Raw genomic sequence first — 57,438 nt, forward strand, 5'->3', positions numbered from 1 at the left:
CGATAATTTTGCGCCACCTCAGCCAAACGAGTGTTGATAATTTTAGCTTGTTGAGTGCCACCCGTCATTGATGAAATCAGCAGCGGCGCGCCTAACTTTTTACCTAAGAAAGTAGTTGTCAAATCTACTTCATTAAGATTTAATTCTGGCAAGCAACAGTGAGTAAAGCGATAGTAATTAAACCCAGTATTTAGCTGGTTAAACTGTACGTCTTCTTCCAGACAAATACGCAAGTGATCGGCTTTACGTGTCTGCGTATTAGCCATTTGCTGTTATTCCCCATCGATAATGTAATCGTCCTCAAACTTACCCATTATTGTGACAAAAGTAAACTAGTTCGCGTTTTGTTCGCCGTTTGGCTAAGTTGATAGTCGAATTATCGATTAATCGTTACGATAAAAATAAACGTCAGTTGAATGAAAAAACTTTTTCTGCTAGGTTTACTATCTTCGATTTTAACTGCCGAAACGATCGCCCTTCCCAACGCTCTGGCGGTTCGTTTTCCAGACGGTACTGTTTCTTTTGACCAATCGCCTCGCCTAATAGATGCTTATACTACTTTTAACGGTATCAGAATTAGACAGGCAAAATACTATTTTGATATTGAGTTACCCAAAAACGTGGGCGAACCCTTAGAAAAAATCGTTATTCAACAGCGACAGGGAGCAGATGAAATTAAATTTCGGATCGATGAAACTAAAGCTTATCTTGGCACTCACAGTAATAAAGAGCAAGAATTAGCGAGCGCTGCTACTCAAGATGAAGAAACCAAAGCAATTACTGTAACTTTAGAAGATCCCGTTCCTCCAGGAAGCATAATAACTGTGGGATTAAAGCCCAGACGCAACCCAGACTTTGGCGGCGTTTATCTCTTTGGCGTTACGGTTTTTCCTGCTGGAGAGCAAGCTAATAGTTTATATTTAGGAGCGGGAAGACTAAACTTTTATCAGCCAGGGGGACATCCTCTTTAAATAGCATAGTAGCAAGTTAAGTTCCTAGCTTTTGTAGTTTGTACAAACTAGCATACAGTCCATCTGTTGCCAGAAGTTCTTCATGACTGCCAGACTCTATTAATTCTCCGCGTTTGAGTACCAGAATTTTATCGACGTTGCGAATAGTAGAAAGACGATGAGCGATAATTATTGCCGTGCGGTTAACGAGCAAATGTTCTAATGCTTCTTGAATCATTGCTTCTGTCGCCACATCCAAACTAGAAGTTGCTTCGTCTAAGACTAAAACATCGGGGTTGCGAATGGCTACGCGAGCAAAAGCGAGAAGCTGCTTCTGTCCTCCCGATAAATTAGTACCGCGTTCGCGCAAAATTGTATGGTAGCCGTTAGGCAACTGGCGAATAAAGCGATCGATGTTAACTAATTCGGCTGCTTGACGAATTTCTTCAAAAGAATAATTATCTCCCAGACTAATGTTACGCTTGATATCGCCAGCAAATAAAAAGCTTTCTTGTAAGATTACGCCAATATAGCGACGTAATTCAACTTGGGGAATATCGCGAATATCAATTCCATCAACCAAAATTCTGCCGCGACTGGGTTCGTATAAACGACATAACAGACGAATTATCGAACTTTTACCCGCTCCTGTAGGTCCGACTAAAGCAACTTTTTTCCCTGGCTTAATAGTAAAATTGAGGTTTTTTAGTACGTATTCATCTGGTTTATAGCCAAACCAAACATTTTCAAAACGAATTTCTCCCTTATGAGCTAAGTTTGAAGCTAGTTTAACGCTCGCGCTGTGTCCTTCTTTCAGACCTAGTTTGTCTTTAATTTCAATTGGCTCGCTCATTAAGTCGTTAATGCGCTCGATCGCCGTAAAACCTGCCTGAAACATGGTAAATTTATCGGCAAACTGTCGCAGAGGATTAAACAACCTTTGGGCGTACAAAATAAACGCCGATAGAGTTCCAAAGGTCATATTTTCTCGCAGTACCAACCAGCCACCCAACCATAAAACACCAGCGATCGCTACTAAAGAAATCCATTCCAAAGTTGCCGAGACTGCTGAGTCGTGGAAAATAGTTTTATCTACCTGTTGGCGGTAGCGGTCGTTAACCGTACGGTACATTTCACTGTTATATTTAGCGCGGCGAAACAACTGAACTATGTTTATCCCTGCAATATTTTCTTGCAGCATCGAGTTAAGCTTGGAAAGTTCTTCTCTGGCTTTGTAGTTTGCTTTACGATACTGTTGTTGAAAATAGATAATTAAGCCCGTTACGGGAATTAGCATCAGTACCAACATGGTTGCTAATTTCCAGTCAACAAAATAAATTGTAATTACGATGACTACGATCGTAGCCGTGTCGCTGAGAATACCGATCGCGCCACTGGCAAAAACATCGCCCAATGCTTCTACATCGCTAGTAATGCGGGTAATTAACTTTCCTACTGGCGTGCGATCGAAAAAGCTAGAAGCTAAAGAAGTAACGTGAGCGAATAAATCTTTGCGGACTGCGGCAGTAATTTCTTGTCCGATCTTTTGTACTAAATATCCTTGGACTGAAGAAAATATTAAACGCAAGACTACTGTTAGTAAGAGAATACCTGCAAGGATATTAATGCCTTGGGCAACTGAAAAATCGTTTAAAAAAGACCAAGTAGGTTCATTTTTAAGTAAAGATACTGCTTGACCGATAATTAAAGGCTGAATCGAACCAGCTACAGCTAAAGGTACTAGTAATACCAGACAAACTGTTAGTATGCCGCGATGTTTGCGCGTGTAGGGAACTAGCCGTAAAAATAATTTCCAATCGTTTTCTCGATTTTGGCGATTGCTGTTTGCCTCTGCTAAATAGGAGGAAGCCATAGATAAGTTAAGTTTGAACTGAAATGTCTGTCGTTGGTAACGAATGAGACATTATTTATTATTACTTAACTTTTGGCGATGAGGTAGATTTTGGTAGAGAGCAAGAAAAGACTTGGGGTCTTGGGGGAATAGGGAAATGGGGAGAGGTACTTCAGTCTGTCCCTAAACCCCTAATTTCCTATCACCCTAGTACCTAGTGCCTAGCGGCTAAAATTGCTTTCTACTTTTTCCATAATCTCCAAATCCCAAGTAGAGTTGAACTGCACTTTTCCTTCTTCTACTAGCTTCCAGGCAGCTTCTTTAAGCAGGCGATGGGACAGACTATTGGTTTTGCCTATATTATTTTCTAGTTGGTGCAAACTCATTGGTCTTTGACTTTTTTTTAATTGACTTAACAGCAAATTTTTAGTATTTTCTGTTTGTTGGAGAGACGAATTCATGACCAAGAGCTTTGTAGAGAATAAAATAACTAGCTACTATATATAGAGTTAAATCGCGGTATTTTTTGCGATCGCACGCTATTGATAGCGCATTTATTTATTATGCACTAAGTTTCCCCAAATGTACGTAAAAAAATTGTAAACTCTATGACATATAGGAACACCAATCACTCCAACCTCCAGGATAGAGTTTTGCCCGTGTAATTCCTGCCAATTCTAAAGACAACAGATTAACACAAGCAGTTACACCAGAACCACAATAGACAATAATTTCTGGTGCCGCAGAGTAATTAGACCATAACTTTTGTTGTGCCGCAATAGGTAGTAAATAACCCCGTTCGTCCGTAACCTGTTTCCAGGGAGAATTAACCGCTCCCTCAATGCTTCCAGCAATGGGGTCGATTGGTTCTCTCAGTCCTAAATAGCGATCGCGATCGCGCGAATCGACTAAAATTGTTGCAGGTGAATCCTGACAAAGTTTAACTTCTTCTCTATTAACGACTTTATCGGTTTGTAGTTCGGGAACAAACAAGCTTTGTCGCAATTTGGGTTGTGTAGAGTCTGTGTGATAACCTGCTGCTTGCCAAGCTTGCCAACCACCATCGAGTACAGCTACCGACCGATGACCTAAATAATTCAACAACCACCACAAACGGGCTGCAAAAGCCAGCTTAGAATCATCATAAGCTACTACCAAAGTGTGATTGCGAATGATACCCATAGCTGACAATTTCTGCGCCAGATGATTGGTATCTGGCAGGGGATGTCTTCCACCACGAACTTCTACTGGAGCAGATAAATCGCGATTTAAATCTAAATAGTAAGCACCTTTAATATGATTGTGGCAATATTGCTGATATCCCCACTGAGGATCGTTTAATTGAAAGCGACAGTCACAAACTACTATTTGGGGATTATTTAAATTTTGAGCCAGCCATTGACAGGTTACTTTGGGATATTGAAGGTGAAAATAGTCCATTTTAAATTCCAGGGGTTAGAGATTAATCCAACAATTGCGGCAGCAAGGATAGGTCATCATTGCGATTGAGTGTGCTCATTGCCAAAACAACAGCTATCGACCGAACAGAAAAACTAATGTTAGTGACGATGTCATAGACCCATCGCTGTCGGTCGGATATATTGTTAATCTACTAACCATAAAATTTTGCGGTTTTCGAGCGCAATCATTCTTAAATACTGCTCTTTGTCTGACACTATCGATATTGATGTAGTAAGGCTCGTCAATTTTTAGAGATCGGTCATAAGCAGTATATAATTCTAGTTTACTATGGCTCAAATTTTAATTATTGACGACGATAGTGCAACCCAACTGTTACTAGAGAAAACTCTGCGGGCGCAAGGTTACGATATTACTCTGGCCAGTGATGGTGAAGAAGGGATCGTCAAAGCTAATGCAATTTGTCCCGATCTCATCATTTGCGATTGGATTATGCCCCGTAAAAACGGTTTGGAAGTATGCCGTCAGATTAAATCCGATTCCAATCTATCGACGACTTTTTTTATTTTGTTGACTTCTTTAGATTCTGTTGCCGACAGAGTTAGAGGTTTGGATACGGGGGCGGATGATTTTTTATGCAAACCAATTGACATGACAGAGCTTAAAGCTCGTGTTAGAGCGGGTTTACGCCTACATCAACTCAGTCACGATCTGAGAGTACAAAAACAGTTACTCGAAGCCGAACTATTAGAAGCGGCAGAGTATGTTAGCTCGATTTTACCCGAACAGCTAATTCATCCTTCTTTAAAAATTGATGCTTGTTTTATTCCTTCCCGACAGTTGGGAGGAGACAGTTTTGATTATTTTTGGCTGGATGAAAATAACCTGGTTTTTTATTTATTAGATGTTTCGGGACACGGTTTGCGCGCTTCTTTACCTTCTCTATCGGTAATTAATTTAGTGCGATCGCGTAACTTGCGAAATGTTGACTATTATCAACCTAGTACGGTTTTGGAAGGTTTGAATCGTACTTTTCAAATGAGCGATCGCAACGATAGATATTTTACTATGTGGTATGGAGTTTACAATCGCCGCTACAAAACTTTGTTTTATTCTAGTGCGGGTCATCCTCCAGCAATTTTGCTGTCCCCGAAAAAAAATTACGACTTAGAAGAAAGACGGTTAAAAACTCCAGGAGTTCCAATTGGTATGTTTTTGGATGTTGAGTATGTAGACTCAAGCTGTAAAGTTCCAGATAATTCTAGTCTTTATCTATTTAGTGACGGAATTTACGAAGTAGAACCATCAACCAAACAGTCTTATCAAGGAATAGAAAAATTAGTCAAGCTGTTAAAAGCCTACCAATATGTACCAAACCGTAAGTTGAACGATCTCTTACAGGATGTCAAAGTGTGGCATCCAAACTATCGTTTTGAAGATGACATATCTATCTTACAGATTGATTTTTTTTAGCCATAGCTGTTGTTTGCTTGAGTTACATTGTCGATTTTGTTTCTGCTCTCTCTGCCCTGATGGCAAGCTTGTCGAAGCACTGCACCCTGCCTAAGTTTAATGCTTGAATTTTTGTTTGAATTCTTCTCGATCGCTGTAAATTTTGAAATAGCGATCCATACTAGTCAACTCAAAAAGTATTTTAATTTGTTCGTTCATCGAACACAAAAACAGTTTGACATCAGCAGCTTCTACGGTTTTCAAAGCTTTAACTAAAGCTCCCAATCCAGAACTATCCATAAAAGTAACATCTTTAAAATCCACCAAGACAATTTGTGCCCCGCTTTCAATGATTTTGTTGAGTTGCTCTTGAAACTCGGTGGTTTTAGTACCGTCTAAAATTCCTTTAGGTTCGATTACTCTAAGGACAAAACTCATACGATAATTTTTTTAAAGATTGCAAGCAAAAGTAAGTATAGCAAAAGGCGCGACCATAAATACAAACACCAGGTAGCAAATTTTGTAAATATTCGTACCGAGATTTAATAAAGTCTTTCTGGTGTTAGATGTAGATCTCGCTAGTTTTTCAATAACAATATTAATAAGATTTTACCAGGGTAACCAAGGAATTTGAATTTTAATGAAAACGTACGATGCGATTGTTATTGGGGCGGGTCACAATGGTCTAGTTTGCGCTGCATATTTGCTAAAAGCTGGATATAGTGTTTTATTACTGGAGAAACGACCCGTTCCTGGGGGTGCAGCTACTACAGAAGTAGCCATACCCGATAAAGCTCCTGGTTTCAAGTTCAATCTCTGCGCCATCGACCACGAGTTTATTTTTCTAGGACCAGTTTTGCAAGAGCTACAGCTACACAAATATGGTTTAAAGTATCTTACTTGCGATCCTCATACTTTTTGTCCCCATCCCGACGGCAAATATTTTTTAGGTCATCAATCGCTAACAAAAACAGCTGCTAATATTGCTCGTTACAGTCAGCGAGATGCTGAAAAATACGTCGAATTTGTCGGTTATTGGTCGCGGTTGCTGAGTGCAGTTTCGCCCTTTTTTAATGCACCACCACAGTCAGTTATCGATATTGCCAAAAATTTGCGACCGCAGAATTTAAGCGACGTATTGGCGATCGCAGGCTCGAAAAACAAAGCCTTAAACTTTATTCGCACCATGATTACTTCTCCCGAAGACGTACTCAACGAATGGTTCGATACCGAAATTGTTAAAGCCCCCCTTGCCAGACTAGCAGCAGAAATTGGCGGTGCGCCTTCACAAAAAGGCATGACTTCGGGATTGATGATGGTAGCAATGCGCCATCATCCAGGAATAGCCAGACCTGAAGGAGGAACTGGAGCCTTAACTCAGGCATTAGTTAAGTTAGTAACTAGTTTGGGAGGAGAAATTCTAACCGATCGGGTGGTTAAAGAAGTAATTATCGAAGGCGATCGCGCCGTAGGTGTCACGGTAGCTGGAGGTAAAAGTTATCGAGCTAGTAAAGGTATAATTTCTAACATCGACGTGCAGCGGTTATTTTTACAGTTAATCGAATCGGGGACAATTGCTGCCGATCTCGAACAAAAAATCGAGCGAAGAATTGTTAACAACAACGAAACGATTCTTAAAATTGACTGTGCTTTGTCAGAACCGCCACGCTTTACTGCCTATGAAGGGCAAGATAACCAACACCTAATAGGCACTGTGTTAATTGCCGATTCTGTTGCCCATGTAGAACAGGCTCATTCCCTCGCGGCAATGGGGCAAATTCCCGATGGCGATCCTTCGATGTATTTAGACATTCCCTCGGTACTAGACCCCACTCTCGCACCACCAGACAAACATACTTTGTGGATTGAATTTTTTGCTCCCTATCAAATAGCAGGAAAGGAAGGAACGGGTTTAAACGGTACGGGTTGGACGGACGAGCTTAAAGAGCGCGTGGCAGATCGGGTAATGAACAAACTGGCAGATTATGCCCCCAATATTAAAGATGCAGTTATCGCTCGTCGGGTCGAAAGTCCTGCCGAGCTAGGGGAAAGACTGGGTTCCTATAAAGGTAATTACTATCATCTGGATATGTCCTTAGATCAGATGATTTTCTTGCGTCCCCTGCCAGAAATTTCTAATTACACTACACCAGTTAAAAACTTATATCTCACAGGTGCGGGAACTCATCCAGGAGGGTCAATTTCGGGAATGCCAGGGCGTAACTGCGCCAGAGTCTTTTTAAGTAGGCAAAATTTTGGTGCCAAATTGCGTTCTCTGTTTGATTGAAATTTTTTAAGCAATAAATAATATGAATACTTCTGACCTCGAATTACACCAAATGAATCCTCAAGGTAGATTTAGCAACCGCGCCGAGGACTATGCCAAGTATCGACCGAGTTATCCTACAGAGGCGATCGAGTTTATTTTAGAGGGTTGGCAAGATTCAGCGAAACTAACGGCAGTAGATATTGGTGCGGGAACGGGTATTTCTTCCCGTTTGCTAGCAGACAAAAAAGTTAAGGTAATAGCGATCGAACCCAATGGGGCGATGAGACAGGCTGCAACACCTCATCCTTTAGTAAAATATCGTGATGGCAATGCAGAAAATACTAATTTACCAAACTCATCTGTAGATTTAGTCACCTGTTTTCAATCTTTTCACTGGTTTGAGATCGAACCCACTCTTCGAGAATTTCAGCGTATTCTCAAGCCTGAAGGCAAAATTGCTTTGGTTTGGAACGATCGCGATATAGATGGTAAAGATGAATTTACACGCCAACATGGGCAGATAATCGATAAAGTAGGCGGCAAAAGTTCAGTTGCCCATCGTATGAATAAATATCACGAGCAGTATATTAGTTCTCTCCTACCTAATGTTCGCTACCGTAGTTTTCCCTATCGACAACCGTTAGATAAAACTAGTTTAATTGGCTTGGCGATGAGTTCTTCTTACATACCAAAAGCTGGAGTTAGCCATCAGCAACTTGTTAACGATTTAAATGAATTACACAGTCAACATTGCGACCGCCAAAGTTTAGTTTATTTATATTACAAAACCAGCGTTTATGTTTGGGAATATTGTTCTAGTTTTGCTTCGGGTAAGATTAACATTGCATCGCCAAAAGAATAAAAACGATAGTTATGTGCGATCGCATCTTGGTATAAAGCCAACAACCTTTTTCTACCAATCAAAGCACTAACCATCATCAATAAACTCGAACCAGGCAGATGAAAATTTGTAATTAAACCATCAATAACCTGCCACTGATAACCAGGATAAATAAATAGGTCGGTTTTGCCCGTATAGGGCTGTAAAGAATTTTTTCCTGCGAGCTTTGCAGCCTTTGCCGCACCTTCTAAAGCTCTGCTTGCTGTAGTGCCCACCGCAATAACTCTACCACCTCTTGCTTTTGTTTGTTCGATCTTCTTTACTGTATCGAGGCTGACATCAATCCATTCCTGGTGCATGGTGTGGTTGAGAATTTTATCTGCTTCTACAGGACGAAAAGTACCTATACCTACATGAAGGGTAATGTAAGCTCTATCGATATTTTGTTGCTGAAGTTTTTGTAATAATTGTGGAGTAAAATGCAGTCCTGCGGTGGGTGCTGCTACTGCTCCTTCTCTTTGAGCAAAAACCGTTTGGTATTGACTGACATCGCTTTGAGTATTAGTAATATAAGGCGGTATGGGAACCTCGCCAAACTGCTCTAAAACTTGCCAGAAAGACTGCTGGGGAGGCAGTTCAAATTGTAAAATTCTTCCTCCCGTCGCTTCATCGCGATCGACTACTGTAGCTTTAAGTTCGATTTGAGGCTGAGAACTTTTTGTGTGTGGAGTAAAGATAATTTCACTCCCCAAAGCAAAACGCTTACCAGGCTTAACTAATGCCAGCCAGAGATTTTTTTCTTTCTCTTCTAAAAGTAAAATTTCTACAGTCGCACCAGTGGATTTATAACCATACAAGCGAGCGGGAATAACGCGGGTATTGTTAAAAACCAACAAATCTCCTGGTAAGAGGCAGTGTGGAAGCTGGCGAAAAATGCAGTGAATATGCTCGTTAGGGGAATTCACTACTAATAATCGCGAACTATCTCTTGGTATAGCAGGATTTTGAGCAATCGAACTAGAAGGTAGCTGATAATTGTAGCTAGAGAGTAAAAAATCCTCATTCATACTAAGTTGGTCGTACACTATAAACCCTGGGATTTGGGTAATTTCCCCTAGATTAAATTTAAAAGATCGGGTGCTTTTCCCCAAGCAGAAGTTGGCTATTGTTTGTCAGAATATAAAGTATATCTGAAGATTCCAAGACAAGATTTTTAATGGACTATCTTTATTTTTTAACTAATGCCAGCGCAACGTTAAGAGCAATAGATTATTTGCGCTCGATGAAGCATGCAGCCAAAGCTTCAATTACGGTAATTCATCAAATTGACGGCTGGATCGTCAAGGTTCGGTTTCCCCAGCCCCTCACGCCCTTACATCATGGTAATTTTCGAGCTTTTATGAATGAACTGGGCATAGCTTACCAACCTGAAATGCGTTTGAAAATGGTCTTTTGGAGTTTAGAAACAGGACAATCACCCGTAGAGGTTATGCGACGCTATCAAGTGGCAATTGTCGCTCACGGCGAACCCGACATTAAAGAAATAGAAGCTTTTCGCCAACAGTTTACTAGGGGTCTGGGGTATTGTCCAGAAACTCTAGCCTAACTCCAACTGTTAGTTTTATACGCCCCGTCTTAACACTTCTTGTTTGAGAGTTTCAGCTTTGTATAAATAGTTGCTAAGAATTAGGAAAATAGAGATTTAGGGACAATCCCCTATCTAAAATTCGGGATTTTGGGATTTAGAGAAGTAGAGGCATTCCTCAATTCCTCATTCCCCATTTCCACGATCGCCGAGTGACCCCTATGACCGAATAATGAACTTGTCAAACGAGAAGTATTGCGCCCCGTCTCTCAGTAATTTTCCGAAAATAGCAAAACCAGAGCGATCGCACCAGCTACCAGCATAATTCCTGCAGGCATAAATTTTTTAGTTTTTACCAAACGAACGGCAAATACGACTATTAATAGTAGAGTTATAATTTGAGCTAGAATTAAGCCAAAACCTATATCTTGAAACTGCAACCAAGCGGCTATTAGCAACAGAATACCGCTCAAACAGCCAGAAATAAGCGAAGCTTTACTTTTAGCTTGCATATAACCTACAATGCCGCCACAAAAAGTAAGCAATCCATAGGCGATCGCTGCAAATACGGACAAGTTCATTTTATTTTAGTGGTTACTGTAAACTACTTGCCCAATATATTAACTGGAAATAATTTGTAAAACTTGCTGAATATTATTTAATTCGCCAACTATACGTTTAACTGGTTGGGGAAATACTCTAATTAATGTAGGTGTTATTATTACCCGCTCTTTTCTACCTCTTTCGGGATGTTTATCGATATCGATTACTTTGAGGGTATAGGGAGTGGTAAGACCCCGTTCTAAAAGTTGATGGATGTGTGCCAGAGTTTTTTCGGTATGGCGATCGCTACTGGAAATAAATAGTCGTAACACATATTCACCTTGAGTGGTTTGGGAGGTTGTCAAAGACTTCGATCCCGCTAGAGTATCTGATTCTTGTAAGTTTTCCGTTACTGTGGAGCGATCGCCAGATGGATCTAAACGAACGATTAAATCTCGTTCTTCCCAAAGCTGGGGAAATTGCTGGCGGTAAGTTTCCAAAATTGCGCGACTACAATATTCTTCTTGCCAGGAAATAATTTTCCATTTTACAGGTTCCTCCAGTCCAAATACGGTGTTCAGCAAGGGTATATAGCGTTTTACAGCAGGATATGTTTCGGCAACAACTTGTAGCTGTTGGCTGTGGCGATCGCGCCAGCAATCTACCGTAGCAGTGTATCCAGGCACTAAAAAATGAGGGGTTTCGGACAAACCCCAAATTTCTTGTAAGCCCGAACATAAATGAATATGCCAACGCGATCGCCGCTCGGCATCTATGCCATAGATTAAATCCCCTCCTGGTGTAAAAAGAGCTATACCTTTAAAGGTGTCTGGTAAAGAGGGTGGCTCGGTCGATTTTGGCAATGTATTAATAACTTGACTATCAGGATAATTTATTGTTTGAGGACACTATTGCTATAGGCGATCGCTTTTTTTGTGCCTAATGCCCAACTTACTAAAACCTACCACGCAACATCATTGCCATTTCATTAGGTGTGGGCGATTGTGTTAGAGCGGTTTCTTCTGTAATTCTACCATCTTCATAGAGTGCAAACAGCGATTGATTGGTAGTAATCATGCCGTCATATTCGCCATTTTGCATCAAACTGTGAATCTCGTCATACTTACCTTGTTTGATGTAGTCTTTAACTGTTTCGGTGTTGACCAAAATATCGTGATATGCAGCTCGCTTGCCATCTGTAGTGCGGCATAAACCTTGAGCGATAATTGCCACCAGAGATTCTGAGATAGCTACCCGCATGGCATCTTGTTCTTCGGCACTATAAAGGGTCAAAATCCGCTCGATAGTTTTAATTGCGCTATTGGTGTGCAAGGTTCCCATTACTAAGTGACCCGTTTGAGCCGCTTTTAAAGCAGTGTTAACAGTACCGCGATCGCGCATCTCACCAATTAAAATTATGTCAGGATCTTCCCTTAATGCTGCTTTGAGGGCATTATCAAACTGCAAGGTATTAATCCCTACCTCCCTTTGTTTGATTAGAGAGCGACGGCTTTGGTGGACGAACTCAATGGGGTCTTCAATGGTAATAATATGCTTGGCGTGTTCTTTGTTGATGTAGTCTACCATCGCCGCCATAGTAGTAGACTTACCCGAACCAGTAGGACCCGTTACCAAAATCAATCCTTTGTGAGCATCGGCAATATCCTTAAATACTGGCGACATTCCCAATTCTTCCATAGTTAATATTTTTAAAGGAATCAAACGCATGACTAAGGCAGGACCTAAAAGACTATCGAAGATATTAATTCGCACGCGAGCAAAATCATACTGAGTTGCGCCATCAAATTCTAGATCTCGTTTAAACTGGTTTACTTCTTTATCAGTTAGCACTTCATATAGCCAACTCATAAAGGTATTGAGATCGGTTTTAGAATATTCGGTCAATTCCATTTCGCCGCGATCGCGAAATCTTGGTACTTCGCCTACTCCCAAATGAATATCTGAAAATCCCGATTTAAATGCAGTTTTGATGATGGTTTCTAATGATGGTTGCCCCGAAGAACGTTGAGGACGATTGGGTTGGGCAACTGTCTTGGAAGTAGGTAGACGATCTGGAATTGGTTTGGTTGTCGAGACAGTTTTGGCAGCTGAATTGTTGTTTTTGTTGTTGCTTAAATTTTTTGGTGGTGGTGGTAGTGGCGGTAAACCAGGTTTTTGATTCATTTTACCGATCTATATAAAAAATTAACTTGTTACTGTTACTAAAGTTCCCAAAGTTATTAAAGTTGTTAACAGTAAAAAATAATTTATCTTTTAAATACAATCGCTTCGATCTGTTATTTGTCGCTAACTTGAGTGCAATCGCTTAAAAAAAAACACTCAACTAAAATTGCCTAGAGGTTGTTGTGATTTACGTAGTTATTCTAATCTTTTATAGGAATGCAATTATAAATTTTATCTGGGGTATATAGCTCTTTGCTGTGGCGAGCGATATAGATCCTAAGATAGATAAGCCTGATTTACTATTAAAAAAAAATAAAGATTTTGACATTGTATTTTTTTATCTCGCTGCCTAGTTCGAGAGAACAAACACATTTGCTTCATCTTTGGAGTCAACCGATTATTTTCAAAACAAATTCAATTCGACTACAAAATAATGGTTGCTATAGTTTGTTATGAAACGCAGATTAACGTTGACTATGGATATAATAAAATGACTATTAAAGAAAGAAATGACGTAAAACTAATAGGGATCGCTGTTTATGTGTTCATGTCGATAGTTTAAGAAGAATATAAAAATTTGTAAAAATCTTCTCAAAAAACTACAGTTATTTAAATTGTTTTTATATACTTACTTTATAAAGAAGCAGTCGAGCATGTAACTTAGCTCGATTTTTTCCTTTAATTGTTGTTGTTTATCCCCGTAAAAATAATGGAATTTGTACGAAAGAACAGTTATTTGACCTTTATTAAAAGCTTCTTAATCTGGAGTTTTACCCTAACAGTTTGTTTGTTGGTAGTAGGGTTTCCAGTAGGAGCTTTAGTAGCTACAGTTGGTATTTTGGCGGCGATTATCTTGCAAACAGTTTTTCCTACTAGTGCAGTTTTACTCGTCACAGGCAGCATTCTGGCAATTAATCTTTCGGTAGTAGTTTTGGGTGCGGCAATACTATCTATTAAAGGTATTCATCCTGAAGAAGTAAGCTGGTTGAATTGGCTGCATGGCAACGAGAAGTTAAACCCCGCCTCTATTTATGCTTCTTGTCCTCTAACTTGTCAGCTTGAAACTACTAAATAAATCGATTTTGAATAATAAGCTCTAGAAATATAATATTTCTTGTTTAAAATATTCCGCAAATGCCAAAAGAAATAAACCTCGATTTTTCAGAATTTAGGTAATGGTATAACACTCAGCTTTAGCTGAGTTTTTTTTGTCTAGTTGCTGTTGCTAAAATCCTTATTGGTGTAAAGGAACGAATTCGGTAGATGATTGGGTTGGCAGTTTATAACTTAATTAATTTGCTATTGTTATACTGGTCGAACAAAAACTGTATATTTAACTGCTTAACGTTGCGATTTCCGTCAGGCTAGAGCGCGATCGCTCGTACTTAGCTTATATCGCTGCTCTATTTACAATAATAAAGTGAATGACCAAACTTTTTTCTGCTTGCGTAATCTTGGGAACTCGCCCAGAGGCGATTAAACTCGCACCAGTAATTCAGCAACTTAATGCTGCTAGCAAAATTAAAACCCATTTAATTTTGACAGGGCAACATAAGGAAATGGTAGATAGAGTTATGCAGTTATTTGAGTTACGAGCCGATCGCAACTTAGAAATTATGTTACCCAAGCAAACTCTAACTGATATTACCTGTAATAGTTTGCAGGGTTTAGAGACAGTATTTAAAGAGATCGAACCTCATTTAGTTTTTGTTCAGGGAGACACTACTACCGCTTTTGCTGCTGCTTTAGCCGCATTTTATCGGCAAATTCCTGTAGCTCATGTTGAAGCTGGTTTGCGTACGAATAATCTGTTCGATCCCTATCCAGAAGAAGCCAATCGCCGTTTAATTTCTCAACTAGCTCAACTTCATTTTGCTCCTACAGAATTGGCGGTCAAAAATCTTAAAGCTGCGGGAGTGACGGGCGAAATTCACCATACGGGCAATACTGTAATTGATACTCTCCTAGCCGTTGCTAAAAAGCAGCCAGTATGCGAGATCGATGGTCTTAACTGGCAGAAATATCGAGTTCTTTTAGCAACAGTCCATCGTAGAGAAAATTGGGGAAAACCGTTAAAAAACATTTTGCAAGGATTTAAGGCAGTATTAGACCATTTTCCAGATACCGCATTGCTTCTACCTTTACATCGTAATCCCACAGTTAGAGAACCGATTACCGCTGCTTTAGCCAGTCATCCCCGCGTATTTCTGACCGAACCACTAGATTACACTCAGTTAGTTGGTGCGATCGCTCAATGTCATTTATTACTGACCGATTCTGGAGGTTTACAAGAAGAAGCTCCTAGTTTGGGTAAACCCGTGTTAGTCTTACGAGAAACTACCGAGCGACCAGAAGCGGTTGATGCAGGCACTGCCAAACTAGTTGGTACTAATCCCGAACAAATTTTAGAAGTTACCAGTAAACTACTAACTTCTGAGGCTGCCTATCAGGAAATGGCAACCGCCATCAATCCTTTTGGCGATGGTCGTGCTTCAGAAAGAATTGTGCGGATTAGTAGCGATTATTTAACCAGTAAGTTTAAATAATTGCCGTACAGATAAGCGGTGCGACCCACAAAGGTTATCGCCGTAACTTGAGGCGGTAGCCTCTGCGCCTCCTACGTCGCGACCTCTAGCGATAGCCAGTGCGGAACGCGCACCAAGAAGGCATTCCTTCCTACATTCTACTTTTTTTAGCGGTCGTACAATTGTTTTAAACGTTCGTTCCACTGTTTCTGATTGTTAACGGCATCTTTAACAAAAGGAGAAACAGCAATAATTTTTAGTAAAAGATTATTTACTAAAGACAAAGGGAAACGTAGAGGACGTACGACATCTAAAAACAATACTACTCTGATGCCATCGGTTTCGTTCCATGCTTCGTGAAGAAAAGAATCATCGAAAATCATTGCTTTTCCTTCTTCCCAATATCTGATTTCGTCCGCAACCCGAAGACGACATTTTTCCTTTGGTTCGGGAATTTTCAAACCTAGTAGACAGCGAACCACTCCTTTATAGGGACCCCTATGTTCGGGAATATGCTTCCCTGGCAGCAAAATCGAGAAAAAAGCCGTTTTCATTCCTGGAATTTGTTCGATTAAACGTGTAGTTTCAGGACAACGATGACAGTTTTCTGCTGTTTTAATTCCGTAACCATAGAGAAAATAAGTTTTCCACAAGGAGTCCTTACTTATGTTGTATGCCTGATCGGGAGAAATATCATGAAAGCTAGGTAGTTGTGCGGCGTGTTTTAAAATCTCATCTAATTCTTGACGAATAACTTGCCAGTTAGCCTCTAACTCTTTAGTCCAAGATAACTCTTGGGGGTCGATAAAAGGCGTATTGCTAATTAAAGAATAATTGGGAATTAACTGTTCGTATTTTTGAACTAGCTTAAAGCCAACATCATAAATTAGCCAATCTCGAATTTTGTTACGCGATAGTAGCGATCGCCAAATATTAGCTAGATAACGTTGCTTTGGTTTACTCCTCATTGTCACCAAAAAGATAGTATTTCAGTGAAGATTTTAGCGCGATCGGCTTCATTATTGGGCTATGTCATCCAGGGGGCATGGCGTTTGCGTTTACGTGCTGTACTTTGAGCCATTCGGCTCTGTGACTGCCGACTTTCCTTCGGAAAGGCGATGCTATCCAAGGCATGATGTTTCGTCGCCAGTTGATGAGGACGCGAATGCCGTCCGTGCCGCCCGTCATCCGCTTCGCGCTCGCATCTTTATCTGTATCGGTGACAAATAAATAATAAGAGTAAATTTATGTTTTACAAGTCATAAATAGCGTATGTAAGTATGAAATAACTTCGCTTTTACATACATTAAGCTGCTATTTATATGTCATCTACAGTAATCCTATTTTATTTATAAACAGTTAAATCTCTGTATAGGGAACGAGGAATAGGGAATAGGAAACAAAAATTCCACAATTCACCTAGGATTGCTATATAAATTTATTAATAGATACAGTTAAATAAAATAGTAGTTTAAATTTAATCTAGCTTTACTAATTTTTGCCAATAATCTATCAACAGTAGCTATTTTTTGATTTATTTGTCCCGATAACTGTGAATCTTTATTGTAAGTTTGCTGGTGGTTTTGCAGCTTGACCAAAGTAGATTTTACGGTAGTTAGTTCTTTTTCTATTTTAATTAATAAAATAATTAATCTAGCTACTTTAATTGTTTTTTCTTCAGCTACAATTTCTTGCTGAATAGAGGCGATATAGTTATTGATGTTTTCCATGAATTTGTAGACAAACTTAAATAGATAGTGTTTTTAGTTATTTGATTTTCTTAACTTAGTATATCGGGGAATACCTAGAATAGGTATAAAGTTTGGGTAATAGTTGCGGAATTTATGTAAACAATATGTAAATATACAGAATATATCTAAAAACGGGTTTTACAAGGCTTTTAACCCTTTAATACAAAATATTCAGAAGCAGTCAATGTTGTTTATAAATAGCTTTAAACTCTAGTTTTTGTTGAAATCATTTAAATAATTATACTGAACTTAACCTATGTATAGACAATTTTCTATTTATAGACTAGCTGGTTTTTGGTTAAGAAGAATTACTGCCCTGGTTAAATATAGTAGTTTGGACTGCTCACACTAAGTAAATTTACGAAGTGAACGCAAGCCCTGTATCGCAGCGCATTCGCAAGGGTGCGACTGACGATAGCGTAGTCTTTTTCGTTCGCGTTTACGGAGCAGCGTCTTTAAAAATATTAACAATATAAGCTTTAGTTCTAAATTTGACCAACGGTCAAAGCACGCTCTGCCGTAGAACGACCGAATAATCTCTGACTACAAACATAAAACTAAACTTGCTACAAAAAGCAAAATGGTATACTAAAAAATTACCAGTAAACAGATACTAAACAATGGGAGAGCGACAAACTAATATCAAAATTGTCAGTGACAACCGACAGGCTCGTTATCTTTATGAAATATTAGAAACTTACGAAGCGGGAATTGCTTTAGTCGGTACGGAAGTAAAATCTATTAGAGCGGGAAAAGTTAATCTTAGAGATGGCTATGCTTTTATTCGTCAAGGGGAAGCTTGGTTATCAAACGTTCATATATCTCCCTACAAGGCGGGTGGAGAGCATTTTAACCACGAACCCCGTCGTGTTCGCAAATTACTATTACATCGGCGCGAAATTAACAAACTGATCGGACAGGTAGAACAACAGGGATTAACTTTAGTTCCTTTAAAGATGTATTTTAAGAAAGGACGAGTCAAAGTTAGTATCGGTTTGGCTAAAGGTAAAAAACTATACGACAAGAGAGAAACAATCAAACGTCGTCAAGATGAGAGAGAAATGGCAAGAGCGGTGAAAAAATACTAAGATTTTACTTGCCGCCAAACACTTGTAAGATTGTCGTAATAACTGGCGACGATCGCCAGAACAAACCACCATAAAGTACTTATTTGCGGACGGTACCAGACCGTATCGACAATGCCATGAATTGATAATCCTACAGTTGCTGCTATGGCTCCAATTAGCCAGAAACCGCTAATATCTCTGCGATCGCGCAAACTAGTAAGCTGACGGATACCGTAACTCAAAGTAATAAAGAGCAACCACAAAAAACAGCCCAATCCGAAATATCCCATTTCTACCAAATGTTCGAGATAAATCGAGTAAGCACTTAAAGCAGGGTAGCGACTATTCATATAGCGAGGATAAACCTGATTGAAGGCATCGTGACCTGGACCAATACCAGTGAGGGGATAGTCGCGAATCATTTTAAATACTGCTTCCCAAACGTTGATCCGAAAATTATTACTGCTATCTTTTCGCCCTGCAAAAATACTGGCAAATCGCAACCTTAAAGTTTCTGAAGATAATATGGCTACGGTTAGCAATCCAGCCAAACTACCAAACACCAGTGGCAACAACCAAATTCGCCAAAAGCGAGGTAAATACTGTCGCCACCAATAGTAAAATAACAGCAATACGGTAGCAACTAAAGCCGCCATTGCCAGCCAGGCACCCCGACTGTCGGTAAAATACAGACAGGCAGAATTTATCGCCACCATGATTACGGCTAAGGTTTTTTGAATCCAACTCTGCCAGACAAATATGGCGGCGATACTAAGAGCGATCGCTGGCAGTAAATATCCCCCCAAAAGATTGGGATTTCCCAAATAGCTATAAACTCTAGTATCGTTGGCTAAAGCCGAATTAGGGTCATTCCAGGTGGCAAGCTGCACTACGCCAAAAAATTCTTGGCGTACTCCATAGCAACTAACTAGTAGAGCAATTGCCAAAAAGCTAGTAATTATCCAATTGCTCAAACGAGGGGAGCGTAAAATTCTAGAAGCTAAAGCAAATAAACATAAATACAAAGTTAAAGTAACCCAACCCGAAACTGCTGCGGATTTGACTGGTGAAAAAGCGGTGGCGATCGTAGCGATACACCAATATAAAAAAACTAGTAAATGTATGGGCGTTATTCCCCATCGCGACTCATCAGAAACGGTAACTAAAAACCAATAGCCTGCAACAGCAACTAACAGCACCCCAATCAAACCAGTAGAAACAACAGGTGCAAGCAAAAAAAGTATGCTCAATAAGCAAGCTCCTATTACTTCTGACCATTGGAGTAACCAACTTCCCTGTTTCCAAGCGGAGAACCAACCAACGGAGCGATAGAGATAGCTAGCATCGAGCCATCGATTAGACTGCGGCTCTAACAAAATAATTTTTTTCCAGTTTGGTATCACAGAGTCAAAGAATAAAAAATATTGACAAACTAAAGTTATCTTAAGCTATATTTTGTTCTTCTTGTAACTGGGCTTTAGGTAACTGCAATACATAGCGATAACCAGATTCGGGCGAACCTTGAACGATTACTCTACCTTCATGAAGTTCGACTAAATGACAACAGAGTAAAAGTCCTAAAACGTCGCGAGGAATTTTTTCCTCGTCGCGATCGCTAGATTTTCCATCTTTAATGGCACTCATTAGAGCTGAAGAAGTCAGCAATTTGTTGCCTAACATTATGTCGCTCGTACCAAAATTAAAGTTGTTTTCTATGTTGGCTGCTTCAATTGCCAGAGCTTTGGAAACCGATTGAGAATAAAGTTCTATGGAGGTCAAACCGTCTCCCAACCAGGGATGGGTAATCCAAACGGCAATATTTAAAGCCCGCTCGCGCCGAGAAACGTGAACTCTAACTTCTCCCCCCGCTTCCGACATTTCTAAAACGCCATTTATTAAATAATAAAGTGCTTGTTTGACCTTATCTTTGTCTAAATGCCAGATACGATTTCCAGGCTCGACAGAGAGACGTAGAGATTGCTGTTGCTGTTTGGCTTTATCACTCAAACTATTAATGACCTGCTGGCAGAGCATTTCAATATCAATTGAAGTAGTATTGAGCTCTAATTCTCCTTCGCTCAAAACTCCCAGACTGACAATTTCGTCTACCAAAGAAATCAAATTTTGTCCGCTGTTGTGAATGATTTCTAAATATTCTCTCTGTTTGACAGTCAAAGAACCATATACTTCTCTACATAAAACGCTAGCCATACCAATTACAGAAGTCAACGGAGTTCTCAATTCTTGAGTAAGCTGCGCTAATAGCTTGGCTTTGACTGGATGTGCGGCAACTGCTTCGGTAGCAACCGAGATAGATTCTTCAATGGCGTTGGTAGTAGCTAACAAATTTGCTTGCTGTGGTTTTACCGACGATGTAGCTACTAAATTGAGGGCTGGTTCTCGTTGCCAGACAATAGCGCGATCGCGCTCGAACTCTCGCAAACACCAACGTGCAGTTAGAGCTAGAAAATCAACTTCTTTTTGGCTGAATTGTCTGGGATGTAAATCCATAACTTCGAGACTGCCAAGACAAATTCCTTCAGTACTTATCAAGGGTACTCCCAAATAAGCTCGAATACCGTAATGTTGCGCTAGCAAACTTTTGGCAAAAACTATCTCAGTTAAAGTATCGTCGATGATTAGAGGTTGTTGGCTATCAACTACATAAGTACTAAAAGATTCTCTAAGTGCCATTTTTCTTTGCGACGCAAGCTGATTCATCAAACCTATGGATGACAAACCAACTGCGGATTTAAAACGTAATTCGTCTTCTACTACCAAACTAAGAATACAAATCGGAGTTTCCAAAAATGCCGAAGCGGTTTGAGTTGCTTCTTCAAAAACGGGAACTAATTCTGATGACAATAAACCGAGTCGCTCTAGAATTTTGGCTCTTTGCTGTTCTCTGACAATGGGAGTTAGACCATCCAAACGGCAAAAAAGTCGGTTTTTTGGCTTGGTCATATTGTTGTTGACTCTCAACCCTAAATCTACTGCTTGCACTGCTGTTACTAAATTTCAATCGCTATGGTTAGATTACAATCGTTAAGAAGGTATTAGGAGGTAACTTTCCCTGACAAGATTTTCTCACTGAAAAAGCTGCTAATACATTCCTACGTCTGCTATCTCTAAAGTTCCCGAAAAACTTTTCAAACGAACATTTTTCCTTAAAATTATTGGTGTTTGGTAGACTGACTGCCAAAAAAGTGCTTTAGTTGGGATTTTTGTTGGTAAAAAAGCAGTTTATTCTGTATTTTGCAACCGATTGCTTCTCGTTTATTTATCGCTGTAGTCGAGCTTTTAAAATTTCTCTAACCGAAGATATGTTGTAGCCCGGTCAAACAGATGTTTGAGTCCAGACGGGGTGAGAGAAAATAGAGGCAATAACTCTGACACCTCTAAGCTGGTTTGATAGAGGCAAATGACCTTCAGGAGCAGACAAATCCCAGGTGAATTCTTGAGGGTAGCGAGTCCAATTACCACTTGTTTTCCAGCCAATTCGCTGCCACAAACGGTCGAAATCTTTACCAACAGACAACCAAATTTTCCTTTGTACGGAGAAACCAAATTTTCCTTCGGAATACAATAGCCAAAGACGATTTATAGTCTCCAGGTCGCTGGCAGGAAAATTATCGACTTCGCTAAAATACAGCCATCCACGTTGCTGTGCCGCCGTTCCTGCTAGTTCGCAGAGCTTTTGTCGGGTTAAAGTATCGGCACTTTTAAAATCTTGCTTTGCCAATAACTCCTGTACGCTTTGATAATCAACGTCACGCTGCGAGTTCGGGGTAATAATACCATCGGGAAATCTGGTCTGCAAAAACTCTCTAGTTTTAGGAGTATCTGCCCGATATAAAGCTTGATAGGCTTTTGCCAATGCTAGATTGGGCTGTCGATCGCGACGGGAATCCATCCATTCCATCAGGGCTTCTAAACCCGTTTCTCCTGTAGCGACTAGCTTGGGAATAACCTGTAGCTGGTTTTTCTCTGATGGCGATCGCAGTTGAGTCTCAAGCTCGTATTTTTCTTCCATATAATTTGACTTTGGCAGCAACTAGTCTTAAATTTCGAGTTCTAAACGGTTCTTAGAGCGAAGACGCGACTGTTTTGATTTTGCCTATCCTCCAGAAACTCTGACTGCGGAAGGAGAAGGAAATTTAAATGCTCGAACGGTGTTCGATCTCCAAGAGATTGGTTTTCCGCTATCAAACGACAGAGTAATCTGTAACTTACACAGTCGAATCTAAGCTATAGTTAGAGCGGACACTGAGTGTTTGTACTTAGTGTTCTGTGGCAACAATAATATCACGATCTGACCCCGTCTTATACCTAAAATATTTGTGTTGATGGTAAAAAAAATCACTATTAGTTCTTACCGTTCGATTTATTAATTGAAAAAGCTTGACTGTAGCTATAATATTTTGTTTGCTGAAGTTAAGTAAATATTGTTCGAGTTACTATACTCTAGCTACTTTATTCGATCGACTCAACCTATGTACGAAAAACTCACTCCACCTACCACTGGCTCGAAAATTAATATTCAAGATGGAAAACCAGTAGTTCCTGACAATCCAATTATTCCCTTTATTCGCGGCGATGGTACGGGGGTAGACATTTGGCCTGCAACCCAAACTGTTCTTGATGCTGCGGTAAAAGCAGCTTATGGCGATCGCCGCAAGATCGAGTGGTTTAAAATTTATGCTGGAGATGAAGCTTGCGATCGCTACGGCACCTATCAGTATTTACCAGAAGATACCCTAAAAGCCATAAAAGAGTATGGAATCGCTATTAAAGGTCCGTTAACTACACCTGTAGGTGGTGGTATTCGCTCGCTTAACGTTGCTCTGAGACAAATTTTTCAACTATACGCCTGCGTACGTCCCTGTAGATATTATCAAGGCACTCCTTCTCCTCATAAATATCCAGAAAAGTTAGATATCATAGTCTATCGCGAAAATACTGAAGATATTTATTTGGGAATTGAATGGAAAAAAGGTGATGAAATTGGCAAGCGACTGCTCGATTTACTCAACAATGAATTAATTCCTGCTACCCCCGAACATGGCAAAAAACAAATTCCTCAAGATGCTGGAATAGGCATTAAGCCAATCAGCAAAACTGGTTCGCAACGTTTGGTTCGTCGTGCTATCCAACATGCTTTGCAGCTGCCGCCAGCTAAACAGCAGGTAACTTTGGTGCATAAAGGTAATATTATGAAATATACCGAAGGTGCGTTTCGCGACTGGGGTTACGAACTGGCTAAAATCGAATTTCGTAGCGAATGCGTGACCGAGCGGGAATCGTGGATTCTTAGCAATCGCGAACGAGATCCCGAAATTAGTGTAGACGACAATGCTCGTAAACTCGAACCAGGCTATGATGCTCTAACACCAGAAAAACAAGAAGAAATTCGCCAGGAAGTTGTTACAGTATTAGATTCAATTTGGCATAGTCATGGTTCGGGACAATGGCGTAACAAAGTTATGGTCAACGATCGCATTGCCGATAGTATTTTTCAGCAAATTCAAACCAGACCCGATGAGTATTCGATACTCGCTACGATGAATCTTAATGGAGACTATCTTTCTGATGCGGCAGCAGCAATTGTCGGAGGTTTGGGCATGAGTCCTGGAGCTAATATCGGCGATAATTGTGCGATTTTTGAAGCTACTCACGGCACAGCACCAAAACACGCTGGTTTGGATCGGATCAATCCTGGTTCGGTAATTTTATCTGGGGTAATGATGCTTGAGTATATGGGCTGGCAAGAAGCAGCAGACTTAATTCAGCAAGGTATGGGTGAGGCGATCGCCAAACGGCAAGTGACCTACGATTTGGCCAGAATGATGACTCCAGAAGTAGAACATCCGCTTAAATGTTCGGAGTTTGCCAAAGCCATTGTTGAAAACTTCAGCTAAATACCAAACTCAACATTTGGTGTTAAGAGTTAGTTATTAGTAGTTAGTAGTGCTTATTCAAAATAATTTACTTATTACTTATTACCTATTCTATTAAGTACTACTTTTCTAAAGCTTATCTAACTTGCTACTTGCTACTTTTTCAAAACCGACCTATGACAGAAACTATCTTAAAGGTTACTGATGTTTATGCTGGTTATATCAAAGATTTAAATATACTTCAGGGTATTAATTTCCAAGTTGCACCAGGGGAAATAGTGGCGGTCATCGGACCTAATGGTGCGGGAAAATCTACTCTGGCTAAAGCTATTTTTGGTCTGGTCAAACTCAACCGAGGTCGAATTACTTTTAAAGGAAAAGATATTACAGGGTTTAAATCAGACCGAATTGTCAAGCGAGGAATGTGCTATGTTCCCCAGTTGTCTAACGTTTTCGCCTCTCTCTCAGTAGAAGAAAATTTAGAAATGGGGGCATTTATTCGTCGGGGTTCGATTCAGTCACAAAAAAATTCTATTTATAGTATGTTTCCCCGTTTAGCCGACCGTCGCCGACAAAGAGCGGGAACCCTTTCAGGAGGAGAAAGACAAATGTTGGCTATGGGTAAAGCTTTGATGCTCGACCCAGAGTTACTCCTGTTAGACGAACCGTCTGCTGCTCTCTCGCCAATTTTAGTCGATGCAGTATTCGAGCAAATTCGAGCTATCAACCAGACTGGAAAGGCAATAGTTTTAGTAGAGCAAAATGCTAGAAAAGCTTTACTAATGGCAGATCGAGGATATGTTTTAGAAAATGGACGCGATCGCTTTGAAGGCACGGGAGCCAATTTACTCAACGACCCGCAGGTAAAAGCACTGTATCTGGGCGCGGGCTACAAAAGTTAAGACAGTTGTTAATAAAACTTTATATACTTTTGTATCTTTACTGAAAAAGAGCTAATCTTTGCCCTGTATTATAGATTATGTCTCGGTGACAAGAGCATTTTACGAATTTAACTGGGTAAATTTTATAGGAGAAACAATGGATTTTATAACTAACCTTTTTAGTCCTTTTGGCAATCTTGATTTTAATTTAATCTTTCAACTGATCTGTGTAGCTTTAGTTATGCTTTCAGGACCGATAGTTATATTCTTACTATCATTACGCGGTGGCGATATGTAAACCACGCTTGAGGGCAGGAAGGGAAACTTCTCAGTCTGGAGATAGATAAGGTACATAGCCTTCTCGCCACAAAAAAGCTCTCGCTTTGTTAAATCGTGTTGATTTTAGATAGTAAAGTTTGAGTGCGCTGAGTAATTTCCTGCCAATTGCAAGCGGCAACTGCTGTAGGAAGCAACAGATCGCTGGAAAGACCTATAGCGATCGCTCCAGCATCTAACATAGCTTTAGCATTGTCAATCGTTACCCCTCCTGTGGGGATAAACTCTATTTGACTCAGCGGTTGTCGCAAACTTTTTAAATATCTAGCTCCTCCCAAAGCCCGAACGGGGAATACTTTAACTGTGGTCGCTCCTGCTTGCCAGGCAGTAACTATTTCGGTAGGAGTTAGAACTCCAGGTACTAACGGTATTTGATACTGAAAAATTGAGGTTTTCAAAAGAGTAAGGCTAAAGTGAGGACAAAAAATAAACTGCGCTTCGGCGGCGATCGCTTCTTGTAGCTGGTCGAGATTCAAAATAGTGCCAGCACCAACAATACAATGAGGTAACTCCGATCTTAGCCGCAAAATTGTGGCTGCTGGATAGGCACTATTCCAGGTAACTTCAATTAACTTTATTCCCCCGTCGGCAACAGCTTTTGCCATTGCTAAACCGACTTCAATTTTAGGCGAGCGAATTACAGCAATGACTCTATTTTGTAAGAGTAGTTGTTGCCACGACTTTGCTACTGAGTTATCAGATTTCAATTCTTAAATTTTGACGAGCATAAACATTAATTACAACTTAGCAGAGAGGCTTTACAGAGAGCTAATCTGTTGCTGATAAGTACTTTCGCTCAATCCATCTCCCGCATTGGCAGTGGCGGGATCGATTTGCTGCTGTAATGCCTGAATACGCTCTTTGGTAGCGGGGTGGGTACTTAAAAAACTCGGAACAGAACCGCCTTTTTGTAACAGTTTTTGCATAAAGCCAATCATTCCCGCAGGGGCATAGCCAGCTTGTTTGAGATTTTCTAAGCCGAGGCGGTCGGCTTCTAGTTCGTCAGAACGACTGTTTGGGCGGCTCACCGCTAGTTCGACTCCAATTTGGACGGCTTGGGAACGATCCAACCCTGCTGCGGAGAGCAAACCTTGAGAAACCGCTCTTTGACGCATCTGTTCTACGGCATGACGACCGACAATATGACCAATTTCGTGTCCGATAACGCTAGCTAGTTCTGCTTCGTTGTCTGCTGCTAGCATTAAGCCTGTATTAATATAAACAAAGCCTCCCATTGTCGCAAAAGCGTTGATGCTTTTATCGTTTACTACCTGAAAAGTGTAGGGAAGATCGGGACGTTGGCTAGTTTTTGCCAGCCTTTGCCCGATACTATCGACGTAGTTATTTATGGCGCGACCGCGGTAGAGTCTGGCTTGACCAGAATTAATTAATTGCTGATTGATTTCTTTACCCAGAGCAACTTCTTGTTTGTCGGAGATGCTAGATAATTGAATTACCTGGACTCCCCGCAACAGCAACTCTACCCAAGACACCGCATAGCTTGCTTTGATATTGGTCAAACCAATACATAGAGTAAGAATTAAAGATACACCAGCGCATAACCAACGCTTTCGATTACGTCTCGAAAAAATAGAAAATTTTTCCAACATATTTGCCAACAACTATAAAACAAATAATATTCCTATTACTTATTATTAGACGCTAGCAAACCTTATTGAGTTGCATTTTCTATTTTTTTGACTTGGTAAGGAGAATAAATTTTAATCTTGATATAATCATTCCAATTAATTTTCTTATGGTAGATATGTATTGGGAACAGCTTTAAATATTATTTGCTGCTTGCTACTTTTTCCAAAAATCGTCTGGTTGCTATTGGGAATGACTATAAAACTCGACGGGGGCTAATCTCGCAAACTTTGATAGCGATAAAAATTAAAGATATCTAACAATACTCCAACTACACCAACAGTCAATCCCAGAGTAACTATTCCCTGACAAGGGTTTCCACTGCCAAACACAGCTAAGAATTCCAAAATGTGAATAGTTCCCTGACGGAAAACAATTAAGCCTGGAAAATAGCTAACTAGCGACAAAACTCCCAAAATAGTTCCAATCAAAACTACGGGAGCGGCAAAGCTCATTAACGCCGCTAAAAGCAATGAAACTAAAAAATTAGATGCTATTCTCACAAAATGTCCTATCAGAATGCAGTAAAGCAAGTATCGTGAGATATTTTTCTTGCCTTTATCCACCATAGACTTAAAATTCGAGTTTAAGGTAGAATTTCAAAAATCTTAAATTTATATAAAATATCTTGGTTAAGATCGATCGCAATATTAAAGTCTTGAGAGCCAGGTATCCCTTGAAAGTGGGGCAAGACAGAGAACTTAGAATTATTAAGACTAAAAAATATTCTCATTATCTGTAATACTTTTAAATGACTATTTTTGGAGAAATGTAAAGTATCGTGTCCTGGAAACGTCCAGATAACCGTCCTAGCGATTGCCTCAGACACCATAGTTTCGAGTTAGATTTTGTAACTAGTCCTACCGCCTCGGTATTAGCTAGCTGTGGCAATACCAAAATTTTGTGTACCGTCAGCATTCAGCCGCAAGTCCCCCGTTTTTTAGTCGATAGCGGACAGGGATGGCTGACAGCAGAATATCGAATGCTGCCAGGTGCCACTAGCTCTCGACAAAAGCGAGAATTGCTCAAGCTATCGGGACGTACTCAAGAAATCCAAAGATTAATCGGTCGTAGTTTGCGAGCGGCGATCGACCTTAAAGCTATTGACGAGAGAACTATTACTATTGATGCTGATGTCTTACAGGCAGATGCGGGAACTCGAACCGCTGCAATTACGGCGGGTTATATTGCTCTGGCACAAGGGATCAATAGACTAATCGAACGGGGAGAACTAACCACATCTCCTCTTTTAGAACCTGTAGCGGCTGTTTCTGTTGGATTGATTGAAGGAGAAGCCATTCTAGATTTGAATTATCTTGAAGACGTAGCGGCAGATGTCGATTTGAATGTGGTAATGAACGGCAAACTGGAATTAATTGAAATTCAGGGAACTGCCGAAGCTCAAAGCTTTACACGATCGCAATTAAATCGGATGTTAGATTTGGCAGAAGTGGGAATTAAAGAATTACTTGCCGTACAACAACAGGTTTTACAATGAGCGCGATCGGTAGAGGAATTTGTAACGATCTGGTAGCGGCTACCGAGAGAGAATGGCTGGTAACCAACGGTATTGGCGGTTTTGCCTGCGGTACGGTTTCGGGAATCTTAACCAGAGCCTATCATGGTTTGGCGATCGCAGCATTAAAACCCCCAGGCGAGAACACTTTGATGCTGACCAAGTTGGCAGAAACGGTAGAGTATATCCAGCAAGAGTATGCTCTCGATACCAACCTCTGGGGAGATGGAGCTATCAATCCTAGTGGTTATTTAAATATAGAAACTTTTGCTTTAGAAGGAACGATCCCCGTCTGGAGTTTTGCCTGTGCCGATGCTTTACTAAATAAGCGCGTTTGGATGGAGTGGGGCGAAAACACTACCTATATCGATTACGATCTCGTTCGTGCCAGCCAACCGCTAACTTTACAAATTAAAGTCTTAATTAACTATCGCGATCGCCATAGCAATACTAGAAGCGATGGCTGGCAAACAAAAATCGAACCAATAGATCGAGGTATTTGCATTACGGTACTAGATGGAGCTAAACCCTTATATCTATCTCTTTTTGGAGTCGAGCCAAATAACGTAAAGTGGCACTTGGAGCCGATATGGTATTACAACTTTTATTTAGCCGTAGAAAATTATCGCGGTTTGGCTAATTTAGAAGATCATCTGTACGTAGCGACTTTTAGCATTACTTTACAGCCAGAAGCAAAATTAACTGTTATTGCCAGCACTGAAGAAAAACATACTTTTAATCGAGAAACAGCTTACCAACGCCAGCGCGATCGCGATTTAGACTTAATAGAAGCTTGGAATTGGCACAATAAGATCGATCGCCACGATAGTCCACCTTGGATCGAACAGTTAGTTATCGCCGCAGATCGCTTTATTGTCGATCGCCTACCAGGAAAAACGATTATTGCTGGTTATCCCTGGTTTACCGACTGGGGTAGAGATACCATGATTAGTCTACCAGGACTAACGCTTTCTACAGGTCGCTTTGAAATTGCTCGCGATATATTGAGGACTTTTGCACGATATATAGATCGGGGTATGTTACCCAACGTCTTCCCAGATCGCGGCGATCGCCCAGAATATAATACTGTTGATGCTACTTTCTGGTATTTTGAAGCAATTCGCGATTATTACGACACTACTAAAGATCGCCGTTTGCTTGCCGAACTGTTTCCCCAATTATTAGAAATTATTGACTGGCACGTTAAAGGCACACGCCACAACATTCATTTAGACGATGACGGCTTGATTTATGCTGGCGAAGCAGGAGTACAGCTTACCTGGATGGATGCCAAGGTGGATGATTGGGTAGTTACACCGCGCATTGGCAAACCAATAGAAGTAAACGCGCTTTGGTACAATGCCTTAACCTGTATGGCTTATTTTTGCCGTATTTTAGGCTATTACGACGATGAAGTTAGAGAAATGATGGCAACAACCCGAACGGGATTTCAAAAATTTTGGAATGCTGCGGGCGGTTATTGTTTTGATGCGATCGATACTCCTAATGGTAACGATAAGGCTTTTCGCCCCAATCAAATTTTTGCCGTTTCTCTACCCAATACCATAACCAGTCAGCAAAGTATATCTCCTCTGTTCGATCGCGCCAGACAACGCCAAATTGTCGATAAAGTTGCCCAAACATTACTAACTTCCTACGGCTTGCGATCGCTTGCCTCTACGCATCCCGATTATGTAGGTATTTACGGCGGCGATCGCTACAGGCGCGATGGAGCATATCATCAGGGAACTACTTGGGCTTGGTTAATCGGACACTTCGTTCAGGCACATCTAACCGTATATCGAGATCCCCAGGTAGCTAGAAGTTTCATAGAACCAATGGCGCAGCATTTACAGGCTGGATGTCTGGGTAACATTAGCGAAATCTTCGACGGCGATAAACCTTTTACCCCAAGAGGCTGTTTTGCGCAGGCTTGGAGTGTGGGTGAAGTGTTACGCGCCTGGCAATTAATTTTGCATGGAGATTTTTCGTCTCAATCATCCGCGATCGTTAAATATCAGCAACCAACTTTCAATACCGCAGACTTAAGCTTTCTCGATTAAAAATCGCTTTGCAATTAGCTTTAAGCTATAAGCTGTTAGCTTTTTCAAAAAAGTTATGATACTAAATCCTATTTATACACAGCACTTAAATGTTAAGTAAAGGCAAGAGGAAAAAGGCAAAAGAATTTAAGCCTAATTTAAATTCTTTACCTGAAAGTATGTTTTGATAATCGGATTTAGTATGAGCCATGCCTCTAGTTATGACTACTACAGTACAATAAAAAAAATAAAATCTGATAAATTTATTAGCGAAACGCTAATAAATTTATCGAGCGTCATAGGATTAAAATTTTGTTTTTCTTTTGTGCCGCTAGCTTTTTTTTGCAGCAGCATAATACGAAATATAAGAGCTTATGTCACAAGACCGTTCGCGAGCAGCTAATCGTCTTCTAGCAGCTTTACCAAAAATCGAATATCAGCGATTGGAACCTTACTTAATTTCTAGTAGTCGCCCTCTCAAACAAGTTTTTTACGAAGCCTCAGACAAAATTGAAACCGTCTATTTTCCCAAAACTGCATTAATTTCTTTAGTATCTACTTTAGAAAGTGGTGCAACTACTGAAGTAAGTCTGGTTGGCGGTACGGGGATGGTCGGTCTTCCTGCTATTCTCGGCAGTGGTTATAGCAAACACCGCGCCATTGTTCAAGTACCCAACCATGTAGTTCAAATACCTGCCGATATCTTAAAACAGGAGTTTCAACGAGGCGGAGAGTTGCAAAAAATCTTGCTTCGCTATACGGAGATGAGACTAAACGAAGTCGCACAACTAGCGGTATGCAATGCTCATCATACAATTAATGAGCGTCTAGCTCGTTGGCTATTAACAGTTAGCGACTTAACTCAATCAGATTATCTACCTCTAACTCAAGAATTTATCGGTAATATGCTAGGAGTTCGTCGTTCTGGCGTAACTGTAGCCGCCCAAATATTTCAACCAGCGGGAATGATTGAGTATTCTCGTGGCAAAATTAATATTTTAAATCGCGAAGCATTAGAAGATACTACCTGCGAATGTTATAAGCTTTTCTATGACAACTATTATCGACAGTGAAAAAGTAGCAAGTAGCAAATAGCAGACGATTACAGACATCTACGAGAGTTTCTACCTGCTTGTCTGTCAAACTAGCCAGGAAACTTCTTGTTCTCCTTTAACTTGACTGGCTTTTGTCTAACTGGCTTACTTTTAGCAATGCTTGTTAGTAACCCTTTGCTACCAGCACGACTAATATCATGAGGCATATAGAAACGTTCAAACTGCTAAGAATCTACTGTTTTGTTGCCTATGTGGTAATCATAGAAATTAGTTACCGCAGTAATAACGTTGTTGTTTATTATGATATTCTTGTATGAAATAATGCCAGCGATCGCAACATAATCTTCTTATGGCTAAACTATCTGTCGAACTCAATCGCTATTTTTTTGAAGAAGCTAGAGGTGAAAAAGTCTCTCTTGGCGATATCTTTGCTTTGACTGAAGAGCGTATATTCGGCTTGTTATTTGTAATTTTAGCTTTACCTTCGGCTTTACCAGTCCCCGCTCCTGGTTACTCAATTCCCTTTGGTATTGCGATGTTTTTCTTGGCAATACAGCTTATTTTAGGTCGCGATCGCCCCTGGCTGCCAGAGAAAATTATCAAAGGTTCGATGCCTTTAACTACGGTACAAAAATTTATTACTAAGGGGACTCCCTGGTTGAGAAGAATTGAAGCTCTAACCACACCTCGTCTTACTTATATTTGTACTAGTCCTGGTGGTAAAGTTCTGATTGGTGTGGCGATCGCTCTAATGTCAATTTCGATGATGATTCCCATTCCTGGTACTAATACTCTACCTGCAATGGGCATTTTTGTAACGGGCTTGGGCTTGTTTGAAGACGACGGTATAATTAGCCTCATTGGTTTGCTGGTTTGCGCTCTAGGTGCAACGCTTTCAATTTCAATCTTTATTGCCATTATTTGGGGCGGTTCGAGCCTGCTCGATATTATTAGAGAGTCATTGGCAAAATAACTTAAATATGACAAAAACACTTACGGCTAATCTCCTCTAACCAAAAAGCATCTTTATTATTTATTGAGGTGCATCAGCTTGCTAGTTGGTGTCAATTCCATTTTTTTAGAGACACAACCAAAACTCCTGACTCCTTAAGTGCGCGTTCCCTTACAGTAAGTAACGAACGCTTGAGGGGGTCGCACCGCTCCTGACTTCATTCTCACTATTTCTAGATTCGTGCATGAATAAAGTTTATTAGTACCGCGTCCACAGTAGGTTTACTTCTCGATCTAGTTCCCAATCTTGCATCGCTTCCCATTCGGCTTCTCGTACGGCTAAAAAAGCTTGAGATAATTCTGGATTTAAAGCCTTTAAAAGTAAATCGTTATCTCGGAGACGAGCGATCGCTTCTCCTAAATTAGCAGGTAATCGTTCGATTCCCTGACTGGAGAGTTCTTCTTTGCTCAAGCTTCCTGGGTCTACAGATAGTGGTTGCGGTGGTTCTAAATTTCTTTGCACCCCATCTAAGCCAGCAGCGATCGCAGCACCCAATGCTAGATAGGGATTAGCAGAGGCATCTACTGTTTTTAACTCAATATGCGTGGGGTAGCCAGTAGGATCGCTTGGTACTCGTACCGCTGCCTCACGGTTATCCAAACCCCAACAGCGAAAAGCACCACTCCAACATTGAGGAAGTAGACGGCGATAGGAGTTGACGCTTGGTGTTGTCAGTGCCATCAATGATGGTAGATGATGTAAGATCCCGGCAATAAATTCTTTAGCTGTTTTAGATAAACCGCAGATACCTGTACTATCGGGGAGTAGGTTTTTTCCGTTTCGCCACAGGCTAAAGTGTACGTGACACCCGCTACCAGCAGCATCAGGAAAGATTTTTGGTAAAAAAGAAGCTGCAAGATCGTGCTTACGGGCGATCGCTTTTACAGTTTCCCTAAAGGCAATCTGCCAGTCAGCCGCATGCCAGGCATCGGTATAGCGGACGGAAATTTCTTGTTGTCCTGGACCCGATTCGGGATAATACTGTTCTACGGGTATTTCTTGCGCGATAAGTGAGGAAGCAATGTCATCGATAACTTCACGATTGAGATCCATTGCCTGACTAAAAGCAAAAACGGTTGAATCGACAGGTTTCAAACCATTAGCTGTTTGCCTTAGTAAGTAAAATTCATTTTCAAATGCTGCTTTAATTTCCAATCCCTGACTTTTGGCTGCTGCCAGAGTTTGTCTTAAAAAATTACGAGGACACAGCGACCAGGGAACTCCGTTAAGTACCATATCGCCCATTACCCGTGCATGACCAGGTGCGTAGGGCAACAGCTTCAAACTCGACCAGTCAGGCACTAAGCGAACTTCCCCCACAGGACTCAAACCCGATTTTGGCATAACGGCATCATACATTACAGGCACTCCCTGCTGTCCTGCGGCTATACCCACGCCATGCTCGAAATAATGAGAGAGCATATCTATATGTACGGCTTTGCCACGAATAATATTGGCATTATCGCACCAAAGAATGCGGACAAATTTGACACCGCTTTGCTGGAGGGTTTTTCTGACTTCTTTAAGTTTAATCTTTTCAGCCATTGCCAGAAAAGGATTGTAATTAATTTAATTTAATCTCCTAGCATTAATGAGGTTTTAGGCGATCGCCTAAAACCTCATTAAATAATGTTGTAATTTTAAGCGTACTAAAAGCAGAAACAAAATAAGACTTGCGAGTAATAACAATTAAATTTAACAATTAGCGCGATCGCTTGTAAACTCAATTTTAATATTAGAGACAATTTTTTTTACTCCCCAGTACTTATATTTCTCGATATAGTGATTGCTGTAGCTATTTAAAATCAAGAAAATTTGATGTACTCAACTAATATCAAACAGTTACATCAGCAGTTAGTCAGCAAAGAACGTTCGGCAGTAGAAATTGCCCAGGAAGCTTTAGAGCGTATTGCAGCTTTAGACCCTAAAGTACGTGCTTTTATTACGGTAACAGAAGACCTGGCATTAGAAAATGCCAAACAAGTAGATGCCAAAATTGCCGCAGGAGAGTCTATCGGACTGTTGGAAGGTATTCCCATCGGGATCAAAGATAATATGTGTACCAAGGGGATTAAAACTACCTGCGCTTCTCAGTTTTTAGCCAACTTCGTGCCACCTTACGAATCTACAGTAACCCAAAAAATTAAAGCAGCAGGGGCGACTATTGTCGGTAAAACCAACCTCGATGAGTTTGCGATGGGCAGTTCGACAGAAAATTCTAGTTTTCAGGTTACTGCTAATCCTTGGGATTTAGAACGGGTTCCAGGGGGGTCGTCTGGCGGTTCGGCGGCGGCAGTAGCGGCAGGAGAATGTGTAGTTTCTCTAGGTTCGGATACGGGGGGATCTATTCGTCAACCAGCTTCTTTGTGTGGCGTGGTGGGGATGAAACCGACTTACGGCTTGGTGTCGCGATTTGGCTTGGTGGCTTTTGCTTCTTCTTTAGATCAGATTGGTCCCTTTGCCCGTAATGTAGAAGATGCGGCAATTTTACTCGGTGCGATCGCAGGATACGATGAAAATGATTCTACCAGTTTAAAAGTCGATATTCCCGACTATACTCAATACCTCAAGCCCGACTTTAAATCTATGGATGGCTTAAAAGTTGGCGTGATTAGTGAAACCTTTGGCGAAGGACTGGATGCTACGGTAGCCGAGACAGTTAAAGGCGCGATCGCTCAATTAGAAGCTTTGGGCGCAGAAGTTACAGAAATTTCCTGTCCGCGTTTTCGCTATGGGTTGCCAGCTTACTACATTATTGCTCCTTCAGAAGCTTCGGCAAATCTGGCTCGTTATGATGCGGTGAAATACGGCTTGCGGCAAGAAGCGGATAATCTACTTTCCATGTATACCGATACACGCGCTACTGGTTTTGGCAAAGAAGTCAAACGGCGAATTATGTTAGGTACTTACGCGCTTTCTGCTGGTTATTACGATGCCTACTATCTAAAAGCGCAAAAAGTTCGCACTTTAATCAAACAGGATTTCGATCGCGCTTTTGAATCGGTAGACGTTTTAGTTTGTCCTACTTCTCCTACCACTGCTTTTAAAGCAGGAGATAAATCTACCGATCCTCTAGGCATGTATCTATTAGATTTAATGACTATTCCTGTCAATTTAGCAGGTTTGCCTGGTATTAGCATTCCCTGTGGCTTTGACAAAGGAGGATTGCCTATTGGTATGCAGCTAATTAGTAACGTACTGCGAGAAGATATTTTGTTTAATGTAGCTTATGCCTACGAACAGTCTACAGAATGGCACAAAAACGAACCGCAACTTTTAGAGTAATAGGGGCAGCAGATAACAGGGGGTAATAGGTAATAGGTAATGGGTAATTATCTCGGCTCTACTATTTATTTAGTGCCTAACGCCTAACCCTCTTGTAAATCTCTTGCGTTTTCTCGGCGATCGATTAAAAATTTTTTCTAGGATTGAGGAATTGTAGTTACTTTTCCCTTTACAATAATTTACTGCGTGCCAATATGTTTGTTTAACTAGAAGCTTATTAGTCGCTCGCGCCTAAAATCGAAGCTTGTAAGACATTGAGGGTCGCCAATATATAGCTGCCAACTATAAAAATCTCTTTCAGTTAAGAGAGTAATTTTAAAACCAAGACAGATATTTAGATTACATAATACATAAATGAATATGGCAAAAGTTTTAGTTTCCGATCCAATCGACCAGATAGGTATAGACATTATCTCCCAAGTAGCCGAGGTAGATGTTAAAACCAAACTACCACTAGAAGAATTAATCCAAATTATTCCCGAATACGATGCTTTGATGCTGCGTTCTGGTACTAAAGTTACTCAAGAAGTAATTGAAGCTGGTACCAAATTAAAAATTATCGGACGTGCGGGAGTAGGAGTAGACAATATCGACGTTGCAGCCGCTACTCGCCAGGGTATTGTAGTAGTCAATTCTCCAGAAGGAAATACTATTGCTGCTGCCGAACACGCTCTAGCCATGATGTTGTCTCTATCGCGACAAATTCCCGATGCTAACCAGTCGGTTAAAAACGGTAAATGGGAACGTAAAAAGTTTGTTGGCAACGAAGTTTACAAAAAAACTTTGGGAGTAGTCGGCTTAGGAAAAATTGGGGCGCATGTAGCTAAAGTAGGGCGAGCTATGGGCATGAAGTTACTGGCATACGATCCCTTTGTTTCGACAGATAGAGCCGAGCGTCTGGGCTGTAGTCTGGTAGATTTAGATTTACTGTTTCAAGAATCTGACTATATCACCCTACATATTCCTAAAACCCCCGAAACGGCTAACCTAATTAATGCTGAAGCCCTGGCTAAAATGAAGCCAACAGTACGAATTGTCAACTGCGCTCGCGGGGGAATTATTGACGAAGCAGCTTTAGCCCAGGCTCTTAAAGAAGGTAAAATTGGTGGTGCGGCACTTGATGTTTATGCTGAAGAACCTTTAGGAGAATCGCCTCTAACCGAACTTGGTTCTAGTTTGGTTTTGACTCCTCACTTGGGAGCATCTACAGCCGAAGCTCAGGTAAATGTTGCCGTCGATGTTGCCGAACAGATTAGAGATGTTTTATTAGGACTACCCGCCCGTACTGCGGTTAATATTCCAGGACTAAACCCCGATGTCATGGAAAAACTCAGACCATATCTGAGTTTGGCAGAAACTTTGGGGACTATGGCTGGACAATTGGCTGGCGGTAGAATCGAGCAGTTAAATATTCGCCTTCAAGGAGAACTGGCTAACAACGACAGTCAGCCTATAGTGGTCGGTGCTTTAAAAGGATTGTTATCTCAGGCTTTAAGAGAGCGGGTAAATTACGTCAATGCGGCAATTGAGGCGAAAGAAAGAGGTATCAGAGTAATTGAAACCAAAGATGCTGCTACCCGCGATTATTCGGGAGGTTCTTTACACATTGAGGCACGAGGTGCTAACGGCAATCATTCAGTTACTGGTGCTTTGCTCGGTGATGGCGAAATTCGCATTACTAGCCTCGATGAATTTCCGATTAACGTTCCTCCCAATAACCACATGTTATTTACCCTACACCGAGATATGCCAGGAATTATCGGTAAAATAGGTTCGCTGTTGGGTAGCTACAACGTTAATATTGCCAGTATGCAGGTAGGACGAAAAATCGTACGGGGAGATGCAGTAATGGTACTCAGCCTCGACGATCCGCTTCCAGAAGGTATCTTGCGCGAGATTACTAAAGTAGATGGCATTAGAGATGCCTATACGGTTCAGCTTTCAACTTAGTGCATTTGTATTTATATAAATGCAAAAAATGATAAGTGGAGAGTGTTATTCTCCACTTACTTTTTATTTAGTATTAGTGGAAAATACTTTCCACATCACAAATAGCGTAATGCTGATGTAGCCAAATACGGCTAGCCAGTCAAGCTCGTTACTCGAAAGCATAATTATTTAGTTAGTTGAATATATTAGTTAAATTATTGTAATGACTAACCTCAGCGTTAATCTTAATAAAGTTGCTCTACTCAGAAATACTCGTAATATCGGTATTCCAAGCATTACCAAAATGGCGCAAATTTGCATTGATGCAGGTGCCAATGGGATTACAGTTCATCCCCGTCCCGACCAAAGACATATTCGACCATCAGATGTGTACGATTTAGCTTCACAGCTAACGGTAGAGTTTAACATCGAAGGCAATCCTTTTGAAACTTCTTTTATGGAGATCGTGCGTGAAGTAAAACCTACTCAGTGTACTCTCGTTCCCGATGCTCCCGATACATTTACCTCCGATAGCGGTTGGAATTTAACTACAGATAGCGATCGCCTGATCTCTGTAGTTAGAGAATTACAAAGCCTTGGCAGTCGCGTTAGTCTATTTATGGATGCCGATCCAGAGCAAATTAAGCTGGTACCGCAAACTGGTGCAGAGCGAATCGAACTCTATACCGAGCCTTATGCTACCGCGTTTCGGGAAGATAAAGATTTAGAGTCGGTGTTTGGACAGTACCAAGCAGCTGCAGTCACAGCCGCAGAATTAAATTTAGGAGTCAATGCGGGACACGATTTAAATCTAAATAATTTGAGTAAATTTTGTACGATCCCCAATATTTTAGAAGTATCTATCGGTCATGCCTTAACCGCCGAGGCATTGGAAATGGGTTTTGCTCAGACGGTAAAAGAGTATCTCAAGATTTTATCTTAATATCTCTCCTGCTTTTATTTTGAGAAAACAGTGCATCGCTTTGCTTGGGAGCGGAGAGCAGAGGGATATCATAGCTCAGAAATTCCCTTGCTCCCTTGCTCCTCTGCCCATCTCAAACCACCAATTAGATCTAGACAAACTAACAGAGCCAATCGCCCATTGAAACTTTTAAAAATTTTTAAGCTTAAAAGAGAATTATTTTCAATAAGCAGTTTTTTCGTGTAAGCTAAATACAGAATTGTTGAATTGAGTTTTATTTACGGTTTAAGCTATAAATAATCGTAATAGCGATCGCTCGGTCGCTGCTAGATTTTTTTTAGTTCAATCAATTGCAAATATTTATCATTAGATAAAAAAACAAAAACGCTTAAATTAGTAGATGATGAATTTAATGTATCTACATCCAAGCTTTTAAGCCAACTACTTAGCACTGTAACCAATCGAATTCAATCTTCAATTTGTTTTCTCCTCTCAGGGGGGAAGTTAGCAAAGTCTAGCAAACGAGTTAACTTTCCCTTTTTCTCAATTAATCAATGCGATCGATGAAACGAATCTAAAATGTCTATTACCATTCAAACCGTTCAAACCGTCTGGATCGATGCCAATCCCAGTTTCAAGCGTTTTCATCAACGGCTGTTGCGCTGTTTGACTCGCTTGGAAGCGATCGCCTGCTGGGAATATCAACAGGAGCTTGATGAACCTTGCTCTTTAGATATTGCTCTTTCGTTGCTACACGACTATTTAAAAAATCTTTCTCGTCCAGTAAACTTAATTGGTCACGGTACGGGAGGACTGCTAGGACTACTTTACGCTCGTAAATATCCCCATCGAGTAAAATCTCTAACCCTATTAGGAGTAGGCTATCACCCTGCCGTAGATTGGCAGGCGCATTATTACGCCTCTAGAAAACTACTGCCATGCAGTCAAAATTTGGTCTTGGCGCAAATGGTACAAAAATTATTTGGCTATCAAAATCGCTACAATACGAAGGGTTTGATTAAAATTCTTCAGCAAGACTTAAAAACTTCTCCTTCGCCGCACTCTCTCTATCAGCAAGTGTCACTTCCGACTGGCGGTGTAATCGCTCCAATGATGGTCTGCGGTGGCGAACATGACAGCATAATTGACTTTAATAGTTTGAGTGGCTGGCTGAGTTACTTCCGAGAGTACGATGTTATTTGGGAATGCCCCCAGGGATGTCACTTTTTTCACTTTTTCTTTCCCGATAAAACCAGCAGACAGATAATTAAGTTTTGGGATAGTCTAGCTAAACTAAATGTCTCCTCCCAAACCAAAGTTCGGAAGGAGACGTGCGAACAACTGTCCTAAAGATTAAGTCTATCTGCCGTTACCGTTACCGTTGACAAAAGCCAGGGTCAGACTATCGTGAACTAAGAAGTGTTGTAGGTGATAGGCTCTTTCTTCGGTTTTAAGTAAAATTTGCTCGTACAGATAGCGAGTAGCGCGATCGCCCAAACTTTCTGCCTGAGAAGCTTGCGAACGTAACAATTTAATAATTGCTTGTTCGGCTGCCAAATCGTGTTCTACCATTTGTCGCTCGTTAAATACTCCGTCTGACTCTTGGTCGAAGCAGCATAGTTCGGCTAGTTTGGCAAAAGTAGCGGCAGGAATTCCACCGATACCATTCAATCTTTCTCCTAATTCGTGAACGTGTTCTTGAACTTCTTCGTAACTTTCATTAAAAAACTCATGTAAGGAATAATATTCCGAACCTTCAACTACAAAATGATGTTTTTGGTATTGCAAATACAGTCCCTGAAAGCTTGCCAACAGTGCATTCATGCCCTCGCAAACTGGTTCGGTGACATTTTTTTCGAGCAGAATGGGATTATCTTCTACATGACCGAAAGGACGTAGCAAACCTGTATTTGTAGACATAATGTTTTATTCTCATTTAAGTGAACTTATTGATAATATACCGCAAGCCACTAACTATTTACATTAATAATTTTAGTAGTTTAATGATAAACATTTTCGGTTTTTCCAATGGCAACCCTTAAATACATACTATAGCTGTACAAGAAAACATTAAGACATTGAGCTAAATCTAATACCTCTTGCCTAATACCTAAATGTAATCTACCTAAGCGCGAAAACCGCTGTAAATAATGAGGCGATCGCAATTATTTTAGTATACTTATACTAAAAAGTAATGAAAATTTAGATTATGTGCGGACGCTATACCCTTACAGCTACTACAGATGAACTCTGGCAACACTTTCAGGTAAAACAGCCAGAGTCTTTACAGCCTCGTTATAATATTGCTCCCAGTCAAACCATACCAGCGATCGCTCTAGATGAAAATACCAGACAGCTAAAACTAATGCGCTGGGGATTAATTCCCCACTGGGTAAAAGATCTCAATGAGTGGAAAGCCAATTTAATTAATGCTCGCGCCGAAACAGTAGACAGCAAACCTTCATTTAAAACGGCATTCAAACAACGTCGCTGTTTGATTCCTGCCACTGGCTTTTATGAATGGTCGAACAACAAACAGCCGTATTATTTTAGTTTAAAAAACAGTAAATTATTTGCTTTTGCAGGACTTTGGGAAAACTGGCAGGGTAATGGAAGTGAAGCGATCGCTTCCTGTACGATTATTACTACCAAAGCCAACGATCTGGCGGCAGAAGTTCATCATCGAATGCCCGTTATTATCGCTCCTGATGATTATCAAACTTGGCTCGGTGGTGATGAAAACGAGGCACAAAATTTGTTGCAATCTTATGCAGCAGCAGCAATGGAACTACGGCAGGTTAGCAAATTGGTTAACAATCCTCGCAATGACAAACCAGAGTGTGTAGAAAGTAAAAAGTAAAAAGTAGAAAGTAATTTAGGTTTTAGGAAAACAGAAAAATTAGCTTTGAACTTTCTGATTTCACTGCTTTCACTGCTTGATTGCTTTCACTGATGTTACTGTCTTTCTTCATAAGTTACTGGTTCGACGCAAAGAGCATCGACTTCGGGCTTTGAAAGTTTGATAATTTTATTTGGCAAAATAATTTCGCTGTATCCTGATGGATGAGAGGCATCAAGAGCAATAAAAGCCGTTCCTGGTGTCAAACCTTTGACAAGTAACCTGCCTATATAACCACCATAGGTGCGATCGTAGCCAACTACTATTCCTACCGTACCTTTAGATAATTCTCTAATACTAGTTTCAATTTTCATTATCTTGCTTGTTAGTAAAAGTTACGATTAATCTGCGAGCAATGTCTGCACCCAATCCAATTTGCTGACGATTGAGGCGGACGACTACCGAACCGCTAGCTGTTTGGCTGATTATTTCGGCGGCAGTTCCTGGTTTCAGTCCCAGATTTTGGAGATAACTAAAGGTGTCTTTGTCTACGCGCATTTGAGTGATTTCTACCCAGTCTTTAGTTCGAGCCGTGTTGAGAAAAAAGTTATTGACAGGAAGATTTAAAGCTTGAATTTCATCTGACTCAAAATTGTCAGACATTCCTCCAACAAAAACAAGTTTTGGCGTTCGCCCCTTACTTTTTTGAGTTTTGGGCAATAAGTTGAAATAGAACATAAAGTAGCAATTAATAGAGAATTATCTAGGGTTGAGTAGCTGCTAGCACTGACGATAAGGAGCGAGTGGCAAACTGTTTGGCTTATTGAAAGTAATTTTTATTTAACTATGACTTTTATATATATACCGCGATCTCAGGTTATTGACAATAATTTTGAATAAATTTGTAGACTAATTCTCGATCGCAGGGATATGAGTTGCAACATTGAAGCATATTGCGATCGCTTTATAGTCGCGGTAATTTTCCTAAATGTGCTTGAGCTATTATCTGTATAGTTAAAGAAATCTACTCGAACTGAAAACTCGATTGGAAATCGAACAAGCCATTAAAGAACTACCAACAGCAGAAGCTCGTCAATTAGCAGGTTGGTTAAATAAATATCTTGAGGACACGTCTTTTCTGTGTTTCAGAAAAGCTCGCGATCTCCGTGATGATGCTTGGGATAGACAAATGTAAACTGATTTATCAACAGGAAAAACTGGATAAATTTATTGCCAAGGCTGAATCTGAAATTGAAGCTAACCAAGTGAGAGATTTAGATGAAGTCCTTGACAACGTCTGAATTTTGAAATTTATTTATATGCCGAATTACCATTGAAGATCGAAAAACAAGCCCGTAAAGCCTGCTGGATTTGGCAAGAAAACCAATCTCATCCATCTCTGCATTTTAAGAAAGTAGGCAAAAATCTCGGAGCTATTCGTATTACTCAGAATTATCGTGCTTTAGCTCTCAAAAAAGGTGATGATTTTTACTGGGTATGGATTGGCACTCATGATGAATATGAATTGCTTTTATTATAAAAAGATTAGTTAGAAGCGATCGCCTGTCTCTCTTCTTTTTTTATTAATGCGATCGCGATTATTACTAAAACTCAGTTCACAGATTATTAACACATAGGATTGAATTTATTTTAGTCTATCGACATTAATGATAATCAAAGTAAGAGCAATTATAGTTGTTCTCACACAGCATATTTTGACTAAATTTTTCTTGTCCTTGCTCTAGATTTACTTCAATTTTTTGTCTATCCATTGCTTAGATCGACGAATAGCATCTATGGTAGTCGTTGCAATAGGAACCGCAACGGCGCAGCCTCGTTCGTGATTTACCCAGGCTGCATAAATACAATTTCCATTCAATTCGTCGCGATCTATTTCTACTTTATAACCACGGTAAGTAAAAGAAAGAATAATTTGAGGATAATTAGGATTCATTATTGTTGTCGAGCGAAACATAAAGTTGAGAGTGCTAGAGCGAGCGACTATTCATTCGATTGAATTAGCGCCTTAAACGAGTTTTTCTAGATTTATTTCTATTCTCAACAACCGTCCAAGTTTCTTGCCAGCGATCGATAATTATCTGTCTCATTTTGTTTGATTGCCATTGAGAAATGCTACAAATTCGTGAATTTTTAGATTTAGTCATGATTTTATTTTTTTTTAAACATGAATGAGAGCGGATATAAAGTGTGTTGTTTCAAAATATCCGCTTAGTTTTAACTTTTTGCTTATGCAGCAGCTAGATTTTGAGCCACAAAATCCCAGTTAACTAATTTACCGATAAATTCATCGATATAAGCTGGTCTTTTGTTTTGATAATCTAGATAATAGGCATGTTCCCAAACATCCATCGTTAATAAAGGAACTTGGTGATTAGTTAAAGGATTATCGGCATTGAGCGTTTTATTGACTTTTAGAGTATCTCCATCTAAAACTAACCAAGCCCATCCACTACCAAACTGGGTTGCTCCAGCATTTTTAAAAGCTTCAACAAACTCATCAAAACTACCAAAGTCAGCCTCAATTTTTTTCGCTAATTCCCCCGTAGGTGTACCACCACCATTTGGTTTCATACATTGCCAATAAAAAGTATGATTCCAAGCTTGAGCAGCATTATTAAACAAACTAGTTTTGCTAGTATCTCCAGCGATCTCTGTAATAACTTCTTCGATAGATTTGCTATCTAATTCCGTTCCTTTGACGGCATCATTGTATTTACTAACATAGGCAGCATGATGTTTGTCGTGATGAAATTCTAAAGTACTCTTAGAAATCGATGGTTCTAAAGCTGCGTAGTCGTAAGGAAGAGATGGTAATTCGTAACTCATTGTTTCTAGTTCTCTCGCTGTAAAAAATTATCGTGGCAAAATATTGGGAATAATGCTGTCTGCTATTTAAGTAATCGGCAGAACAGATAGCAAGCTTATTCTCAATGCCATTTGTGATAATATCGTAGTTTTTAAAAATAAAAAATGCTCATCCCGAGGAGGGGGAAGACAAAGGTTTGAAGTCAGACTAGTTCGGTTCAACCCTGCTTCAATATTGAATTTAATAACAATTGAATTTAATAACAGTTTTTTGCGTTGCTAATGATATTAGTTGTGTGTTTTTTTAGACAAAAAAAAGGCGAGTTTTAGTTCGCCTCGTTTATATTCAAAAACCGATTTTATTAAAAAGTGAAAGTAGTCCGAATCGTACCGATTACTAAATCGTCATTAGCATCGTTGTTATCGGGTGCGGTTATCCAAATTACCCCAGGAGTAACGGCAATGTTGTCGTTAAACTGATATTGATAAAAAGCTTCGACGTGTAGAGAAGTATCCTCATTATCTCCTAGAGTATCGATACTAGATTCTGTTACCCAAGGTTCCATGCCGACGATAATTCCTGCTACGTTTCCCTCTTTACCCAAGTCGGGGAAAGCTAGAGTAGCTGCCCAGTTCCAAACGTCTTGCGTACCGCGTTCTAACTGTCCGTCGAGAGTAGAGAGGCTAGTTACCTTTTGTAGACCACCCCAACCGCCAATAATGATGCGATCGCTCAGGGCAAAAGAAGCTTCTACACCATAAGAATTACTAATTGTGGGTACTGCTTCGCCAACAGAGCCTTCGGTAAAAAATTGCAGGTTGGCTAAATTGCTTCCCGTTCCCGTGTCGCTTTGGTTGTAAGCATGTACGTAGGTTAAAGCTACAGAAAGGCTGTCAATGGGGGTAAATAAAACCTGTCCCAAGGCACTATAGGAGCCATTAAACAAACCACTACCGTCGCTAGGATCGCTAGCTTCACCTGCTAGATAACCCGCGCTGATTTCAATCTTATCACCGAGATTTTGCACGATCCCCAAACCCGTTTCCCCTGGAGATAAATAGATAGGGTTGCGGGTACCAAAAGCAGTAAGCGCGCCCGAGCCGCCATCGCCATCGAGGAAGTTAACCGTATTGGCAAGGTCGTCAGCAGCTAAACCTGCGGCACCGAGAAAAATATTGGTGCTTTCTGTAAGGGGAAAAGTGTAAAACAAGACTTCTAAAGCGATGTCGTTATCATCTGGTTGAGTAAAAGCTAAGTTGCCTTGAAAAGTCTCGGTTTCTTCAGCAAAGTCGGGAAAGTTACCCGTAGATAAACGTGTAAATAGTAAATCTTCTCCCGTAAAACTAGATTCTAATTCCAAGCGGACGCGATCGCCAAAAACCGTAAAGTTATCGATGTCATCTTCGCCATCATTGGTAGTTCCAGTAACTACTCCACCCAAAGCAAAAATTGCTTCTCCTGCTAGTTTGGTAGTGGTAGAAAACTGATTGTCCTCTAAAAATGCGGTGCGACTCTCGATGTTATCAATTCTGCCCCCTAAAGTTGCCAACTCTGCTTCAAATTCTTGTGCCAGACGGCTCATAGTATCTAAATCTTCTCTAGAAACTGCCTCAGAAGAAGCAATCAGACGCTCGATCTGATTCAAACAAGAATTTAAACCTGCGGCAAATTCATAACGAGTCAAAGCTTGGCTACCGCGATAAGTTTGATTGGGATACCCTGCAATACAGCCATAGCGGTCTACAAGACTTCTAAGAGCTTCATAAGCCCAATCTGTGGGTGAAACGTCGCGCAACTGGTTGACGTTAGTTACCTGGTCGATTTGGTTTAGTTGTCCTTCTCGTTCGTATTGTTCGATCTGTTTTAAAACATCTGGAGTTTGCGCGATCGCCTCATTCGTTCCAGATAATATTGTTCCTAAAATTACTGGAGTAGTCAACCAAAACTTATTCATTTTTTTTATCCTCACACTAAATAAAAAGTAGGAAGTAGAAAGTAGGAAGTAGAAAGTAAATTTGTTTCTTGTGACCTCACGTTAATAACAACCTGAGACTTCAGGCGATCGCTCCTGCCGAATAGCCTCAAATTAAACCTCGTCCCCAACAGATATCTAAAATCGTAAGGTGAGCAAATTTTTTCTAGTTATCGGCAATTGCCATAAATGCTCTTTATTTGTCTGCCTTACTCACTCTTTCGCTTTGCAGCAAATACTACCTTAATTTCAATAGATACAAAATCCTCATCCCAGGGTAGGGGAAGTGAAGGAAGACGGGGAGACGAGGCTACGAGTTAGCGAGGTAAATAGAAACTTTGGAGATTTAGAGATTTTCGGCATCTCTCTATTGCCTAATTGCCTATTCCCTGTTTCCTTAAACAGATATCTAAAAACTAAAATCAAACTAAATGCAATTTACAAAGAACGTAAAAACCAAACTAATGCCTCGCGATCGCTCTTATTCATCTTGCGGAAGGCTTCGCGAGAGGCTTTTGCTTCGCCGCCATGCCACAAAATCGCTTCTTCAAAGGTGCGAGCGCGACCGTCATGGAGAAAACCAGAATAGGGCAGTACGGTTTGCGTTAAGCCAATTCCCCACAGAGGAGGAGTGCGCCATTCAGTTCCTGTAGCTAAAAAATCGGGTCGGTTGTCTGCTAGTTCTGCTCCCATGTCATGTAACAGCAAATCTGTATAGGGATGAATGGTTTGATTAGATAACTCCGTAACTTCATAGTTTCCCGTTTGCAGGGTAGCAACATGGCAGGTAGCACATTGGGCTTGAAACAATTTTTCCCCACGCTTGACTTCGGGCTTATCCTGCATGGTTCGAGCGGGAACGGCTAGGGTCTGAGCGTAAAAAGTAGCATCGTCTAAAGTTTTTTCGTCGATCTCCATCAAACCATCTTCATTAGGAAACAAGGAATTGGTTACGCCCATGTCATTGACGTAAGCCGAAGCAGTTTGCTGTTTTAAAGTCGGATTATTGGCTTTCCAGCTAAACTTACCTAAAGTTGTAGTTTGCTTTTCTACATTCCAAACCCGATTGGGACGACCAGAGATACCGTCTTTATTAAGATCTTCAGGATCGGCTAGTCGCTCGATTTCTGACTCTGGTAGGGCTTCAATCAAACCCAAACCGAAAACGGGAGGGGGAAGCCGCAGGGAAGTTTGCACATTAGATGGTAGAGAATCACCGTTAGGTAGAGTAACTTTAGCTACGGGCGATCGCAGAGTATATTTAGTTCCATCGCCATATTTTCCCGTTGTTTCTTGCCAGTTAATTGCTACTTTGGCTTCGGGAGTACCGCCATAAACGGCATAGTCTTGAATTTGCGTACCCAAACCAGGTACGGCAGGAGCGTTATCTGCTTTGGCACTGCTTTCTAAGTTATACTGCTGCGGATCGACAGTGGTGTCGATATTCCAATCTCTGGTATCGCTAACCCTAACTAGTATCTGTCCTTTTTCTGGCAAACCGCGACCATTACGAATATGACAGGCAACACAGGAAGTATTGTTAAATAAAGGTCCCAAACCAGGATTGACTTGGGCTGGCGGAGTTACAAATACTGCTTCAAAAGCAATATCCCCTTCTCGATGGCGAGCGAAATTGTCCTCAGTCAAACCAGCAGATGGCTGTTCGTAAGCACTAGAAGTACGATTGGCTACTGTAGTTTCACCTCCAGCCAGAGTTTGGGCATCGAGGGGTGACAAACCGATAAATTGCGTAAGTAAAATACTAATGCTTGCCGACACTACAAACCAGATAAAAAATACTAGCGATCGATAGCGCAGTTGCCTAGAAATTGCCATTTTAGCTGATAACTGATTAACTGTTTATTGTTGACTAACTAAAGGTAATACTCGCTCCTGCATAGTCGAAAACAAGGTCAAAATTTCTGCTTGAGCTGCTTTCATCTGAGCTGTGGTTTTGGCATCATTAAGTTTAGTCTCTACAGGTTCGGGAATTGCCTCTACTGCCGATATTGCTGCTGCTAACTCTTGTCTTACCTGCTCGTCCAATTGAGGTTGTCGTGCGGCAACTAAATCGCTGAGACTTGTTTGAGCCTTATTGGAGTCTTCAGAAATTCTGCCCAAATAAGCATTTTCTACGCTACGCAGATTGTTTTGAAAATCATTTAAAGAGCTATGGCTAAAACGACTTTCAAATGTTTCACTCGCTCCTGTTACCAAGGGTTCGCCAATTTTGGTATTGGCAACCTCATCCAAACAGCCAATAATGCCCTGGACGATCTCTTCAACCGCCGCATCGGCTGTAGGATATGCTGGATTGCTGCTGTCTCCTGCCGTTGCCAACACCTCACGATAAGGGGGATAACCTTGTACGCCTTCACTCCAGCTTGTGGCTAATTCTGTAGCCGACTGGTGAAAGGCAGTAGTTAATACTTGCAATAACTCCAATTCTCTAGCTGTAAAATCGGCAGCAACTTTATCGTTATCGGTACCAAAAAGCAACAGTTCGATAGTGTGAAAACCTTTTTGGGTAGTTTGCAAGCTTTCTACATATTCTGGAGTTAACGAATCGCCACTATTTAAAACTGCGGCGACATCGGTTTGATTTACGGGCCAATCATCCAAGTCCCCATCGTAGCCTAAAGAGTCGGCAGGACCAAAAGCAAAGGCTTCGCTTTGTTCCCAGGGATAGCGGGTTTCTAGCCAGGTAGTTCTAGCTGTCTGTAGAGTTTCATCGGTAGGATTACTAGTAAATGTCTCTATGGCTTGTTCTAATTCGCTAGATTTTTCAACCAACTGCTGATAAGTAGGAATTACCACTGAATCGGCAAAGCTGGTGGCTACTGCTTCAAGAGCTATGGCTTTGGTTTCAGCTTTTGTAGCCGATTCAGCAATTACTATAGGAGCAAATATGCTGCTACTAAAAGCGATTGCGCCCAAAGCAATAGAGATGAAGAGCGACCTATGTTTGCCTGTCGTCAACCTTTTTCGCTGGCGATTTTTTGATAACATAGCTTTAGTTTTGTGTACGTAATTGGAAGTATAGGAATGTCAGTCCTATCTTCCTTTTTTCTTTAAATAACCGTTCGAGAAAATATTTTACTATTGTTGCAAGTAATTATTAATTATTTTTGCAGAATTTGTAATTTGTCTTCCTCAAACATCAGCCCATTTTCGCAACAAATTGGCGATACTTTTAGAGATTAAGTCAAATTCTGGGGTTTTACCCGCACTAGCAAATATACTCCGACGAGCGGTTTCTAGATCGAATAAAATTTCGCGATCGCCCGCGTTGCGGATTAGGCTATGCACCCAACCAACTACTACTAGTCTGGTTCCCTCAGTAACGGGATTGACTCGATGTAAGGTAGTAGAAGGATAGATAATTACTGAATTAGTATCTAGTTTATAGCTGCGATCGTCCTGCGCTTCTTCAATGACTAATTCCCCTCCTTGATAGTCGGTAGGGGAACTGAGAAACAAGGTAAAAGATAGGTCAGATCGCCACATTGTATCGTTTCCCATCAAGGCGTTATCGATGTGGCGATCGTAAGACATTCCAGGCTCGTAACGGCTAAATAACAGCGAATGAATCTGTTTCGGACGAACAGCCGTTTGAAACAAAGCATTGCGCTTTAAAGCCGCTACTATTTTGGCTTTAAGCCCCTGGGTTTGAAGATTTCCTTTTAGCTGCTGATTGTGTTTGACTAATTTAGCATGCCAACCTGCGGTTAATTTACCGTCTACAAACTCTGCTTGTTTGAGAAATATCTCAATCTCAGTTAATTCCTCTAGTGACAAAACATTAGGAATGGAAAAAATCATTCACTCTATACTTCGGTAAAAATTACTTAGAAGTAGTCCCTTCACCACCTTCGCCGTCTTGCATTTGGTTCATGTCATGTTCGCCTTCGCCGCCTTGCATTTGATTCATGTCATGTTCACTTTCACCACCTTGCATTTGGTTCATGTCATGCCCACCTTCGCTGCCTTGGCTATTTTCTTCTTCAGTAGTGACGTTGGTTTCTCCAGTAGGTTCAAAGGTTCTAACCTTACCACTACTGCCGCCTTCGCCGCCTTCACCACCTTCACCACCTTCGCCACCTTCACCGCCTTCACCGCCTTCACCGCCTTGGTTCTGAGCGATAATCGTACTATCTTGAGTAAATAATTCAGATACAGTATTTACTTCATTGATTTCTGACTCGGTGTTGTATTCGGTAGCATAACCAATACCTTGAGTTCCTACCGCAGTAGCCGCTCCCACAGCTAAAAATAATTCGATTGCTTTCATTTTAAATTTGATAATTATTCTTGATAAGAATGTAGATTACTATTATTGAAAATTAATGTCAACATCTAAATAAGTAGACTAATCTAATTAATTTTAAAACCAAAAAAAATAACCCCAAGCAACGTGGGGTTATACAAGCGATGGTCAAACGATCTTTTAAATTAGCGACCGACCACCAACAAGCAAATTTTGAGTGAGCTTTTTTTGCTTTGCGTCTGATTAATAAAGTACTTTAATTAAGTCACCTAAGCCATTCCTGCTACTACAGGATGGAAGTAAAAAGCTAATCCCAACACGGCATAGGTTGCCAGCAACAAGCTACCTTCCAACCAATTAGATTCACCGTCAGAACTAATAGAATTAGCAATCAACACTGCTACTGCAACTGCTACCAATTCAAAAGGATTGAAATTTAAATCCATTGGTTGACCGATTATCCAGCCAGAGATGACCAATACTGGCGCGACAAATAGAGCAATCTGCATACTAGAACCCATCGCAACCGACACTGATAAATCCATTTTATTTTTCATAGCAACAGTTACGGCTGTGGCGTGTTCGGCAGCATTACCGATAATTGGTAATAAAATCACCCCAGTAAACAAAGCAGTCAGACCTAGTTCTGTAGTAGCTGCTTCTAAAGAATCAACTAGTAGTTCCGACTCTACAGCTACGGCAATTGTTACCAATAGTAAGATAAAGATCCAAAACCAGACATTTGGTTTTTCCTCAGTTTTTGAGGTTTCAACCTCAGTTTCTACCATGTCTGCTTCATCAAATTCAGCAACTCCTACATCGTAAAGATAAGCATGAGTTTTCATCGAAAATAGCAGCGTCAGCACGTATACCAAAATTAAAACTACTGCTACTGCTACCGACAATCTCTGTAAGGTAATTTCTCCAATACCTGAAGAAGTATATTCCACTGCTGTTGGTAACAAAATAGCAATTACTGCCAGATTCATGGTAGAAGCATTGAGACGAGCGGCAGTAGATTGAAATTTTTGTTCTTTGTAGCGCAAACCACCTAACAGCATAGAAAAGCCCATTACCAGCAAGAGATTACTCACAATTGAACCAGTAATGGTTGCTTTAACCACCTCAATTAATCCTTCTTTGAGAGCTATGTAGGCAATAATTAGTTCTGTAGCATTGCCAAAGGTGGCATTAAGCAATCCACCTAAATTGGGTCCTGTTACTACAGCAATTTCCTCGGTGGCAGTACCCATGTAACCCGCTAAGGGAACAATCGCCAATCCAGCAGTAATGAACACGGTTGTCTCACCCCATTCAAGAAAATGCGCCGCAATGGAAACGGGGATAAACAGCAACAAAACTAGAAAAATCGTGTCTTTATTGAGCATATATTTCTACTTAATTTGGCTAGTATCTTAAACTGTAATAGCACGTTCGCTAAAAACTTGGCGATCGAAGCAGGCTTTAATTAGATTTCTGCCTTACTCTAAATTAAAGTAAAGAGAAAGAACCTAATATATAAATCTAGTACGAATAACCTCGCTTTAAGTTACTCAATATCAAGGTTTTAACAGTTGAATTTTGTCGGCAACCAAAACAGGCTTTTGAGAATACTCCGCTTCAATTTCTTGACGAACAGACAAATCCCAACCTAAATCGTAGTCTCGTTCTAATTCAACAACAATAAATGGACGTAATTTACCATAGACAATTGCCATCTGTTCTTGCTTGAGTTTAATTCTAGGTTTGGGCTGTACCACAATTAAATCTTCACCACCAAAAGCTTGTTCTTCATCGAGTTCAAATACGCCATAGCTTTTTAAATCCTCTAGCTCTCCTTCAACCGCTAATGGTTTGTTATAGTAAGCTTCAGGATTTTTAGTCAAATCTTCAGGATCTGGGGAAAGTATCAGCGACTCAGCAATAATTACAGGCTCGTTTTCGTATGGAGTATAAAGGTTAGAGTCGAGATTTAAATTGTATCGCTGTTGCAAGTCGCTTAAGGTAAATCGTTCTACTTTGCCACCGACCAAAACTTCGGGAGTGTTTTCTTCGGTAAGTTCAAAAGGCAGATTAGATATACTGATAACCAAAATATTATCGCCAGCAAAAGCGCGATCCTTATCTAAAATAAAACCTCTTTCTCCTATTGTTTCAATAATATCATTGCGCACCAGCACCGATCGCCCGATATAGCTTTCTATATTTTGAGTTATGTCAGCCACCTCTACTAAACCGCTGGTGTCGATCGCCGATGGAGAATGATTGGCACAAGCTGATATTGTAATAGCAATAATGGAGATTGCTTTAACTAACAATTTTCTAGTAACTTCCACCGCTAAACGCTTACCCATAAACACAAAATCAATAACTCATTGCTTGCTATCTCATTACCTAACTGCATACCGTCGGTAGATAGTAGCTACATACATATATAGTCCGTAGCAAATCATACCAAGACCGATTAAGCTCAACCATAACCATCCCATAGGTTTAGTAGCTATTACACTTAAAGCATTTTCCAGTCCCCCTGCCAACTCTGAGTTGCCAGCAATAGCAGCTTCAATTAATAAGACCCCAATTAAAATAAAAGCTATACCTCTAGAAGTTACCCCTAATTTACCAATGCGAGTAGCCCATTTTTCCAGCTCTCGGTCGATATCTCGCTTTTGAAAATCACTTATATAAGAACCAGTATAAGCTCCATAAACATAACCAATACCGATAGTTATTACGGCAATTCCTCCCAACAGAATCAACCATTCTCCTAAAGCTTGGTCAAATAATTGGTTTGTCAAATCTTCAATCATATCGTCATCTTCTCCCAGTTCGATAACAATATTGAAAGCAGAAGAAGCTACGCCAGCATAGCTCAAACCACTCATGAGATAGCCGAGGCGTTGAAAAATACACTTTAAACTCCAGGGATTAGTCTCTCCTGGAGTTAATATGGTTTGAAATAATCTCCGCAAGACATATCCACCTAAAGCAACTGCTAACAAACAAACAAAGAATTTGCCAAATGGTTGGCGTGTCAGAAAAGTTAAAGCCAGATAGGTTCCCGAAGCCTGGCGGTTAGAAATCAAAGCAGCTTGTATTGCCAGGATACCGATAAATAAGTACACGGTTCCTTTCGCCGCATAGCCAATCATAATATATTGTTTTATCCAAGGATGATTAATTGCCTGCTTTAACAACTGCTTCAACTTCATTCTCTTTCTACGGTCAAAAAGGTTGATTCGAGCAAATAGAAGATTTGAGTAATATTTTTCATAGAAAAACGAAATTTATTTAAAAATGCCAAATAATTTATTTGTTAAATTATATTTATCTATAAAAACAATTATAATTAATGTTCGAGGTAAGGTAAATATCAAATAGACTTAAAATTATCGCTATTTATTATAAATAAGGGCAATCTAAAATTTTATTGTTTTAATATAGCATTCATACTCGATCTAAGAGAGTACATTTTCAGCATAGGGTATAGAAAACAGACTATAGAACTTCTCTCATTTGGTTGGAGATTGGTATAAAATATAGAACTATAAAATTGACAAGTTAGTAGTTTATAAATAATTTAATAGTTATCTAAATTACTTTAATAGTCAAAGTATTTTTTAAAATACAAAATTTTAGGATGTTTATAAGCTAATAAAACTATTAGCTTCAGTGTCTTTTGAAAGTCAGGTAATATTTTAGAAAAAACGGTAAAACTATCAAAAGGATGATGAATTTTAATTTCCTTTGAGCGATATTGAATTTAGAATTTAAAAAAGTTAAAAAATGAATTTAGAAAATATTCCTCAAAAAAGCAAAAAACTAATGAATCAAGTTACTAGTGCCGTGGAACAAACAGGTAAAAAAGTTGCCGACCGAGTTTCTAATGTAACTAATGATAAAGCAGAAAAAGTAACCGAAAAAGCCATCAAAACAGCGGTAGACCAAGGTTTGGATATGCTGCAAATAGCTGGTGAAAGAGTAAGGAAAAAAAATATTAATGGCGAGCGAGTAACTTTAGAAGTTGCCGTCGGAGTAGTCAACGTAGCACAACTGAAGATAACTACCGATGTACCAGGAAAAAATGATGTTGACGAAGTAGATGTCGAACTAAGTGAATCGTAAATTGGCGATCGCAATAGTGCGATCTTAACAGTAGTAAACCTGCGTACGGTTTCCCTTTAAGCTATTAATTAAACCTAAGTTATGTTAGTCAAATAACTGAAGCGAGTTTAATCGTCAAATCTTCTTGAATTTTTCCTACACGTAAACAGTGTATGTTATCTCCATAATATTTCTCGGTTGTGTCTTCTTCCTCGGCAATTATCAAGACCAACAAGGGAACATTTAATGTTTGCAAATGATTGACCAAGTTTTTTCTAGCTTCATCCCAAGCCAGCAGAATGCAAATACAGCCACTCAACAGCGATACTCTACTTAATACCGTCTGAGTAAGTCGATCGAACTGGCGATCGCCACAGGCACTAACGCCAGCCAAAATTTCTAACATTTTCTCGGCATTTCCCAACCCTCTGCCAGCAGTAAAACAGTATGCCTCTTGACCGACAAACATCAAATCTAATAAAGATTCTTGAGTTTGAAAATCGCAGGCAAATGAAGCTGCAACAGAGATTGCTTCTTCCAAAATTTTATTTTCCTGGTGCAGAGATGGAGGCTGGAGATTTTCTCGTCTTTTAGAATTTGAGTCAAACACTGGCGAAGAATTTTTCCCAACCGATACGCTTTTTTTAGTCAAAAAAGTATCTAAAATTAGGGCGTGTCGCACAAAATATTCATTTTGCTCTTCTTTAATAACTGGTTTATCGGTTTTTGCCCAACTTCTCCAATGTATTTTACGTAGGGGATCTCCTGGGCGATAATCTCTCAAAGAGACAAATTCTTCTGAATCACCTACCGAAGAGGTGAGAGCAACATCTCCAGATTGGGCACTTCTGCCGCCAGAAAGTCTGAGCGGTGGTAACTGATATCTTTTGGGTAAAATCAGCAATGATTGCGCTAAAGAGACAGTTTTAAAGGCGTTAAATATCCCAAAAGGATCGGGGCGGGCAACAGTAACTCCTGTAAGTCTCATTGAGCCTCGATGACAAGGTTCTAACTCGACCGTGACTTTAGTTTTACCATCTGGTAGCATCGTAGGTATGTCTACTGTTTTAGCAGTCGCTTTACGCTGGCGGGCGATCGCTTTTAACCATTGGTAATACAATAAACTTAGAGAAATAAAGCGATGTTTTTTACGCTCTAGCCGCAGCATTTGCTTGAATTGAGCATAGTTGGGACGAGGATCGGCAAAATTTTCTAATAATTTCAGTCCCGATTGCTTTTTATTGGTTCGATTGTAGATAAAAATTGGATATTGCAGTTTAGACCCCACAGTGGCAAATCGGGGTAAAATGCGTTCGGCACTAAAACGATAGCGAAAACGCAGACTGTAAATTATAGCCACGATCGCCATTGCTAATAACAGCATAAATATTTGCGCTGCTCTAGTCTGTTTGGTATCTAGTCCAACCAATGCAGAAAGAGCGATTAAAACCAGTACTCCCCAACCAATAGTAGTAAAGCGTCTAGTTGCCCATTGTTGAACGGCGTAGAGCGAGCAAAACAAACGATAGATAAATTTCATATTACGCAGGAACGGAAACGGTATTGAGAATTTCTTCTACTGTGTTTTCGGCAGTTACACCTGAAAAACGAGCTTGAGACTCCATAACCAAACGATGGGCAATTGCCGCTACCGCTAACTCGCGGACGTGTTCTGGAGTAACGAATTCTGATTCATTAAATAAAGCCAAAGCCTGAGACAACTTCATTAACGCTAAAGAAGCTCTGGGACTAGCTCCCAACAAGACTCCTGGTGCAGAACGGGTAGCACTGACAATATCTACTACATAACGTTGAATAGCTGGGCTAATTCTAATCTTCTTAGTTTGCTGTTTGAGGGCGATCGCTTCTTCTAGAGAAACGCAAGGTTCGATGCGATCGATTGGCTGACTTTGCAAGCGGTCTGAAAGAACTTGTACTTCAGTTTCTGGCTCAATATACCCCAAGCTAAATTTAATAGCGAAGCGATCCATTTGGGCTTCGGGTAGGGGATAGGTGCCGTGAGAACCTACAGGATTTTGGGTGGCAATGGTAAAAAAGAGGTCTTTTAACTTTTTTATTTGTCCATCGACACTTACTTGTGATTCCGCCATTGCTTCTAACAGTGCCGATTGGGTTCTCGGTGAAGCACGATTGATTTCATCTACTAAAACGATGTTGGCAAAAATCGGACCTTCATGAAAATGAAACAGGCGATCGCGGCGATCGAAAATTGAAACCCCTAAAATATCGGAAGGTAAAAGATCTGGGGTAAACTGAATACGTTTGAATGAAGCGTCGATAGATAAAGCCAGGGCTTTAGCTAAGGTAGTTTTACCAGTGCCAGGATAGTCTTCTAACAATACATGACCGCCACTGGCAAAGGCAGCTAGCAGCTTGGCGATCGCTGCCGATTGTCCTTTAACTACTTTTTGAATATTGTCAGATATTTTTTGATAAATTGCTTTACCA

At 40.4% G+C, this 57,438-nt stretch carries 57 protein-coding genes and 1 pseudogene (2 of these 58 running past the window's edge); 23 read left to right on the plus strand and 35 right to left on the minus strand.

What is annotated here, in order from left to right; genetic code table 11:
* Positions 1-266, minus strand: the beginning of a protein-coding gene (fni, locus tag KV40_RS18890) for a type 2 isopentenyl-diphosphate Delta-isomerase (RefSeq protein WP_036484784.1). Its footprint begins 763 nt before the window's first position; the window shows 266 of its 1,029 coding nt (coding positions 1-266); its start codon is at positions 264-266; the stop codon falls past the left edge of the window.
* 150 nt (positions 267-416) lie between these two features.
* Between fni and KV40_RS18895 the strand changes: the two genes are divergently transcribed.
* Complete coding sequence (locus KV40_RS18895; protein WP_036484785.1) at positions 417-971, plus strand: DUF2808 domain-containing protein; 555 nt, start codon at positions 417-419, stop codon at positions 969-971.
* A gap of 16 nt (positions 972-987) precedes the next feature.
* Here the strand turns inward: KV40_RS18895 and KV40_RS18900 are convergent, their stop codons facing one another.
* The 3 genes from KV40_RS18900 to KV40_RS18910 all read right to left on the minus strand — a co-directional run bounded on the left by KV40_RS18900 (position 988) and on the right by KV40_RS18910 (position 4,242).
* Positions 988-2,823, minus strand: coding sequence for an ABC transporter ATP-binding protein (locus tag KV40_RS18900; protein ID WP_036484787.1), 1,836 nt, complete (start codon positions 2,821-2,823; stop codon positions 988-990).
* 200 nt (positions 2,824-3,023) lie between these two features.
* Positions 3,024-3,263 carry a hypothetical protein gene (locus KV40_RS18905; RefSeq protein WP_036484789.1) on the minus strand — a complete coding sequence of 80 codons (240 nt, stop codon included), beginning with the start codon at positions 3,261-3,263 and terminating at the stop codon, positions 3,024-3,026.
* Positions 3,264-3,408: 145 nt separating this feature from the next.
* Positions 3,409-4,242: a sulfurtransferase gene (locus tag KV40_RS18910; RefSeq protein WP_036484790.1), complete on the minus strand. Its 834-nt coding sequence runs from the start codon at positions 4,240-4,242 to the stop codon at positions 3,409-3,411.
* Positions 4,243-4,551: 309 nt separating this feature from the next.
* Between KV40_RS18910 and KV40_RS18915 the strand changes: the two genes are divergently transcribed.
* A complete protein-coding gene (locus KV40_RS18915) occupies positions 4,552-5,694 on the plus strand; it encodes a PP2C family protein-serine/threonine phosphatase (protein ID WP_036484791.1) in 1,143 nt (380 codons plus the stop codon).
* A gap of 96 nt (positions 5,695-5,790) precedes the next feature.
* On the opposite strand, the gene KV40_RS18920 is transcribed toward KV40_RS18915, so the two are convergent.
* Positions 5,791-6,111: an STAS domain-containing protein gene (locus tag KV40_RS18920; RefSeq protein WP_036484793.1), complete on the minus strand. Its 321-nt coding sequence runs from the start codon at positions 6,109-6,111 to the stop codon at positions 5,791-5,793.
* A 202-nt stretch (positions 6,112-6,313) separates the two neighbouring features.
* Here KV40_RS18920 and crtO point away from each other — a divergent pair, with 202 nt between their 5' ends.
* Positions 6,314-7,960 (plus strand): beta-carotene ketolase CrtO, encoded by a 1,647-nt coding sequence (gene crtO / locus KV40_RS18925; RefSeq protein WP_036484795.1) that lies wholly within the window; start codon positions 6,314-6,316, stop codon positions 7,958-7,960.
* A gap of 22 nt (positions 7,961-7,982) precedes the next feature.
* Positions 7,983-8,804: a class I SAM-dependent methyltransferase gene (locus tag KV40_RS18930; RefSeq protein ID WP_052055767.1), complete on the plus strand. Its 822-nt coding sequence runs from the start codon at positions 7,983-7,985 to the stop codon at positions 8,802-8,804.
* Here the strand turns inward: KV40_RS18930 and queA are convergent.
* Complete coding sequence (gene queA / locus KV40_RS18935; RefSeq protein ID WP_036484797.1) at positions 8,738-9,850, minus strand: tRNA preQ1(34) S-adenosylmethionine ribosyltransferase-isomerase QueA; 1,113 nt, start codon at positions 9,848-9,850, stop codon at positions 8,738-8,740. The genes KV40_RS18930 and queA overlap by 67 nt on opposite strands.
* Before the next feature lie 149 nt (positions 9,851-9,999).
* Here queA and KV40_RS18940 point away from each other — a divergent pair, with 149 nt between their 5' ends.
* The gene (locus KV40_RS18940) at positions 10,000-10,389 is read left to right on the plus strand and encodes a hypothetical protein (protein WP_036484799.1); all 390 of its coding nucleotides are present in this window, start codon (positions 10,000-10,002) and stop codon (positions 10,387-10,389) included.
* Between the two features lie 248 nt (positions 10,390-10,637).
* Here the strand turns inward: KV40_RS18940 and KV40_RS18945 are convergent, their stop codons facing one another.
* From KV40_RS18945 to KV40_RS18955, 3 genes are all read right to left on the minus strand, one after another.
* Positions 10,638-10,949 carry a TMEM14 family protein gene (locus tag KV40_RS18945; RefSeq protein WP_036484801.1) on the minus strand — a complete coding sequence of 104 codons (312 nt, stop codon included), beginning with the start codon at positions 10,947-10,949 and terminating at the stop codon, positions 10,638-10,640.
* 39 nt (positions 10,950-10,988) lie between these two features.
* A complete protein-coding gene (locus KV40_RS18950; protein WP_036484802.1) occupies positions 10,989-11,774 on the minus strand; it encodes a circadian clock KaiB family protein in 786 nt (261 codons plus the stop codon).
* A gap of 91 nt (positions 11,775-11,865) precedes the next feature.
* Positions 11,866-13,095 (minus strand): PilT/PilU family type 4a pilus ATPase, encoded by a 1,230-nt coding sequence (locus tag KV40_RS18955; RefSeq protein ID WP_036484803.1) that lies wholly within the window; start codon positions 13,093-13,095, stop codon positions 11,866-11,868.
* Between the two features lie 709 nt (positions 13,096-13,804).
* Between KV40_RS18955 and KV40_RS18960 the strand changes: the two genes are divergently transcribed.
* Both KV40_RS18960 and wecB read left to right on the plus strand, forming a co-directional pair.
* A complete protein-coding gene (locus KV40_RS18960; RefSeq protein ID WP_036485055.1) occupies positions 13,805-14,170 on the plus strand; it encodes a hypothetical protein in 366 nt (121 codons plus the stop codon).
* 349 nt (positions 14,171-14,519) lie between these two features.
* The gene (gene wecB / locus KV40_RS18965; RefSeq protein ID WP_036484804.1) at positions 14,520-15,641 is read left to right on the plus strand and encodes a non-hydrolyzing UDP-N-acetylglucosamine 2-epimerase; all 1,122 of its coding nucleotides are present in this window, start codon (positions 14,520-14,522) and stop codon (positions 15,639-15,641) included.
* Positions 15,642-15,787: 146 nt separating this feature from the next.
* Here the strand turns inward: wecB and KV40_RS18970 are convergent, their stop codons facing one another.
* The 3 genes from KV40_RS18970 to KV40_RS18975 form a co-directional block, all read right to left on the minus strand.
* The gene (locus KV40_RS18970) at positions 15,788-16,588 is read right to left on the minus strand and encodes an aspartyl/asparaginyl beta-hydroxylase domain-containing protein (protein WP_052055768.1); all 801 of its coding nucleotides are present in this window, start codon (positions 16,586-16,588) and stop codon (positions 15,788-15,790) included.
* A gap of 64 nt (positions 16,589-16,652) precedes the next feature.
* The gene (locus KV40_RS35055; RefSeq protein ID WP_156114085.1) at positions 16,653-16,808 is read right to left on the minus strand and encodes a hypothetical protein; all 156 of its coding nucleotides are present in this window, start codon (positions 16,806-16,808) and stop codon (positions 16,653-16,655) included.
* Positions 16,809-17,074: 266 nt separating this feature from the next.
* Positions 17,075-17,350 (minus strand): hypothetical protein, encoded by a 276-nt coding sequence (locus KV40_RS18975; protein ID WP_036484805.1) that lies wholly within the window; start codon positions 17,348-17,350, stop codon positions 17,075-17,077.
* Between the two features lie 641 nt (positions 17,351-17,991).
* On the opposite strand from KV40_RS18975, the gene smpB reads away from it, so the two are divergent.
* Positions 17,992-18,459 (plus strand): SsrA-binding protein SmpB, encoded by a 468-nt coding sequence (smpB, locus tag KV40_RS18980; RefSeq protein ID WP_036484806.1) that lies wholly within the window; start codon positions 17,992-17,994, stop codon positions 18,457-18,459.
* Here the strand turns inward: smpB and KV40_RS18985 are convergent.
* The 3 genes from KV40_RS18985 to KV40_RS18995 all read right to left on the minus strand — a co-directional run bounded on the left by KV40_RS18985 (position 18,456) and on the right by KV40_RS18995 (position 22,471).
* Positions 18,456-19,814 (minus strand): IctB family putative bicarbonate transporter, encoded by a 1,359-nt coding sequence (locus KV40_RS18985; RefSeq protein WP_253274313.1) that lies wholly within the window; start codon positions 19,812-19,814, stop codon positions 18,456-18,458. The two genes, smpB and KV40_RS18985, sit on opposite strands and share 4 nt — an antisense overlap.
* A 67-nt stretch (positions 19,815-19,881) precedes the next feature.
* Positions 19,882-21,402: a GAF domain-containing sensor histidine kinase gene (locus KV40_RS18990; RefSeq protein WP_052055781.1), complete on the minus strand. Its 1,521-nt coding sequence runs from the start codon at positions 21,400-21,402 to the stop codon at positions 19,882-19,884.
* Positions 21,403-21,775: 373 nt separating this feature from the next.
* Complete coding sequence (locus KV40_RS18995; RefSeq protein ID WP_036484809.1) at positions 21,776-22,471, minus strand: GUN4 domain-containing protein; 696 nt, start codon at positions 22,469-22,471, stop codon at positions 21,776-21,778.
* Positions 22,472-22,931: 460 nt separating this feature from the next.
* On the opposite strand from KV40_RS18995, the gene KV40_RS19000 reads away from it, so the two are divergent.
* The 3 genes from KV40_RS19000 (at position 22,932) to psb30 (ending at position 25,514) form a co-directional block, all read left to right on the plus strand.
* The gene (locus KV40_RS19000; protein WP_036484810.1) at positions 22,932-24,356 is read left to right on the plus strand and encodes an NADP-dependent isocitrate dehydrogenase; all 1,425 of its coding nucleotides are present in this window, start codon (positions 22,932-22,934) and stop codon (positions 24,354-24,356) included.
* Between the two features lie 155 nt (positions 24,357-24,511).
* Complete coding sequence (locus tag KV40_RS19005; protein ID WP_036484811.1) at positions 24,512-25,237, plus strand: ABC transporter ATP-binding protein; 726 nt, start codon at positions 24,512-24,514, stop codon at positions 25,235-25,237.
* 136 nt (positions 25,238-25,373) lie between these two features.
* Complete coding sequence (psb30, locus tag KV40_RS33520; protein WP_072013853.1) at positions 25,374-25,514, plus strand: photosystem II reaction center protein Ycf12/Psb30; 141 nt, start codon at positions 25,374-25,376, stop codon at positions 25,512-25,514.
* Between the two features lie 88 nt (positions 25,515-25,602).
* On the opposite strand, the gene KV40_RS19010 is transcribed toward psb30, so the two are convergent.
* The 3 genes from KV40_RS19010 to KV40_RS19020 form a co-directional block, all read right to left on the minus strand.
* On the minus strand, positions 25,603-26,259 hold the full coding sequence (locus KV40_RS19010) for a bifunctional 4-hydroxy-2-oxoglutarate aldolase/2-dehydro-3-deoxy-phosphogluconate aldolase (protein WP_036484812.1): 657 nt from the start codon (positions 26,257-26,259) through the stop codon (positions 25,603-25,605).
* Between the two features lie 51 nt (positions 26,260-26,310).
* On the minus strand, positions 26,311-27,162 hold the full coding sequence (locus KV40_RS19015) for a M48 family metallopeptidase (RefSeq protein ID WP_036484813.1): 852 nt from the start codon (positions 27,160-27,162) through the stop codon (positions 26,311-26,313).
* A 252-nt stretch (positions 27,163-27,414) separates the two neighbouring features.
* A complete protein-coding gene (locus tag KV40_RS19020; RefSeq protein WP_036484814.1) occupies positions 27,415-27,702 on the minus strand; it encodes a hypothetical protein in 288 nt (95 codons plus the stop codon).
* A 278-nt stretch (positions 27,703-27,980) separates the two neighbouring features.
* On the opposite strand from KV40_RS19020, the gene rph reads away from it, so the two are divergent.
* The 4 genes from rph to KV40_RS19040 all read left to right on the plus strand — a co-directional run bounded on the left by rph (position 27,981) and on the right by KV40_RS19040 (position 32,785).
* Positions 27,981-28,697: a ribonuclease PH gene (rph, locus tag KV40_RS19025; protein WP_036484815.1), complete on the plus strand. Its 717-nt coding sequence runs from the start codon at positions 27,981-27,983 to the stop codon at positions 28,695-28,697.
* Positions 28,694-30,778: an amylo-alpha-1,6-glucosidase gene (locus tag KV40_RS19030; protein ID WP_072013844.1), complete on the plus strand. Its 2,085-nt coding sequence runs from the start codon at positions 28,694-28,696 to the stop codon at positions 30,776-30,778. The genes rph and KV40_RS19030 overlap by 4 nt, the downstream gene beginning before the upstream one ends.
* A gap of 353 nt (positions 30,779-31,131) precedes the next feature.
* Entirely contained in the window at positions 31,132-31,830 is a 699-nt protein-coding gene (locus KV40_RS19035; protein ID WP_036484816.1) for a Crp/Fnr family transcriptional regulator, read from the plus strand.
* Between the two features lie 331 nt (positions 31,831-32,161).
* Positions 32,162-32,785, plus strand: a complete 624-nt coding sequence (locus KV40_RS19040; RefSeq protein ID WP_036484817.1) for an exopolysaccharide biosynthesis protein — start codon at positions 32,162-32,164, stop codon at positions 32,783-32,785.
* A 237-nt stretch (positions 32,786-33,022) separates the two neighbouring features.
* Here the strand turns inward: KV40_RS19040 and KV40_RS19045 are convergent, their stop codons facing one another.
* Entirely contained in the window at positions 33,023-34,369 is a 1,347-nt protein-coding gene (locus tag KV40_RS19045) for a glutamine synthetase family protein (RefSeq protein ID WP_036484818.1), read from the minus strand.
* A 273-nt stretch (positions 34,370-34,642) separates the two neighbouring features.
* Here KV40_RS19045 and gatA point away from each other — a divergent pair, with 273 nt between their 5' ends.
* The 4 genes from gatA (at position 34,643) to KV40_RS19065 (ending at position 40,310) form a co-directional block, all read left to right on the plus strand.
* Positions 34,643-36,109 carry an Asp-tRNA(Asn)/Glu-tRNA(Gln) amidotransferase subunit GatA gene (gatA, locus tag KV40_RS19050; RefSeq protein WP_036484819.1) on the plus strand — a complete coding sequence of 489 codons (1,467 nt, stop codon included), beginning with the start codon at positions 34,643-34,645 and terminating at the stop codon, positions 36,107-36,109.
* Positions 36,110-36,469: 360 nt separating this feature from the next.
* A complete protein-coding gene (gene serA / locus KV40_RS19055) occupies positions 36,470-38,059 on the plus strand; it encodes a phosphoglycerate dehydrogenase (RefSeq protein ID WP_036484820.1) in 1,590 nt (529 codons plus the stop codon).
* Between the two features lie 202 nt (positions 38,060-38,261).
* Entirely contained in the window at positions 38,262-38,981 is a 720-nt protein-coding gene (locus KV40_RS19060; RefSeq protein ID WP_036484821.1) for a pyridoxine 5'-phosphate synthase, read from the plus strand.
* A gap of 558 nt (positions 38,982-39,539) precedes the next feature.
* Positions 39,540-40,310: an alpha/beta fold hydrolase gene (locus KV40_RS19065; RefSeq protein ID WP_036484822.1), complete on the plus strand. Its 771-nt coding sequence runs from the start codon at positions 39,540-39,542 to the stop codon at positions 40,308-40,310.
* A gap of 9 nt (positions 40,311-40,319) precedes the next feature.
* Here KV40_RS19065 and KV40_RS19070 read toward each other — a convergent pair whose 3' ends face one another.
* Complete coding sequence (locus tag KV40_RS19070) at positions 40,320-40,880, minus strand: Dps family protein (protein ID WP_036484823.1); 561 nt, start codon at positions 40,878-40,880, stop codon at positions 40,320-40,322.
* A 289-nt stretch (positions 40,881-41,169) separates the two neighbouring features.
* Between KV40_RS19070 and KV40_RS19075 the strand changes: the two genes are divergently transcribed.
* The gene (locus KV40_RS19075) at positions 41,170-41,820 is read left to right on the plus strand and encodes an SOS response-associated peptidase (protein WP_036484824.1); all 651 of its coding nucleotides are present in this window, start codon (positions 41,170-41,172) and stop codon (positions 41,818-41,820) included.
* A 95-nt stretch (positions 41,821-41,915) separates the two neighbouring features.
* On the opposite strand, the gene KV40_RS19080 is transcribed toward KV40_RS19075, so the two are convergent.
* Both KV40_RS19080 and KV40_RS19085 read right to left on the minus strand, forming a co-directional pair.
* Positions 41,916-42,173 (minus strand): ferrous iron transport protein A, encoded by a 258-nt coding sequence (locus tag KV40_RS19080; protein WP_036484825.1) that lies wholly within the window; start codon positions 42,171-42,173, stop codon positions 41,916-41,918.
* Positions 42,163-42,462, minus strand: coding sequence for a FeoA family protein (locus KV40_RS19085; RefSeq protein ID WP_172657314.1), 300 nt, complete (start codon positions 42,460-42,462; stop codon positions 42,163-42,165). Before KV40_RS19085 ends, KV40_RS19080 begins: the two co-directional genes overlap by 11 nt.
* 382 nt (positions 42,463-42,844) lie before the next feature.
* On the opposite strand from KV40_RS19085, the gene KV40_RS36760 reads away from it, so the two are divergent.
* Positions 42,845-42,994, plus strand: coding sequence for a hypothetical protein (locus KV40_RS36760; RefSeq protein WP_253274314.1), 150 nt, complete (start codon positions 42,845-42,847; stop codon positions 42,992-42,994).
* Between the two features lie 83 nt (positions 42,995-43,077).
* Positions 43,078-43,339: pseudogene (locus tag KV40_RS19095) on the plus strand (hypothetical protein).
* Positions 43,340-43,546: 207 nt separating this feature from the next.
* Here KV40_RS19095 and KV40_RS19100 read toward each other — a convergent pair.
* From KV40_RS19100 to KV40_RS19145, 11 genes are all read right to left on the minus strand, one after another.
* Positions 43,547-43,753 carry a hypothetical protein gene (locus KV40_RS19100; RefSeq protein WP_081942889.1) on the minus strand — a complete coding sequence of 69 codons (207 nt, stop codon included), beginning with the start codon at positions 43,751-43,753 and terminating at the stop codon, positions 43,547-43,549.
* Positions 43,754-43,817: 64 nt separating this feature from the next.
* Positions 43,818-43,964 carry a hypothetical protein gene (locus KV40_RS35060; protein WP_156114086.1) on the minus strand — a complete coding sequence of 49 codons (147 nt, stop codon included), beginning with the start codon at positions 43,962-43,964 and terminating at the stop codon, positions 43,818-43,820.
* Between the two features lie 82 nt (positions 43,965-44,046).
* Positions 44,047-44,646, minus strand: coding sequence for a superoxide dismutase (locus KV40_RS19105; RefSeq protein ID WP_036484828.1), 600 nt, complete (start codon positions 44,644-44,646; stop codon positions 44,047-44,049).
* A gap of 341 nt (positions 44,647-44,987) precedes the next feature.
* Positions 44,988-46,580, minus strand: coding sequence for an iron uptake porin (locus tag KV40_RS19110; RefSeq protein WP_081942890.1), 1,593 nt, complete (start codon positions 46,578-46,580; stop codon positions 44,988-44,990).
* 456 nt (positions 46,581-47,036) lie between these two features.
* Entirely contained in the window at positions 47,037-48,434 is a 1,398-nt protein-coding gene (locus KV40_RS19115) for a di-heme oxidoredictase family protein (protein WP_036484829.1), read from the minus strand.
* A gap of 24 nt (positions 48,435-48,458) precedes the next feature.
* Positions 48,459-49,607, minus strand: coding sequence for an imelysin family protein (locus KV40_RS19120; RefSeq protein ID WP_081942891.1), 1,149 nt, complete (start codon positions 49,605-49,607; stop codon positions 48,459-48,461).
* Between the two features lie 144 nt (positions 49,608-49,751).
* Positions 49,752-50,420, minus strand: coding sequence for a Fe2+-dependent dioxygenase (locus KV40_RS19125; RefSeq protein WP_036484830.1), 669 nt, complete (start codon positions 50,418-50,420; stop codon positions 49,752-49,754).
* Between the two features lie 22 nt (positions 50,421-50,442).
* Positions 50,443-50,889 carry a hypothetical protein gene (locus KV40_RS36270; RefSeq protein ID WP_216595641.1) on the minus strand — a complete coding sequence of 149 codons (447 nt, stop codon included), beginning with the start codon at positions 50,887-50,889 and terminating at the stop codon, positions 50,443-50,445.
* 245 nt (positions 50,890-51,134) lie between these two features.
* Positions 51,135-52,253, minus strand: a complete 1,119-nt coding sequence (gene cax, locus KV40_RS19135; protein ID WP_036484831.1) for a calcium/proton exchanger — start codon at positions 52,251-52,253, stop codon at positions 51,135-51,137.
* A 171-nt stretch (positions 52,254-52,424) separates the two neighbouring features.
* Positions 52,425-53,219, minus strand: a complete 795-nt coding sequence (locus KV40_RS19140; protein WP_072013845.1) for a hypothetical protein — start codon at positions 53,217-53,219, stop codon at positions 52,425-52,427.
* 36 nt (positions 53,220-53,255) lie between these two features.
* On the minus strand, positions 53,256-54,077 hold the full coding sequence (locus KV40_RS19145; RefSeq protein WP_253274316.1) for a DUF1206 domain-containing protein: 822 nt from the start codon (positions 54,075-54,077) through the stop codon (positions 53,256-53,258).
* A gap of 574 nt (positions 54,078-54,651) precedes the next feature.
* Between KV40_RS19145 and KV40_RS19150 the strand changes: the two genes are divergently transcribed.
* Positions 54,652-54,990: a hypothetical protein gene (locus KV40_RS19150; RefSeq protein ID WP_036484832.1), complete on the plus strand. Its 339-nt coding sequence runs from the start codon at positions 54,652-54,654 to the stop codon at positions 54,988-54,990.
* A gap of 88 nt (positions 54,991-55,078) precedes the next feature.
* On the opposite strand, the gene KV40_RS19155 is transcribed toward KV40_RS19150, so the two are convergent.
* Both KV40_RS19155 and KV40_RS19160 read right to left on the minus strand, forming a co-directional pair.
* The gene (locus tag KV40_RS19155) at positions 55,079-56,509 is read right to left on the minus strand and encodes a DUF58 domain-containing protein (RefSeq protein WP_036484835.1); all 1,431 of its coding nucleotides are present in this window, start codon (positions 56,507-56,509) and stop codon (positions 55,079-55,081) included.
* Between the two features lies 1 nt (position 56,510).
* Positions 56,511-57,438 carry the 3' portion of a MoxR family ATPase gene (locus tag KV40_RS19160; protein WP_036484837.1) on the minus strand. It continues 35 nt past the right edge of the window, so only the last 928 of its 963 coding nucleotides appear in the window; the start codon falls outside the window, past its right edge — the gene reads right to left on this strand; it ends in the stop codon at positions 56,511-56,513.

Source organism: Myxosarcina sp. GI1 (assembly GCF_000756305.1).
Taxonomy (GTDB): domain Bacteria; phylum Cyanobacteriota; class Cyanobacteriia; order Cyanobacteriales; family Xenococcaceae; genus Myxosarcina.

Bases quoted from the DNA above. Each gene is read 5' to 3' on its own strand.
- KV40_RS18895 (WP_036484785.1), top strand. From the start codon at position 417: ATGAAAAAACTTTTTCTGCTAGGTTTACTATCTTCGATTTTAACTGCC.
- KV40_RS18900 (WP_036484787.1), bottom strand. From the start codon at position 2,823: ATGGCTTCCTCCTATTTAGCAGAGGCAAACAGCAATCGCCAAAATCGA.
- KV40_RS18905 (WP_036484789.1), bottom strand. From the start codon at position 3,263: ATGAATTCGTCTCTCCAACAAACAGAAAATACTAAAAATTTGCTGTTA.
- KV40_RS18910 (WP_036484790.1), bottom strand. From the start codon at position 4,242: ATGGACTATTTTCACCTTCAATATCCCAAAGTAACCTGTCAATGGCTG.
- KV40_RS18915 (WP_036484791.1), top strand. From the start codon at position 4,552: ATGGCTCAAATTTTAATTATTGACGACGATAGTGCAACCCAACTGTTA.
- KV40_RS18920 (WP_036484793.1), bottom strand. From the start codon at position 6,111: ATGAGTTTTGTCCTTAGAGTAATCGAACCTAAAGGAATTTTAGACGGT.
- crtO (WP_036484795.1), top strand. From the start codon at position 6,314: ATGAAAACGTACGATGCGATTGTTATTGGGGCGGGTCACAATGGTCTA.
- KV40_RS18930 (WP_052055767.1), top strand. From the start codon at position 7,983: ATGAATACTTCTGACCTCGAATTACACCAAATGAATCCTCAAGGTAGA.
- queA (WP_036484797.1), bottom strand. From the start codon at position 9,850: ATGAATGAGGATTTTTTACTCTCTAGCTACAATTATCAGCTACCTTCT.
- KV40_RS18940 (WP_036484799.1), top strand. From the start codon at position 10,000: ATGGACTATCTTTATTTTTTAACTAATGCCAGCGCAACGTTAAGAGCA.
- KV40_RS18945 (WP_036484801.1), bottom strand. From the start codon at position 10,949: ATGAACTTGTCCGTATTTGCAGCGATCGCCTATGGATTGCTTACTTTT.
- KV40_RS18955 (WP_036484803.1), bottom strand. From the start codon at position 13,095: ATGAATCAAAAACCTGGTTTACCGCCACTACCACCACCACCAAAAAAT.
- KV40_RS18960 (WP_036485055.1), top strand. From the start codon at position 13,805: ATGGAATTTGTACGAAAGAACAGTTATTTGACCTTTATTAAAAGCTTC.
- wecB (WP_036484804.1), top strand. From the start codon at position 14,520: ATGACCAAACTTTTTTCTGCTTGCGTAATCTTGGGAACTCGCCCAGAG.
- KV40_RS18970 (WP_052055768.1), bottom strand. From the start codon at position 16,588: ATGAGGAGTAAACCAAAGCAACGTTATCTAGCTAATATTTGGCGATCG.
- KV40_RS35055 (WP_156114085.1), bottom strand. From the start codon at position 16,808: ATGACGGGCGGCACGGACGGCATTCGCGTCCTCATCAACTGGCGACGA.
- KV40_RS18975 (WP_036484805.1), bottom strand. From the start codon at position 17,350: ATGGAAAACATCAATAACTATATCGCCTCTATTCAGCAAGAAATTGTA.
- smpB (WP_036484806.1), top strand. From the start codon at position 17,992: ATGGGAGAGCGACAAACTAATATCAAAATTGTCAGTGACAACCGACAG.
- KV40_RS18990 (WP_052055781.1), bottom strand. From the start codon at position 21,402: ATGACCAAGCCAAAAAACCGACTTTTTTGCCGTTTGGATGGTCTAACT.
- KV40_RS18995 (WP_036484809.1), bottom strand. From the start codon at position 22,471: ATGGAAGAAAAATACGAGCTTGAGACTCAACTGCGATCGCCATCAGAG.
- KV40_RS19000 (WP_036484810.1), top strand. From the start codon at position 22,932: ATGTACGAAAAACTCACTCCACCTACCACTGGCTCGAAAATTAATATT.
- KV40_RS19005 (WP_036484811.1), top strand. From the start codon at position 24,512: ATGACAGAAACTATCTTAAAGGTTACTGATGTTTATGCTGGTTATATC.
- psb30 (WP_072013853.1), top strand. From the start codon at position 25,374: ATGGATTTTATAACTAACCTTTTTAGTCCTTTTGGCAATCTTGATTTT.
- KV40_RS19015 (WP_036484813.1), bottom strand. From the start codon at position 27,162: ATGTTGGAAAAATTTTCTATTTTTTCGAGACGTAATCGAAAGCGTTGG.
- KV40_RS19030 (WP_072013844.1), top strand. From the start codon at position 28,694: ATGAGCGCGATCGGTAGAGGAATTTGTAACGATCTGGTAGCGGCTACC.
- KV40_RS19035 (WP_036484816.1), top strand. From the start codon at position 31,132: ATGTCACAAGACCGTTCGCGAGCAGCTAATCGTCTTCTAGCAGCTTTA.
- KV40_RS19040 (WP_036484817.1), top strand. From the start codon at position 32,162: ATGGCTAAACTATCTGTCGAACTCAATCGCTATTTTTTTGAAGAAGCT.
- KV40_RS19045 (WP_036484818.1), bottom strand. From the start codon at position 34,369: ATGGCTGAAAAGATTAAACTTAAAGAAGTCAGAAAAACCCTCCAGCAA.
- gatA (WP_036484819.1), top strand. From the start codon at position 34,643: ATGTACTCAACTAATATCAAACAGTTACATCAGCAGTTAGTCAGCAAA.
- serA (WP_036484820.1), top strand. From the start codon at position 36,470: ATGGCAAAAGTTTTAGTTTCCGATCCAATCGACCAGATAGGTATAGAC.
- KV40_RS19060 (WP_036484821.1), top strand. From the start codon at position 38,262: ATGACTAACCTCAGCGTTAATCTTAATAAAGTTGCTCTACTCAGAAAT.
- KV40_RS19065 (WP_036484822.1), top strand. From the start codon at position 39,540: ATGTCTATTACCATTCAAACCGTTCAAACCGTCTGGATCGATGCCAAT.
- KV40_RS19070 (WP_036484823.1), bottom strand. From the start codon at position 40,880: ATGTCTACAAATACAGGTTTGCTACGTCCTTTCGGTCATGTAGAAGAT.
- KV40_RS19075 (WP_036484824.1), top strand. From the start codon at position 41,170: ATGTGCGGACGCTATACCCTTACAGCTACTACAGATGAACTCTGGCAA.
- KV40_RS19080 (WP_036484825.1), bottom strand. From the start codon at position 42,173: ATGAAAATTGAAACTAGTATTAGAGAATTATCTAAAGGTACGGTAGGA.
- KV40_RS19085 (WP_172657314.1), bottom strand. From the start codon at position 42,462: ATGTCTGACAATTTTGAGTCAGATGAAATTCAAGCTTTAAATCTTCCT.
- KV40_RS19100 (WP_081942889.1), bottom strand. From the start codon at position 43,753: ATGAATCCTAATTATCCTCAAATTATTCTTTCTTTTACTTACCGTGGT.
- KV40_RS35060 (WP_156114086.1), bottom strand. From the start codon at position 43,964: ATGACTAAATCTAAAAATTCACGAATTTGTAGCATTTCTCAATGGCAA.
- KV40_RS19105 (WP_036484828.1), bottom strand. From the start codon at position 44,646: ATGAGTTACGAATTACCATCTCTTCCTTACGACTACGCAGCTTTAGAA.
- KV40_RS19110 (WP_081942890.1), bottom strand. From the start codon at position 46,580: ATGAATAAGTTTTGGTTGACTACTCCAGTAATTTTAGGAACAATATTA.
- KV40_RS19115 (WP_036484829.1), bottom strand. From the start codon at position 48,434: ATGGCAATTTCTAGGCAACTGCGCTATCGATCGCTAGTATTTTTTATC.
- KV40_RS19120 (WP_081942891.1), bottom strand. From the start codon at position 49,607: ATGTTATCAAAAAATCGCCAGCGAAAAAGGTTGACGACAGGCAAACAT.
- KV40_RS19125 (WP_036484830.1), bottom strand. From the start codon at position 50,420: ATGATTTTTTCCATTCCTAATGTTTTGTCACTAGAGGAATTAACTGAG.
- KV40_RS36270 (WP_216595641.1), bottom strand. From the start codon at position 50,889: ATGAAAGCAATCGAATTATTTTTAGCTGTGGGAGCGGCTACTGCGGTA.
- cax (WP_036484831.1), bottom strand. From the start codon at position 52,253: ATGCTCAATAAAGACACGATTTTTCTAGTTTTGTTGCTGTTTATCCCC.
- KV40_RS19140 (WP_072013845.1), bottom strand. From the start codon at position 53,219: ATGGGTAAGCGTTTAGCGGTGGAAGTTACTAGAAAATTGTTAGTTAAA.
- KV40_RS19145 (WP_253274316.1), bottom strand. From the start codon at position 54,077: ATGAAGTTGAAGCAGTTGTTAAAGCAGGCAATTAATCATCCTTGGATA.
- KV40_RS19150 (WP_036484832.1), top strand. From the start codon at position 54,652: ATGAATTTAGAAAATATTCCTCAAAAAAGCAAAAAACTAATGAATCAA.
- KV40_RS19155 (WP_036484835.1), bottom strand. From the start codon at position 56,509: ATGAAATTTATCTATCGTTTGTTTTGCTCGCTCTACGCCGTTCAACAA.